This window comes from Paracidovorax valerianellae, assembly GCF_900102625.1.
GTDB classification, from domain to species: domain Bacteria; phylum Pseudomonadota; class Gammaproteobacteria; order Burkholderiales; family Burkholderiaceae_C; genus Paracidovorax; species Paracidovorax valerianellae.
On record NZ_FMZC01000004.1, the window covers coordinates 221,617 to 277,360 of the forward strand.

Below are 55,744 nucleotides of genomic sequence, written 5' to 3' on the forward strand. Positions count from 1 at the left end.
GTGGCCGGCGGCGTGCTGCCCGAGGCGCTGGTGGAGCCGCTGGGCCAGATGGCGCACCACGCCGAAGGCTTCTTGAATGCGCTGCGCGCCATCGCCAAGGCCCTGCGCGCTGAAATCCGCGACAAGCCCGACGAGGCGCGTCGCCTGTCCACGCTCTACGCCCAGGTCGGCGCGCTCGCGCCTCGGCTGGAGGGCGTGCACGCCACGGCCCAGTTGCTGCTGCAGGACGCGCCCGAGGGCGCCGTGCCGGCTGCCAAATGGTTCACGCTGGAAGTGGACGGCGACTTCATCGTCGTCAAGGCGCACGCCAGCCCGATCCTGCCGGGCAACACCTTGCGCCACCACCTGTGGTCGGCCGTGCGCGGGGCGGTGCTGACATCGGCCACGCTCACCAGTTGCGGGCAATTCGACTTCTTCCTGCGCGAAACGGGCCTCTTCGGCGACGAAACCGTAACCACGCTGGAAGTGCCCAGCCCGTTCGACTACGCGCTGCAGGGCACGCTCATCGCTACCGAAACCGTGGCCGATCCGCGCGAGGCGCAGGCGTTCACCGCCGAAATGGTGGACGCACTGCTGACCGATCTGGCCATGGTCGAGTCCGGCGCGCTGGTGCTCTTCACCTCTCGCGACCAGATGCGCCAGGCGGTGGATGCGTTGCCCACCGCCATGCGCAGCAGCGTGCTGGTGCAGACGGCGCTGCCGCGCACCCAGCTGCTGGCGCGCCACCGCGAGCGCGTGGCGAATGGCGAGCCGTCCATCATCTTCGGCATGCAATCGTTCGGCGAGGGGCTGGATCTGCCCGGCGCGCTGTGCGAGTCGCTTTTCATCACCAAGCTGCCGTTCGCTCCACCCGACGATCCGGTAGGCGAGTCGCGGGCCGAATGGCTGCGCGCTGCCGGGCGCGATCCGTTCAGCGAACTGGTGGTGCCCGCCACGGCCATCCGCCTCGCCCAATGGGTGGGCCGCGCCATCCGCACCGAGGAAGACCGCGCCCATGTTTACTGCTACGACAAGCGGTTGGTGCGCACGTCGTATGGGCAGCGGCTGCTGAAGGGGTTGCCGCCGTTTGCGCTGGAGCGGCGGGCGGCTGGGTGACGGGTGGGTAACGCTTCGGGCCGTCCTGGCGATGGCCGCAGCGCCATCAATGCAACGGCAGGTACAAAGCATGGGCCTGTTCAAAACAACTGGCGCGCTAATTAAATTGCGTGCAATTAATTAGCGTGATAACATTCGCCTGCCTTGTGACCTGCCGCAGCGGGTTTCCAGGCTTTTGCGTGTGATGTCGCCATCGATTGTTATCGCACTAATTATTAGTTCTCTATCTATTGAAGGATTGCCATGAACGTTGCCACCCAACTCCTCGCCACCACTGCCTTGGCCGTGGCCGCCCACGGTGCCGTTGCCGCGCAGCCCGAGCGCACGACGCAAGGGTTTTTGAACGCGCTCGCTGCGGGCGGCGGCAAGCCGCTGGAACAACTGAGCCCGAAGGACGCGCGCGCCGTGCTGACCGATGCCCAGTCCAACGTGCAGGTGGACCTGCCTGCGGCCGATGTGTCGGAAAAGCGCATCCAGGTCGATGGCGAGGAGGTCCGCCTCAAGATCGTGCGGCCGGCGGGTGCCAAGGGCGTGCTGCCCGCGTTCATGTTCTTCCATGGCGGTGGCTGGGTGCTGGGCGACTTCCCCACGCATGAGCGGTTGATCCGCGACTTGGTGGCCAACTCGGGTGCCGTGGCGGTTTACGTGGACTACACGCCTTCGCCCGAGGCCGGCTACGGCGTGGCCATCCGCCAGGCCTACGGCGCGACGCGCTGGGTGGCCGAAAACGGTCGGCAGATCCAGGTGGACGGCAGCCGGCTGGCCGTGGCGGGCAACAGCGTGGGCGGCAACATGGCGGCTGTGGTCAGCCTGATGGCCAAGGACAAGGGCACGCCGAAGATCCGCTTTCAGGCCCTGCTGTGGCCGGTGACCGATGCGAACTTCGAAACGCCGTCGTACCAGCAGTTCGAAAACGGCTACTTCCTCACCCGCAACATGATGAAGTGGTTCTGGGACAACTACACCACCGATGCCGCCCAGCGCAAGGAAACCTACGCATCGCCCCTGCAGGCCAGCGTGGCGCAACTGCAGGGCTTGCCGCCCGCGCTGATCCAGACCGCTGAATTCGACGTGCTGCGCGACGAAGGCGAAGCCTACGGCCGCCAGCTGGATGCCGCCGGCGTGAATGTGGTCGTGACCCGCTACAACGGCATGATCCATGACTTCGGCCTGTTGAACGTGCTGGCAAAGGTCCCCGCGACCCGCGCCGCGCTGAGCCAGGCCGGCGCCGAACTGCAAAAGCACCTGCGCTGATGAGTCGGCGGTGCGTGCGCCTCCTCTCCTGAGGCGCACGCGCCGTGCGGCTCGTATTGGCTGGTGGTTAAGATGCCCGCTCCTAAGGAGAGGCGATGAGCAAGGTCGACGACGCACTGTTACTGGACCGGCAGCTGTGCTTCAGCATCTATTCCACCTCGCTGGCCATGATGCAGGCCTACAAGCCGCTGCTGAAGAGCCTGGACCTCACCTATCCGCAGTACCTCGTCATGCTGGCGCTGTGGGAGCGCGATGGCATCACGCTCAAGTCGCTGGCAGAGCAGTTGCACCTGGACCCCGGCTCGCTCACGCCCATCGTGAAACGGCTCGAATCCGACGGGCTGCTGCAGCGCCTGCGCGACCCGAAGGACGAACGCAGCCTGGCCCTGGTGCTCACGCCCGCAGGCCGTGATTTGCGGGCCAGGGCGACGGAGGTCAACGCCACGTTCGCCGGCCTGTGCGGCCTCTCCGATGGCGCCTTGGCCGACCTGCGGCAGGGGCTCGTCGAACTGCGCAGCCGGCTCGAAAGCTGAGCGCCACACGGGCCACGCCACCCGCCCGATCCCGCCGCGCTGTCGGACATACCCCACAGGGGGCCGGGCCACGAACCGACCGCGGGCCCGCCACGGTCGACCTACATTGAATTCTCTATCCCACGCCACAAGCCGGAGACTTCAATGAGCAACGACGACACCACTTCCCCCCATGCCACGCTGTGGCGGCTGATCAAGGACATCCGTTTCGGCATGCTCACGCACCGCGCCGCAACGGGCATGCTGCACGCCCATCCCCTGACGACCCAGAACAAAGACATCGACGAACAGTCGCAACTGTTCTTCTTCATCCCGCGCGACGGTGAACTGTATGAGCGCCTGCGCTCCGACAGCCAGGTCAACGTGACTTATTCCAACCCCGAAAAGGACAGTTACGTCTCGCTGTCGGGCACCGCCGGCTTCATCGAAGACATGGTGAAAAAAGAGGCCCTGTGGTCCCCCATGGCCAAGGCATGGTTCCCGGGCGGCGTGAACGATCCGAACCTCGTGCTGCTGGCCATTCACATCGACCACGCCGAATACTGGGACGTCAAGGAAAGCAAGATGACCCAGATGTTCAAGATGGCCAAGGCTGCCGTGACCGGCAACCCGCCCAAGGACATGGGCGAGCACAAGGAACTGTCTCTCACCTGAGGTGCCCGTCCCGTGCCGATCCGATTGATTCCCCCACTCACCAGGAGAAATACCATGGCCAACGACAAGCAAGAGCCCGGTACGGGCAAGGTGGAAAACGACCACAACCGCCAGGGCGACCAGGAGCCCACCCAGAAGAACGAAGCCCAGCGCACGCCGCAAAGCCGGCATGACCGCGACGCCCACATCGGCAGCGGCAACCAAGTGCAATCGCGCCAAGGTTCAGCCGGTAGCGGTAGCGGTGGCGGCGCAGGCGGTGGCGGCCGAGGCGCTGGCTGAGCGAAGCGCGGCCGGGTTTCACACCCTTTGTGGACATCAGGGCCTTCGGGCCCTTTATTTTTTGTCCTTCTGACTTGAAAGACGCTGTTTGCCATCCATTTACCATCCATGTGGATGGTAAATGGAGTTTTCATGACGACAGCGGTGACTGAACGCAGCCTGAAAGTGCCCGATTCGGAGAAGGTGACCATCAACCTGGGATTCGTGGACCTGGGCCACATCGACCTTCTGGTGTCCGAGGGGTTTTATTCCAACCGCACGGATTTCATCCGCACGGCGATTCGCAATCAGTTGGTCGCGCAGTCGGAAGCGGTGCGGCAGGTCGTGGCGCGCAAGACGCTGGTGCTGGGGCTCCAGCGATTCGGCCGCGCTGAACTGGAAGCCGTGCAGGCGGCAGGGCAGACGCTCGAAATTCGAGTGCTGGGCCTTTGCACCATCGACGACGACGTGCCCGCAGCGCTGGCCCTGGCAACGATCGCATCGGTACAGGTGCTCGGGGCCTTTCACGCGAGTGCCGCCGTCAAGGCCGCGCTGGCAGGGCGCATCGGCTGACAAAAACACAGAACGAGAACGCTGCGGCAGGCCTCGTTCCAGACCGGCCTGACCCGAAGGCGGCGCAGACAGGAGACGAACATGCATTTGGGCACGCGGCTTTCACAGCGCGCGAAGTGCCTTCACCCCGCGCAGCGCCGACCGGTGCTGCCACTCGCCGAAGGATTCCCCCATGAACTGGAACACGAAGGTCAAGCAGCTTCTGAGCGATGTCGCTCCGCTGATGCGCAGCGGCCAACTCGCAGATGCCACCCGCGCCATACAGCAGGCCCTTGGCGGCCAGCGCGCAGCCAGTGCGACCACGGGCGCCTCGGGCGCCTCGGGCGCTGCAGCATGGCGCGAACATTTCAAGATGCCGACGGAGCAGGCCACGCCGAAGAGCGGGCCCTTTAGCGCTTCGGAGGTGGAAGATGCGGTGATCGTCGAGCGCGACCAGCCGTCTGCGGCGGGCGGTGCCCCCTCGCATGCGCCCAAGCCGTCCGCTAGCCGGGCGGAAGCGCCTGGCAGTTTCACGCGCGTGGCCTTCTCCGGGCCTGCGGGTGCGCCGCAGGACCACTATTACCTCAGCGTGCCGCCCGGGGCGACGGCCGGCACACCGATGCCGCTCGTGCTGATGCTGCACGGCTGCACCCAGAATCCGCAGGACTTCGCCACCGGCACCAGCATGAACGCTGCAGCCGCTTCGGCCAATGCCTTGGTGCTGTACCCCGCCCAGGCCCAGAGCGCCAACGCCCATGGCTGCTGGAACTGGTTTCGCCCCCAAGACCAGCAGCGCGGCCGCGGGGAGCCCGCCACGTTGGTGGCCATGGTGCGTGACGTGATGGCACGCCATCCCGTGGATGCGCAACGCGTGTATGTGGCTGGCCTGTCTGCCGGGGGCGCCATGGCCGCGCTGCTGGCCCGCGAATACCCCGACGTGTTCGCCGCAGTCGGCGTGCATTCGGGCCTGCAGGCCGGCGCCGCGCACAACGTGATGGGCGCGCTGTCGGCAATGAAGAGCGGCGCCAAAGGCGCCGTCGGGTCCGCGCCTGCAGTTCGCCCTGGCAGCGCCAAGCCGCCGCCGCTCATCGTCTTCCATGGCGATGCGGACGAGACCGTGCACGCGCGCAACGGCGAGCAATTGCTGGCCGCGACGCTGAAGTCGGCACCCGGTGCGCGGCCCGAAGCCGAATCGGGCCGCAGCCCCTCAGGCCAGCGGTACACGCGCACTGTTTATCGCGATAGCGATTCGACCGGCGGGTCCAGCGCAGCCGTGGCCGAGCATTGGCAACTGCACGGCGCGGGCCACGCGTGGGCCGGGGGCAATGCACGGGGCAGCTACACCGATCCGCGCGGAGTGAACGCCACTGCGCAGATGCTGCGGTTCTTTCTGGAGCATCCACGGGCCATGGGCTAAAGGGCCGCATGCCGGTCCAATGCCCATTGCGAGCGGTTGTCGGAAAATGCGGGGCTCCCGCCTTGTGCCTTGTGTTTCCCCCCGTTCACATCACCATGTCTCTCATCGCCGTCATCGACTTCGAAACCACGGGCGTCTCGCCCGGCCAGGGCGCTCGGGCGACCGAAGTGGCCATCGTGCTGCTGGAGAACGGGCGAGTGGTGGACCGGTATCAAAGCCTGATGAATACCGGCGCCTGGATTCCGAGCTTCATCACGCAACTGACGGGCATCACCAACGCCATGGTGGCGGCCGCGCCCGATGCGCAGCAGGTGATGCGCGAAGCGGCGCGTTTCGTGGGAGATGCGCCCATGGTGGCGCACAACGCGTCGTTCGACAGCAAGTTCTGGGCGGCCGAGTTGCAGTGCGCGGACCTGCCTGCGCCCCATGCCTTCGCCTGCACGGTGTTGCTGTCCCGGCGCCTTTACCCGGCAGCGCCCAGCCACAAGCTGGGCAGCATCGTCGGCCATCTGGACCTGCCGCTCGCGGAGCGGGCCCACCGTGCACTGGCCGATGCGGAGATGGCGGCGGCGCTGCTGGGCCGCATCCAGCACGATCTGCGCACCCGCTGGGGCATTGCCGATCCGGCGCATTCGTTGCTCATGGCGCTGCAGCGCTGCGCCAAGCCTGCGCTGGGCAAATGGTTCGCCCAGCACGGTGGCGCAGCGGTTAAAGCTGCGGCAACTGCCTGAACACTACGAGCCGCTCCAAGGCCGCGACGGCCAGCAACACCGATCAGTAGCGTGCGCGGCCGAAGCTGTCCAGGATGGCGATTTCGGTGAACAGGCTGCCCTCTCGCCGGTTGTTCAGGAAGGACACCTCGTAGCCGCCCAGGTCGATGCGCGGCAGGCGTGACAGCGTTTCGGCCAGCGCGCGTCCATCCACGCCACCACTGCCGCTGCGTGGCACGGCCTTGAGGCCCTGGCCGATCGTCTTGGCCACGAGAAAGCCTTCGAAGGCAGCCAGCGAGGCAATGCTGGCGCTTTGCTGGGCGCTCTGCATGACCTGGCGGAATTCGCGCACGACCGGAATCGACTGGTTGGTGAGGGCCGGAAACACCTGCGTCATGCCCACGCCGCGGGCGCTTTCTGCGCCCACCGCATCCACCAGTTTCACTGGGTCCAGGTCGGAGATGCCGACCATCTGGGCATGCCCGCCGGCTGCGCGGTATGCCTTCACGAAGGCGCTGCCGGCGGCCTGGCCGGCCACCATCACGATCACCTGCGCATCGGCCTTGAGCAACGCCGCCACCGCAGGCTGAACGTCCGAGGTCGTGCGCTCGTAGGGTTCCTTGGCCACAAGCGCGAGCTTGCGCTGCGACAGCGCGGCCGTGAGCGCCTCCAGGCCTTTTTGGCCATAGGCATCGTTCTGATAGAGCGCCGCGAACTTGGTCATGCCGATGGCGTCGCCCATCTGCGCCACCAGCTTGGTCAGTTCGGTGCTGTAGCCGGCGCGCACGTGGAACACGAAGGGGTTCACCGGCTCGCGGATGACCTGGGAGCCCGAGCGCGTGGGAAACAGGGGCACGGCATTGTCCTGCGGCAGCTTGGCGTCGATCAGCGCCTGGGTGTTGCTGGTGGCGAACGAAATCAGCGCGGCGGGCTTCATGCCCAGCAGCTTGCGCGCGCCCGCCACCGTTTTCTCGGGCTTGAACTCGTCGTCTTCCACGACGAACTTCACGTCGAGCCCGGGGAAGGCCTGCGTCTTTTGCGCATCGGCAAAGTAAGACTCCACGCCCAGAACCACCTGCTTACCGACTTCGGCCGCATTGCCGCCGGTCAAGGGCGCCACCATGCCAATAACGACCGGAGGGGCCGCGCGCGCGGCAGAGCCGATCCATGGCAGTGCGAGCGAGGCGCTCAGGCGGGTGGTGAATACACGGCGTTTCATGGAACGTGCTCCTGTGGAGGCGGGCAAGGACGAAGGCGCGAGGAGCGCCGGACGGATCGAATGCGAAAGGCCGTGCACACACCAAATGCAAAGGCGTGCGAAATGTATGACCTATTGTTAATCACTTTGCACGGCAGTTTTTGCCGTGTTGACGGCATTTCGCAGGTCCTGTGCTAGGATTTGCCGCTATGCAACGCACCGTGCTGCTATCCACCCTATCGCTAGGCCTAGTGCCTGGCCGGGGTCTGCCTGCGTTCGCCATCACCGTTGCCTGAAGCGCAACCACCGATTTCCCCCTGACCCCGGCCCGCGAACCAGCCTCCACCCACGGTGGAGGGCTGCAGGGGATGTCGTTCACCGTTCACCGTTGATTCGACCCGTGCCTCAGGCGCCCTTCTCGGCGCGGCACACACTGTTCGTGGAGCCCCTCATGATTTCCAAGCCCGCTACCAAGTACCAGCCCATCGCCCCCGTTGCCTTGGCCGATCGCACCTGGCCGTCAAAGACCATCACCCGCGCCCCGATCTGGTTGTCCACCGATTTGCGCGATGGCAACCAGGCGCTGTTCGAGCCGATGAACGGCGACCGCAAGATGAAGCTTTTCCAGGAGCTGGTGCGCATCGGCTTCAAGGAAATCGAGGTGGGCTTTCCCGCCGCGTCGCAGACCGATTACGACTTCGTGCGCCGCCTCATCGACGAAAACCTCGTGCCCGACGACGTGACCCTGATGGTGATGACCCAGTCGCGCTCCGACTTGATCGAGCGCACCGTCGAGGCCGTGCGCGGCGCGCCGCGCGCCATCGTGCACCTGTACAACGCCACCGCGCCCGTGTGGCGGCGCGTGGTGTTCGGCATGAACGTGACGCAGGTGATGGCGTTCATCGAGCAGCACGTGTCGCACCTCAAGCGCTTGACCGATGCGCAGCCGGAAACCCGCTGGACGCTGCAATATTCGCCCGAAACCTTCAGCGCCACCGAGCTCGAAGTCTCGCTCGAAGCCTGCCAGACCGCCATCGCCGCATGGGGAACGGGCCCGGGGCGCGAGATCATCATCAACCTTCCCACCACGGTGGAGAACGCCACGCCCAACGTGTTCGCCGACCAGATCGAATGGATGGACCGGCGCCTGAGCCCCCGCGAGCACATCGTTCTTTCGGTGCACCCGCACAATGACCGGGGCACCGGCGTGGCGGCCGCCGAGTTGGCCATGATGGCCGGCGCGCAACGCGTGGAAGGCTGCCTCTTCGGCAACGGGGAGCGCAGCGGCAATCTGGATGTGGTGACCGTGGCCCTCAACCTCTACACGCAGGGCGTGCATCCGGGCCTGGATTTTTCCGACATCAATGCCGTGGCGCGCGTGGCTGAAGAGTGCACCGCGTTGCCCGTGCATCCACGCCACCCTTATGTCGGCGACCTCGTGTTCACCTCGTTCTCTGGTTCGCACCAGGACGCCATCAAGAAGGGCTTCGCCGCCCATGACCCCCAGGGCCTGTGGCAGGTGCCTTACCTCCCTATCGACCCGGCCGACCTGGGCCGCACCTACGACAGCGTGATCCGCGTGAACAGCCAGTCGGGCAAGGGCGGCATCGCCTTCCTGCTGGAGCGCGAACGCGGCGTGGTCATGCCGCGCCGCATGCAGGTGGAGTTCAGTGCTGTGGTGCAGCGCCAGACCGATGCCAGCGAAACCGAGATGACCGGCGCCACGCTGTGGGATCTGTTCCAGGCCACCTACCTCGAAACCTCCGCAGGCGTGCCCGGCGCCATCGTCTGCCATGCCCATCGGCTGGCGGACGACGGGCGGGGCATCGAATTGGATGTGACCATCGACGGCACGCGCCAGACCTTGCAAGGCCAGGGCAACGGACCGATCGACGCGGCAGTGGATGCATTGGGCCTGCCGCTGCGCGTGCATGGCTATGAAGAGCGTGCCACAGGCTCCGGCGCCGATGCACAGGCGCTGGCCATCGTGGAGGCCGCGCTCGACGGCGTGCCCGGTGCGACCTTCGGCGTGGGGCTGCACCACAACATCGTCACGGCTTCGGTGCATGCCGTGGTGAGCGCGGCAAACCGGCTGGTGCAGCGCCGTCAGGCCGCTGCGTTAGCGCCTGCCGCCGCGTAAAGCACAAGCGCAGCGGGTGGTGCGCAGAGCGCGGTGATGCGCCGTGCTCTGCGCCTCACGTGATCAGAACAAAGCAGGGCCTTGGCAGGCTCGCTGCGAATGCCCTGCGCCGGGGTTCAGTGCCCCTGCGCCGCGCCCGCAGCGTCACGCCCCACAGGCCGCAGGCCCCAACTGGCGGCCAGCCACACCGCGCACAGCAGCGCCGTCACGGCAAAGAGCTGCGGCGTGCCGGCCCACTTGACCAGTGCGCCGCCCAGCGCGCCCCCGGCGAACAGACCCAGCGACTGCAGCGTGTTGTAGGTGCCCAGGGCCGCACCGCGCAGCGGCGCCGGTGCCATGCGCGAGACCAGGCTGGGCTGGCTGGCTTCCAGCGCATTGAAGCCGCAAAAGAACACGAACAGCAGCAATCCCAGCACCCACAGTGCGGAAGTGCCCCCGGCCGCGGCCACGCCGCCCAGGCCGAGCTGCACCAGCAGCACCAGGCCGATGGCCGCCAACAGCGATTCGCGCAGGTAGCCGCGCCGCTCCAGCGCGAACAGTCCGCCCATCATGGCGAAAGACAGCACGACGGCGGGCAGGTAGACATGCCAGTGCTCGGCCTTCGGCAGGCCAGCCTGCACCAGCAGCGCGGGCACGGCCACCCACATGGCCATCTGCACCGTGTGCAGCACGAAAACGCCCAGGTTCAGGCGCAGCAGGTCGGCATGGCGCCACACCTCGGCCAGCCGCCCGCGCGGCGCATCGGCATGGCGCACAGGCTCGGGCGGCACCACCCACAGCACGACGGCGATGCCGGCCAGCGCCAGCGCGCAGGTCAGCTCGAACAGCCCCGGCAGCCCGAAGCGGGCCGCCAGCGGCGGACTGGCCACCAGCGCCACGGCGAACATCAGCCCGATGCTGCCGCCCACCAGCGCCATCGCCTTGGTGCGCACGGCATCGCGCGTCTGGTCGGCCAGCAGCGCGGTCACGGCAGCTGAAACCGCCCCGGCGCCCTGCAGCGCGCGGCCCGCGAGCAGCCCGGTCAATGAATCGGCCAGCGCCGCCAGCAGACTGCCGGCCGCGAACACCAGCAGGCCCAGCACGATCACGCGCTTGCGCCCGAAGCGGTCGGACGCCATGCCCAGCGGCAGTTGCAGCACCGCCTGCGTGAGGCCGTAGATGCCCATGGCCAGGCCGACGAGCGCGGGATCGTCGCCGCCCGGGTATTTGCGCGCTTCGAGCGCGAACACGGGCAGCACGAGGAACAGCCCCAGCATGCGCAGCGCGAAGATCAGCGCCAGCGCGAGGCTGGAGCGGCGCTCCAGCGGCGTCATGACGGTGGCGGAAGGGGACGGTGGCGCGGCGGCGCCAGCAAGAGTGGGGGATGAGTCCGGCACGGTGGTGCGCTATGGGCCAAGCAAAACCGCGATTCTCGCCCATCGCCCCCCTTCGGCACGGGGGCACCGCAGGCAGCCAGCGTGGATGCCGCCCGATACATGGGTCAAATAGTGCTCCAGCGCACGATTGATATGGGATGGTAGCTATTAAAAATATAGCAAATTCCGCAAAGAGGCTTTTGGAGTCCTGTCACCTCGCGCCCGGATCGAACGATGGCTTGCGCCGTTTTCGGAGAACTCAGGCTTTCCCAGGACGGCGCTTTCGCCAAACCACCAAATCCAGCAAGGCCGACAGCAGCGCCAGGGCCCATGGCGCATCCATCGGAACGCCCGTGGCGTTGATCGCCGCGGGATCGAGAGCCACTGCGAAAGGAACTTAACAAGCCAGAAAAAAGCGGGCGGAGTCTTCGCAGCCGCAGTGGCGTCCCTGATCGTTCGCTGTACGCCCGTGCGGGCCGTGGCCTATCATGGCCGGTTTACCTGCCAACGCCGCGCCCACCGTGAACCCGTCTTCCGATCTGCCCCCAGACACCGATGCCACGCCTCCCGCCCGCTACCTGGGCGCTGCGCTGCGCGAGCAGCGCATCAGCATCCGCGGGGCGCGCACGCACAACCTCAAGAACATCGACCTGGACATCCCGCGCAATCAGCTCGTGGTGATCACCGGGCTGTCGGGCTCGGGCAAGTCGAGCCTGGCGTTCGACACGCTCTATGCCGAGGGGCAGCGCCGCTATGTGGAAAGCCTGTCGGCCTATGCGCGGCAATTTCTTGGCCGGCTGGACAAGCCCGACGTCGATTTGATCGAGGGCCTGTCGCCCGCGATTTCCATCGAGCAAAAGGCCACCAGCCATAACCCGCGTTCCACCGTGGGCACGGTGACCGAGATCCACGACTACCTGCGCCTGCTGTACGCGCGAGCTGGCACGCCCTACTGCCCATACCACGGCCTGCCGCTGGCCGCCCAGACCGTGAGCCAGATGGTGGACACGGTGCTCGCCCTGCCCGAAGACACCCGCCTGATGGTGCTGGCCCCGGTCGCACGCGACAAGAAGGGCGAATTCACCGAGCTCTTCTCGCAGATGCAGGCGCTGGGCTACGTGCGCTTTCGGGTGGACGGCACCATCTACGAATACGAAAGCCTGCCGCAGCTCAAGAAGACCGAAAAACACGACGTGGACGTGGTGATCGATCGCCTGAAGGTGCGCGCCGAGATGCAGCAGCGCCTGGCCGAGAGTTTCGAGGCGGCCCTGCGCGTGGGCGGCATCGAGGGCAATGGCCGCGTGCTGGCGCTGGAGATGGATGGCGGCAAGGAGCACCTTTTTTCCAGCAAATTCGCCTGCCCCGTGTGCAGCTACTCGCTGGCCGAACTGGAGCCACGCCTTTTCTCGTTCAACTCGCCCATGGGTGCGTGCCCGGCCTGCGACGGCATCGGGCAGCAGGAGGTGTTCGATCCGGCGCGCGTGGTGGCGTTTCCGTCCCTGAGCCTGGCCAGTGGTGCCATCAAGGGTTGGGACCGCCGCAACGGCTACTACTTCGCCATGCTGGAAAGCCTGGCCAAACACTACCGTTTCGATGTGGACGCACCGTTCGAATCGCTGCCCGAACCGGTGCAGCGGGCTGTGTTGAATGGTTCGGGCGAGGAAGAGATCGCCTTCAGCTACATCATGGACAGCGGTCCATCCAAGGGCAAGGCCGTCGTCAAGAAGCATCCTTTCGAAGGCATCCTGCCCAACATGGCGCGGCGCTACCGCGAAACCGACTCGGTCGTCGTGCGCGAAGAACTCACGCGCTACCGCAGCACCCAGCCCTGCCCCGAATGCCACGGCGCGCGGTTGCGGCTGGAGGCGCGCCACGTGAAGGTGGGCGAGGGCGAACAGGCCCGTGCCATCTACGAAGTGAGCCACGCCACGCTGGCCGACGCGCATGCCTGGTTTGCGCACCTAAAACTCACCGGCGCCAAGGCCGAGATCGCCGACAAGGTCGTGCGCGAGATCGGCACGCGCCTCACCTTTCTGAACGACGTGGGGCTGAACTATCTGAGCCTGGACCGCAGCGCCGAAACGCTTTCGGGCGGCGAGGCGCAGCGCATCCGCCTGGCCAGCCAGATCGGCTCGGGCCTCACCGGCGTGATGTATGTGCTCGACGAGCCCAGCATCGGCCTGCACCAGCGCGACAACGACCGCCTCATCGCCACGCTGCAGCACCTGCGCGACATCGGCAACAGCGTCATCGTGGTCGAGCACGACGAAGACATGATGCGCGCCGCCGACCACGTGATCGACATGGGCCCCGGCGCCGGCGTGCACGGCGGCCGGGTGATGGCGCAAGGCACCTACGACCAGGTGCGCGACCACCCCGACTCGCTCACCGGACAATACCTGTCGGGCACCCTGAGCATTCCCGTGCCGGCGCGCCGCACACCGTGGCTGCCCGTGATGGCCGACACCGTCGTCGCCCCGGAGCCGGCGAAGAAGGGCAAATCGCGCTTTCCCGAAACCGAGGCCAGCAAGCGCCGCGCGGAGCAGCGCGCCGAGCGCCAGGCCGAGCACCGCGCCACCCAGGGCCGGCTGCAGGCCCTGCGCGTAGTGGGCGCCACGGGCCACAGCCTGAAGAACGTGAGCGTGGAGTTCCCCGTGGGCCTGCTCACCTGCGTGACCGGCGTGTCGGGTTCGGGCAAGAGCACGCTCGTCAACGACACGCTTTACGCCGCCGTGGCGCGCCAGCTGTACCGCGCGCACGACGAACCCGCGCCGCACGACTCCATCGAGGGCATGGAGTATTTCGACAAGGTCATCAACGTCGACCAGAGCCCCATCGGCCGCACGCCACGCAGCAACCCCGCCACCTACACCGGCCTGTTCACGCCCATCCGCGAACTGATGGCCGAGGTGAACACCGCCAAGGAGCGCGGCTACGGCCCCGGGCGCTTCAGCTTCAACGTGGCCGGCGGCCGCTGCGAGGCCTGCCAGGGCGATGGCGTGGTGAAGGTGGAGATGCACTTTCTGCCCGACGTGTACGTGCCGTGCGACATCTGCCATGGCCAGCGCTACAACCGCGAAACGCTCGAAGTGCTGTGGAAGGGCAAGAACATCGCGCAGATCCTCGACCTCACCGTCGAAGACGCCTTCGCCTTCTTCAAGGACGTGCCCACCATCGCCCGCAAGCTGCAGACGCTGCTGGACGTGGGCCTGTCGTACATCCGCCTGGGCCAGGCCGCCACCACGCTCTCGGGCGGCGAGGCACAGCGCGTGAAGCTCGCGCAGGAGCTGTCCAAGCGCGACACCGGCCGCACGCTCTACATCCTGGACGAGCCCACCACCGGGCTGCACTTCGCCGACATTGACCTGCTGCTGAAAGTGCTGCACCAGCTGCGCGACGCGGGCAACACCATCGTCGTGATCGAGCACAACCTGGACGTCATCAAGACGGCCGACTGGATCGTCGACATGGGCCCCGAAGGCGGCGCGGGCGGCGGCACCGTAGTGGGTGAAGGCACGCCTGAGGAACTGGCCGCCAATCCGGCGAGCCACACCGGGCGGTACCTCGCACGGTACTTGCCATCAATCTCCAAGGGTTGACCGAAGGGACGTTATTTTGGTGGCGAATAAGCCATTCTGATCGGCGCCAGACGCCGGTTCAGCCCCCGGAATCCGCGGTTCTAAAAACAACCGCCAATGGACGGGGAGGTCCCATGAATCAAGGGATGGTCAAGGCGGATCAGGAGCGGCTGCGGGCGCAACTGGAATGCGCGAACCTCACGCAGCCGCTGGGTCGCACCATCCGGCATTGAACGCCAGCAGTGGTGAGGCGCATCCAACCACTGCGTCGGCCATCACCCCAAAAACCCCAGATTCACCGGATACGCCGACCCGCCGAAATTCCCCAGCCGTGGCAGTACGCCCGTCATCTCCGTGCCCGCCACGCCGAACCACCGCGCCATCGTGGCGGCGTACTGGTCCACCGCCGTGCTGGGCAGCAGGCGGCCCTGGCCGACGTGCCATTGGTCTTCGCTGCCGGTGCCGTTGCCCACGCTGACGGGCGGCGGCGTGCCGTAGAACGCTGCACCGCGCACAGCGCCGCCGACCACGAAGTGGTGGCTGCCCCAGCCGTGGTCGGAGCCGTCGCCGTTGGAGGTGAGCGTGCGGCCGAAGTCCGAGGCGGTGAAGGCGGTCACTTTGTCGGCCACGCCGAGTTCCACGGTGGCGTTGTAGAACGCGGTCATGGCGCTGCTGACTCGGTCCATCAGCACGGTCTGGCTCGAGACGAGGTTGTCGTGCAGGTCGAAGCCGCCCAGCGACACGAAGAACACCTGGCGCTTGGTGCCCAGCGCGCCGCGCGCGCCGATGAGCCTTGCCACCACCTTGAGCTGGTCGGCCAGCGAATTGCCGGTGGGAAAGGGCGTGGAAACGCCGGCCCCCGAGAGCGCGGCGGAAATCTGCCCTTCCGAGCCGATGGAGCGCTGCGTCACGCGGGCGTATTCGGCCTCCATCGCGTGGGCGCTGGCGGCCTGCACGAGCTCGCTCAGCACGCCGCGCACCGCGCTCGATCCATAGACATTGCTTTTCACCCCGTTAATGGGCACGGCGCCGCTGGTGCTGATCTGGTACTGCAGTGCCTGGTCGCCCGACAGGAACACCGCGTTGCCGCTCGCCGAGATGCAGGTGAACAGCGAATTAGTGTTGGCCGACAGCGCCAGATCGCCCAGGTTGCCGCCCCAGCCGACGGTGGAGCCTTCGGCGCCCTGCGACTGCCACACCGACTGCTGGTCGTTGTGTGAAAAGAGCTTCGGGGGCAGCGGGTAGTTGCGGCGGTCGGCACTGGCGTATTGCGCTCGCGTGAGCGGCACGACCAGCGGGCCCACGTTCAGCTGCACGGCGGCGCGGCCGCTGTTGAAAAGGCCGGCCATGCCGGTCATGGAGGGGTGCAGCGCGTATTGCAGGCCGGCAGCGAGGGCGCTGGCGGGCTGCAGCACGGTGTTGCCGAGGGCGCTGCGGCCGAGCGCGATGCCGCCTGCCGAGCCATCTGCGCCGCCGCCGCGGATGGCCGCGTACTGCGCGTAGCGGCTGCTGTCGTAGGGCACGACGGTGTTGGCGTAGTCGTTGCCGCCGTACAGGAAGACGCAGACGAGCGCCTTGTAGTCGTTGGCTTCGAACGCGGCGGCCTCGCCCAATGCAGCCAGGTTGAGGGCGAACGGCAGCGCCGTGCCGGTGGCGGCCAGTTGGGCCGAGCGCCGCAGGAAGGCGCGGCGCGTGTGGCGGGAGGGATCGATGAAGGAGGTGGGCATGGGCGTGTTCCGTGGGCGGTGGGCGGCGGTCACTTCTGCACGAGGTATTCGGGGCTGGCCATCACCAGCAGCACGGCCGCGGCAACGCGGTTGAGCTTGACGGCGGCGGTGCTGCCCGCGGTGACAGGCGTGGTGTTCAGCGCGGCGGCGATGCGGCCCTGCGTGGCGGCGGACACCTGGCCTGCGGACAGCAGCAGCGCGGTCTTGCGCACCAGGGCCGTGGCGTCGGCCACCAGCGGCAGCAGGTTGGCATAGGTGCAGGCGATGTCATAGCCGTTGGCGGCGTTGCTGGCGCTTTGCGGCAGGTCGGGCGCGTTCACGAAGATGCCGTTGCGGATCGCGTTCTGCATGAAGTTCAGGTAGCCGCTCACGCTCGTCTCGTTGACGATCTGGAACTCCGGCGCCACCTGACCGTTGGTCGCCATGGCGGTGGCCGGCGGCACGTAGCCAGGGCGAAAGAAGTTGAACACCGACCCCGCCCGCATCGGGCTTTGCCCCAGCCGGGTGGCCGGATCGCTCAGGTCGCCGATCTTCCAGCTGCCCTGCGCGGAGCGCAGCTCGAACGTGCGGCCCCATTGCACGAAGCGCACCATGGGCTCGCGCAGGCGGCCGAACTGCGGGTTCGACAGCCCCGTGGCGCTGCGCGCTTCGGCATCGAGCAGCACGGCCGCCACCACGGCGCGCAGGTCGCCGCGGGTGCCGCTGCCGTTGTTGGCGAACGCCGCCGCCACGCGCGCCACGTAGGCGGGGCTGGGGTTGCTGGTCACCAGGCGCTGGATCAGCTGGCGGCCGATGAAGGGGCCGACATTGGGGTGGTTGAAGAGCGTGTCCAGCGCGGTCTTCAGCGCTGCGTCGCCGGGCGTTCCGGCGCCGATGGTGATGCCCAGGAAGGTCGCGGCCAGCGTGGAATGCCGGCTGGCGGTCAGCACCATCGGCAAGCGGGCCTGCTGCGGGCTGGGCACCGTGCTGCTGCCCACGGTGGTGGGCTGGTTCTGGCTGCGGTCGTAGTCGTAGCCGGTGAACACGCGTGCCAGATTGCTCACGTCGGCCGCGGTGTAGCTCTCCAGCCGGTTGCCGCTGCCGTCGCGCTGCTCGGTGCCGTCGGCGTTGAGCTGGTACAGCCCCAGCGTGAAGAGCTGCATGACCTCGCGGGCATAGTTCTCGTCCGGCTGGCGGCCGGTGCGGGCGTCTTCCTTCTGGTTGCCGCGCGTGTTCAGGTAGACACCCATGGCCGGGTTCAGCGTCACAGCCTCCAGCAGCGCACGGAAATTGCCCAGCGCATGCGCGTTGAGCACATCCCAGTAGCCCGCCGCGAGAAAGGCGTTCCAGGTCTGGTCCAGACCGTTGAGCGAAACGACCATGATTTCCGACAGGGCCAGCGCCACGCGCTTGCGCACCGCATCGCCCGCGGTGAACAACTGGCTCCACAGCATGTAGTCGGCCGGGTACGCCGCGTTGTACAGCCGCGTGTCCGCGTTGGCGATGCCGTAGCCGCGCTGCATAAGCCATTCCGTGCCGGTGGTGCCGATGGGCTGGGCGAACTGCTCGCCCAGCCAGGCGGCGTAGCCTCGGCTGCGCACCGCGGCAATGGCTTCGTCGGTGGCCGAGAACTGCGCCTGCAGCAGAAAGCGCGCGGCTTCTTCGTCGGTGGCGGGTGCGTCCACCGCGCCGGTACTGCCGCCGGACGGCGCGGGGCTGGGAGCCGGTGCCGGGCTGCCGCCGGCAGGGGGTGGGTTGGTGGGGCTGCTGTCTTCGCCGCCGCCTCCTCCGCAGGCGGCCAGCAGTGCGCTGGCGAGCGCGGCAGCGCCCAGGGCGGAGGGATGGGCGACAAGAGCAGGAGCGGGAGCGGGCTCGGGGGCCGCCGAAGGATCGGCCGGGCGGTCGAGGTCGGTGGCGGGGGCAGGGGCCGCGGGGGTCAGCATCATGGGCGTCTTTCCCGGGCGAGCGGGAGCGGGGCGGATGGGGACACGGAGCGCCGCCGTGGCGTGTAAACGGCGGCAGCGCGCGAGGGCAGGAAGCTGTTGTGAACGGCACGCCCGAGCGTTTCGATGACAGGCGGATGCAGCTGTTACATCCGGTCTGTGTCCGGTTGTTACCGGATCCCATCAGCTGCTCTACCGTTCCGGCGAACTTGCACGACACGCCTGAGCACGGCGGAACGTCCCCGGTTTCGGCCGATGTTCAGCGCCCCAGCCTTGTCGCTACGCCCCGGTCCAGCGACGCCATGAACGCTTCCACGGCACGGGTGTAGCAGCTGTCCTGCCCCAGCGTGCCGTTGATGTCGGCGTGCGACAGCGCTTGCGGCAGCACCTCGGCCCGCCCGCCGGCCGCCTGCACGTGATCCGCCATGCGCCTGGCTTGCTGGCACGGGCGATCTGGACGCCGCGTGGAGCACACGAACTGGAACGGCGCCGCGCCCGGCACCCATTGGTCGTAGGGCGAAAGCGCGGCCCATTGGGCGGGGTCGGTGCCGAAAGCCTCGTCGTACAGCGCGGCGTGCGGTGCCTTCATGAGCGTGGGCAGGTCCAGCACCGCGCTGTCCAGCGACACCGCGCCCAGCCAAGGCACCGCCCCATGGCGATCTGCCAGCGCCGGCTGCGCGTTCAAGAGGGACACCAGGTGCGCCCCCGCCGAATGGCCCATCAGGATGGTCTTGCGGCTGTCGGCGCCCCATTGCGCAGCCTTTTGCTGCACCGCGGCCAGGGCGGCGGCCACGTCGTGCGCCTGCAGCGCCACCCCGGTGGCCGGCAGCAGGCGGTAGTTGACGGACACCAGCACGAAACCCCGCGGCACCCAGCGCGCCACCTTCGCCTGCACCACGCGGTGCGCATCCTTGTCGCCCGTGCGCCAGCCGCCGCCGTGCACCAGGAAGATCACCGGCGAGCGCTCGCTGTGAGCGTCTGGCCGCGCGGGGGGCGGCGGCAAATACACGTCCATGCGCTGCAATGGGTCGGGCCCGTAGGGCACGTCGGCCAGGCGCTGCACGCCCTCCGGCAGCTTCGTCGACAGGCTGCGTGCGTCTTCCTGCAGAAACCCGGCGGCGGCCGGGGCCTGCGCCTGAGCGGCGGCGGGCAGTGTGGCGGCGCAGGCCAGCAGCACTCCTGCGAAGGTCATGCGGCGCCACGCGCTGGGCGACCGGCGAAGGCGCTGCGGGGAAAAAGTCGGGCGTGCGGTCATGGCATCGGGCTCCAGCGGTCGGTTGGGGGCGGGCGCGAAGGAAGATCGCCGCGCTCTTGGCCCGAGGATGGCGGGCCTGTGTTAACCCATGACGAACCTCGATCGCGAACGATCCGTTGCCGCGCCGAACCCACCATCCGGCCCGGCGCGGCGGTCTCGGGGTCTGATCAGGCGCTAATCTCCGGGGGGATCGCATCGAAGGCCCCATGCCATACCCCACCCCCACTACCCCGGCGAAGTTTGTGCGCACCCTGTGCGGCGTTGCCCTGCTGCTGCTCGCCAGCGCCTGCACGGCGGTCAGGCCGGCGGCCAGCCCGCCCCCGTCGTCATCGCCATCGCCATCCACCGCTTTCCCCGGCGCATCGTGGGAAGCCACACCCGAGGCAGAACAGGCGCCGGCCTGCCGCCGCGATCTCGACGCCACGCATGAATACCTTCGCACGCTGGACACCACCGCGCTGATGGCCGTGCAGGACGGCCGCGTGCTGCTGGCGCACGGCCCGGTGGAGGCGGTGAGCATCGTGTTCTCGGTGCGCAAGAGCGTGCTGGCGATGCTGTACGGCAAGTACGTGGCCAGCGGGGCCATCGACCTGGACCGCACGCTGGCCGACCTGAACATCGACGACACGGGCGGCCTGCTGCCGATCGAACGGCAGGCGACCGTGCGCGACCTGCTCACCGCGCGGTCGGGCGTCTACCACGCAGCCGCCAACGGGGGCGACGACGCGGTGGCCGCGCCGGCGCGCGGCTCGCAGGTGCCGGGCCGCTACTTCCTCTACAACAACTGGGACTTCAACGCCGCAGGCACCGCCTTCGAGCGCATGACGGGGCGCGGCATCTACCAGGCCTTCGCGGACGATCTGGCCACGCCGCTGCAGCTCGAGGATTTCGACCCCACGCGCCACGTGCGCAGCGGCGATGCCCGGCGATCGGAGCACCTGGCCTACCCCTTCTTTCTATCGACGCGCGACATGGCCCGGCTGGGCCTCCTGATGCAGCAGCAGGGGCGCTGGCGCGGGCAACAGCTCGTTCCGGCCGACTGGGTGGCGCAGATCACGCAGCAGACGACGCCGGCGTCGGCCATGCACCCGGCGCACACCGCGCGGCGCGACTTCGGTTACGGCTACCTGTGGTGGTTGCTGGAAGAGCCGCCGGGCTCGCCGCTGAGCGGCGCCTACATGGCCTGGGGCGTGCACGGCCAGTACATCCTGGTCGTGCCCAAGCGGCAACTGGTGATCGCGCACAAGCGCCAAGTGCCCGTGGCGGGCGACTGGAACGTGAGCTGGGTCGGGCCGAAAGCGTTTCTGCACGCCGCGCGCCTGCTCGCTGCCGCGCCCTGCCGGGCCGGCGACGCGCCCTGAGCGAGAACTGCACCCTGCAGGGCCTTTGAATGAAAAAGGCCTCCAGCGCAATCAACACGCCGGCAGGTAGCTATTGAATTGATAGCATGCCGTTCGAATGGGCCGCGCTGTCGCCGGCTCCGAGCCGGAACGCGCCCGCGGCCTGCACCAGTTCCTGGGCCTGCGCGCGCAGGCTGTTGGCGGCCGCGGCCATTTCCTCGACCAGCGCGGCGTTCTGCTGCGTGGCCTGGTCCATCTGGGTGACGGCCTCGCCGACCTGCGACACGCCCAGCGACTGCTCGTGGCTGGCCGCGCTGATCTCGCCCATGATGTCCGTCACGCGGCGGATGGCGGTGACCACGTCGGCCATGGTGCTGCCGGCCTGGTCCGCCAGGGCGCTGCCCTGCGACACCCGCTCCACGCTGGCGCCGATGAGGGCCTTGATCTCCTTGGCCGCCTCGGCGCTGCGGCCGGCCAGGCTGCGCACCTCGCCGGCCACCACGGCAAAGCCCCGGCCCTGCTCGCCGGCCCGCGCGGCTTCCACGGCGGCGTTCAGCGCCAGGATGTTGGTCTGAAACGCGATGCCGTCGATCACGCCGATGATGTCGCCGATCTTGCGCGACGCGGCGTGGATGCCCTGCATGGTCTCCACCACCCGCGCCACCACGTCGCCACCCTGCACGGCCACGGTGCTGGCGTGTTCGGCGAGCTGGTTGGCCTGGCGGGCGCTGTCGGCGTTCTGGCGCACGGTGGCGGTCATCTGCTCCATGGAGGCCGCGGTTTCCTCCAGCGCGCTGGCCTGCGCTTCGGTGCGGGCCGACAGGTCCATGTTGCCCTGGGCGATCTCCGCGCTGGCCGTGGCCACGCCTTCGGAGCCGCCGCGCACCTGCGCCACCATGGGCTTGAGGCGCGCACGCATCTGCTGCTGCGCGGCGATGAGCCGGCCCACCTCGTTGCTGCCGTGGGCGGTGTCTTCGCCGCTCAGGTCGCCGCCGGCCACGGCGCTCGCCAGGTCCACCGCCAGGGCCAGCGGCCGCGTGATCGAGCGCACGAAGACCACCGCCAGCCCGCCCGCGAGGGCCAGCGCCAGGGCCATCGCCAGCGCGGCCACGCCCAGGGCGCGCTGGTGGCGCGCGACGCGCTGCTGCAGCGCGGCATCCAGGCTGGACATGGCCGTGGCGTTCAGGGCGCTCAGCGCTTCGATGGTGGCCGACAGGTCGTCGAAATAGTCCTTGGCGGGCAGCGTGATTCCGGTGGCCTTGAGCAGCCCCCGGTCCGCCAGGCCGCGCGAGGCGGCCACGCGCTGGCGCACGGCCGACACCTGCGCGCCCAGCGCCCGCTGCAGGGCGGCATCGCCCGCCATGGCGCGGTCGAAGTTGCGGAAGGTGCTGTCCTCCAGCTCGCCCACGCGCTGCTGCAGCGCCTGCAGCGAGCCCTTGCCTTCGGGCGGCAGGCTGGCCCGCGCCAGATAGCCGGCGCCCTGTCCGCGCAGCAGCCCGATCTTTTCACCGAGCAGCGGGGCATGGACCAGCGTGGCCTGGATCAGGTCCTGCGTGGCGCCGTCGGGGTCGGTCTGAAATCCGTAGGCGTGCAGCAGCTCTTCGCTCACGCGCAGCAGATCGGCCACCAGTTGCGTGTGTTGCGCCAGGGCCTGCGCCGAGGTCAGCGTGCGCGCCGCCACGGCCTGCTCCAGCGTGCGCCATGCCTGGCCCGCGTCGGCCCAGGCCTTCACCTGCGCTGCAGGGGCCGAGGCGGCCGCGAGTTGCCGCTCGGCCTCGGCCAGGGCCTTGTTCATCGCATCGCGCACCGCGGGCCGCCGGGCGCCCAGCACCTCGTCGCCGTTGAGCATGGCGGCCGACAGGCCCCGGTGCACCTGCAACCACTGCGCCGCCTGGTTGACCGAAGTCAGCGCGGGCGCCCCGGCGCTCTCGTGGCGGGCGTCGGCGATCTCCTGCAGCGCGCCCCGCACGTACAGCCCGGTGGGCAGTGCGCACATCAGCACGGCGATGGCGCCGAGGATCAGGAATTTCTGCAGCAGGCTGAAGCGATGGAGGAGGTTCATTTCGTGTAAGAAAATGTGTGTTTTCTCGATATAGCAAGACATGTGCCGCAGGGCAACACCGCTCGTCACATGGGCACAGAAAACGAACCGATCCCAACGGCCAAGTCCTGCCGGTTGCAAAAAACACGCAAGCCGGTAAATAATTCAATGATTGAATAATGACTGAAACCGATGTTGTCCGAGCCCTGGCTGCGCTGGCGCAGGCAGTGCGCCTGCGGGTCTTTCGCGCGCTGGTCGTCGCTGGCCAGGAAGGCCTGACGCCCGGCGCCATCGCCGAGCGCCTGGAGATCGCACCCAATGCCCTGTCGTTCCATCTCAAGGAGTTGACCCATGCCGGGCTCGTCAGCCAGGAGCGGCAGGGTCGCAATCTGATCTACCGCGCGGCCTACCCGGCCATGGAGGAACTCCTGGCCTATCTCACCGAGAACTGTTGCCAGGGCGCGCCCTGCCTTCCGGATTCCGCCACCTCCTGCGGTTGCTAGCGCGACGAAAGGGCCATGGCGCGGCGGTGCTGACGCCTGCTGCCCGTCAACGTGCCGCCCAACGCCGATACCGATACATCAACCCATCGACCTGCTTCTCGAAGTTTCCTATGAGCGACACCCGCCCCGTCTTGAACGTTCTTTTCCTGTGCACCCACAACGCCGCGCGCAGCATCCTGGCGGAGGCCCTGCTCAACGACATGGGGCAGGGCCGTTTCAAGGCCTATTCAGCAGGGAGCAGCCCGCGCGAGCACCAGCAGCCGAACCCGCTCGGCCTTCAGGTGCTGCGCAGCGCCGGCCTCTCCACGGAAGGCCTGCGCAGCAAAAGCTGGGACGAGTTCGCCGCACCCGGGGCGCCCACGATGGACCTGATCATCACGGTCTGCGACAACGCGGCGGGCGAGGCGTGTCCCATCTGGCCGGGGCACCCGGCGACGGCCCATTGGGGCTATGCGGACCCCAGCGAAGGCAGCGGCACCGAGGCGGAAAAGCTCGGTGCCTTCCGAAAGACGCTGTACGCGATGAAGCGCCGGCTGGACCGGCTGGTCAACCTGCCGCAGGACCAGTTGGACGGGGCCACGCTGCAGGCCAGTGCCCGCCAACCCGTTGCGGATTGAAGGCGCGGCATGCAGCGATCCGGCATGAGCGGGTTCGAGCGCTACCTGACGGTGTGGGTGGTGCTGTGCATCGTGGTGGGCGTCGGCTTGGGCCAGTTGTTTCCTGGCGCTGCGCGGGCCATCGGCGCCTGGGAGGTCGCCCGCGTGAACCTGCCGGTCGGCGTGCTGATCTGGGTCATGGTCATTCCGATGCTGCTCAAGGTGGACTTCGCCGCCATGGGCGAAGTGCGCCGCCACGTGCGCGGCATCGGCGTCACGCTGTTCGTCAACTGGCTGGTCAAGCCGTTCTCCATGGCGTTCCTGGGCTGGCTGTTCATCCGGCAGTGGTTCGCTCCCTGGTTGCCGCCCGACCAGATCGACAGCTACATCGCCGGGCTGATCTTGCTGGCCGCGGCGCCGTGCACGGCGATGGTGTTCGTGTGGAGCCGGCTCACAGGGGGCGATCCTCTCTTCACGCTGTCGCAGGTCGCGCTGAACGACAGCATCATGATCGTGGCCTTCGCGCCGCTGGTGGCCTTTCTGCTCGGTCTGTCGGCCATCGCCGTGCCGTGGGACACCTTGCTGATTTCCGTGGTGCTCTACATCCTCGTGCCAGTGGTGCTGGCCCAGTGGGGGCGCCGGGCCCTGCTCAGGCGAGGGCCGGCCGTGTTCGACGCTGCCCTGCAGCGCATCGGGCCCTGGTCCATGGCAGCCCTGCTGCTCACGCTGGTGCTGCTCTTCGCTTTCCAGGGCGAGGCGATCCTGGGGCAGCCGGTCGTGATCGCGCTGCTGGCGGTTCCCATCCTGATCCAGGTGGTTTTCAACGCCGCGTTGGCGTACGGGCTCAACCGCGCCGTGGGCGAAAAGCACGGTATCGCCGGCCCTTCGGCATTGATCGGGGCTTCCAATTTCTTCGAGCTGGCGGTTGCCACGGCCATCGGCCTGTTCGGCTTTCACTCGGGCGCCGCGCTCGCCACGGTGGTCGGTGTGCTCATCGAGGTGCCCGTAATGCTGCTGGTGGTCAAGGCCGTGAACGCTTCCAAGGGCTGGTATGAATCCTGATCTCCCCCATGTCGATACCGCGCTGCTGGCAGGCATCGATCCCGCGCGGCTTGCCCCGGCGCAGCGCGCCACCCACGCGCCGCGCATCCTGCTGCTGTATGGCTCGGTGCGCGAGCGGTCGTACAGCCGGCTGCTGACCGAAGAGGCGGCCCGGTTGCTGGCGGCGCTGGGCGCCGAACCGCGCATCTTCGACCCGCGGGGCCTTCCGCTGCCGGACTCGGCGCCGGACGACCACCCCAAAGTGGCGGAGCTGCGCGAACTCGCGCAATGGTCGGAGGGCATGGTCTGGACCTCCCCGGAACGCCATGGTGCGATGACCGGCATCCTCAAGATGCAGATCGACTGGATTCCGCTGTCGGTCGGCGCGGTGCGGCCCACCCAGGGCAAGACGCTGGCCGTCATGGAAGTCTCGGGCGGCTCGCAGTCGTTCAATGCCGTCAACCAGATGCGCGTGCTGGGCCGCTGGATGCGCATGATCACCATCCCCAACCAGTCGTCGGTGGCAAAAGCCTTCCTCGAATTCGAAGACGGCGGCCGCATGAAGCCGTCGAGCTACTACGAGCGGGTGGTGGACGTGATGGAAGAACTGGTGAAGTTCACGCTGCTGACGCGCGACTGCGCCGGCTACCTGGTGGACCGGTACAGCGAGCGCCGGGAAAGCGCCGAAGCCTTGTCGCGCCGCGTGGCCCAGCGCAATCTTTGACGGGTGCGAACCCCGGGGCTGTTGGCCGGATCGGCGACACGCTGTCACGCAAGGGCGGGCACGGCCCTTGCAGTGCTGAATAATCGATCCTCTCGCGCTTCGATTCCCCCTTCCCTGGATGTGCCGGCCTGCCGGCGAACCGCCGCATGCCCTGCCCCGCATTTCTTTCTGTCTTCTCTGCCCTGTTTTCCTGTTCCGGGCGCGGCCGTGCCACCGCCGCACTTCGCACGAAGGAGGCCGCATGAGCGCGGCCCGGCTGCCGGCCGGCGAGGCGATGGCCACGCGCGACCTGCTGGCCGCGCTCGCGGTGGTCGTCATCTGGGGTCTCAATTTCGTGGTCATGAAGTGGGGCTTGCGCTACTTCACCCCGTTCCAGCTCGGCGCCGTGCGGTACCTGTTCGCCGCTTTGCCGCTGGTGTTCTTTTTGAAGGCGCCCCGGGTGCACTGGCGCTGGGTGCTGCTGTTCGGCCTGTTCCAGGGCGTGGGGCAGTTCGGCTTTGGCTTCTTCGCGCTCAAGCTGGGCATGACGGCGGCGCTGGCCAGCGTGCTCATGCAGACGCAGGTGTTCTTCACGGCGCTGTTCGCTTTCGGCATCCTGCGCGAGCGGCCCGGGCGGCCGCTGGTGCTGGGCATGGCGATCGCGGCGGTAGGGCTGGTGTGCTTCGCCATGAACTTCATCGGTCCGGGCGCGAAGGGCACGGGGGTGGGCGGCGCCACGCTGGTGGGCATTTGCCTCACGCTGTGTGCGGCGTCGTGCTGGGCGGTGTCCAACATCGTCTCGCGGCTGGCGCAGCAGGAATCGCCGGGCTACAACCCGCTGTCGTTCGTGGCCTGGAGCAGCCTGGTGCCGGTGCTGCCCTTCATGGGGCTGACGGCCGTGACCGATGCCGACGCGGGCCGCTGGCTGCATGCCGACGCGTGGGCCGCGCTGCCGCCCATCGCCTGGGGTGCCGCGGCCTATCTGGGGTGGGTGGCCACCATCGTCGGCTACGGGCTGTGGACCGGGCTGCTCACCCGCTACCCGGCCAACCGCGTGGCGCCCTTCAGCCTGGGCGTGCCGGTGGTGGGCCTGGCGGCAGGGTTGCTCGCGCTGGGCGAGGTCGTCACCGCCTGGCAGTGGGCCGGCGTGGCCTGCGTGGTGATGGCGCTCGTGTGCGTGGTGCTCGGGCCGCGCTACAGCGGCCGGCGGCGCGCGTAGCGCACCACCGTCACCCCGGCGCGCGCCTGCCGCGTGGAGGGCATCACCAGCACGCAGTCGTCGTACGGCGTGCTGACGGGCTCGCCGTCGTTGTCCCCGATCACCGTGCCCGCCTTGGCGATCACTTCCAGCCCGGTAAAGGGCTGCGTGAAGCGGAAGGCGCTGCTTTTGGCGACGACGGGGCCGGTCACTTCCAGCACCCATTGGCGCGGCGCGTCGGGCTGGCGCCAGCCGGGCAGTGATGCGGCCAGCGCGGGCGCATCAACCACTTCGGCGGCTTCCAGAAAACGCACGCACTGGTCCTGCGCCACGGTGCGGCTCGCCAGGTCGCCGTGAAAGCCGCATTCCACGAGCAGCGATCGGGTGTCGCCCGCCTGCGCATCGGGCAGGCCGAAGCGCCCGTAGTCGCGCATGCGCACGCCGTCCTGGTGGCCCGCGTCGGCCACGATGTGCTCGGGCGAGCCCATGCGGCGGGCGAGGTCCAGGTTGCGCGGGTGCAGGCCGGTGAGCAGCAGCGGCGCGCCGGGCTCGTGCATCGAATGCAGGTCGAGCAGCCAGTCGGCGCGCGCCACGAAGGGCCGCAGCGCGGCGGCGCGGCGGCGCTCGCGCGTGTCGCCGGCATCGATGCGCTCATCGGTCCACTGGCGGTTCATGTCCTGGTCGGTGAAGCGCGAGGCATCGTGGTTCGCCGGGTCGAATCGGTCGAAGGCTTCCAGGTTGCAGAACGCGAGGGTGATGGCGCCGCGCTGCGGGCGCAGGCCCGCCGCGAGCAGGCCCTGCAGCGCCCATGCGCCGCACAGCTCGTTGCCGTGCACCAGGGCGCTGACCATGGCATGGCGGCCGGGCACGCCGGAGTCGAAATGCCACACGCCTTCGGTGCCGGTGTTGCCCGCGCGCCAGGGCGACAGGTCGGGGGCGGGGAGTGCGAAAGTCAGGGACATGGACATCACTCTTCGATCTTCGCGAATTCGACGATCTTCCGGTACTTGTCGACTTCGGCCGCGATGAACTGGTCGGCGTTCACCGTGGGCGAAGCGACGACCGAGCCGCTCGCTTCCATCTTCTTGCGGAAGTCGGGCGACTGCAGCGCCTCGTTCAGCGCCTTCTTGAGCTTGTCGTACACGGGCTTGGGCATCTTGGCCGGTCCCATGAGCGCGAACCACACGCCGATGTCCACGTTCTTGTACTGCGGCAGTTCGGCCAGGGCCGGAATGTCGGGCGTGATGGCCGAGCGCTTGGCTTCGGTGGTGCCCAGGGCGATCACCTTGCCGCTCTTGATGTGCGGCAGGCCGCTGGAGAGCACGAACACGCCGAACTCCAGGTTGTTGCCCAGCAGGTCGTTGGTGAGCGGGGCCACGCCGCGGTAGGGGATGTGCGTCATGAACAGCTTGCCCTGTTCCTTGACCATCTCGCCGGCCAGGTGCAGCGAGGTGCCCACGCCCGAGCTGCCGTAGCTGTATTTGCCGGGGTTCTTGGACACCAACTGCGTGAACTCGGCCGCGTTCTTCACGCCCGAGCCGGCGGAGGCCACCAGCACCAGCGGCTGCGAGGCGATCAGGCCCACGGCGGTGAAGTCCTTCACGTCGTACTTGACCTTCTTCGTCACCAGCTTGTTGATGGCGATCTCGTTGCTCGCACCCACGAGCAGGGTGTAGCCGTCCGGTGCGGCACTGGCCACCTTCTGCGCACCGATCGCACCGCCGGCGCCGCCCACGTTCTCGATCACCACCGGTACGCCCAGCCGTGCGCCCAGCTCCTGCGCCACCGTGCGCCCGGTCAGGTCGGTGCTGCCGCCGGGCGGATAGCCCACGACGATGGTGATGGGCTTGCTCGGGTAGCTGTCCTGCGCGGCGGCGGGGCCGGCGGCCAGCAGGGCGAGGCCGCAGGCCAGGGCGGCGCGGCGAAGGGCGTGGTGGGGGTGCATCGGGGGTTCCTTGGAGATATGCGCCGATTGTGGGAACGCTGGCGCACCGCGGTGTGCTGAATCGGCACGCTTTCGTGCTGTTTCGGCACGGCTGGTGCTAGAAAAAGACAGTGGTGCTACCTCAGCACGACCGGTGCAGGAGCGTCATTGCGGTCCACGCAACCCACGCCCTCAGCGCGTGGCGATGGCGTGCCAGATCGCTTCGGCCTGGGTGCTCAGGCGCCGCTTGGGCCGGTACAGCCGCACGTCGAAGCGCGCTTCCATGCTGCGGTCGCCGGCCTTGGCCAGCCGGCCGGCCTTGCAATCGGCATGCACCATGGACCACGGCAGCCAGGCCACGCCCAGGCCCTTGTGCACGTATTCGTACTGGGCATCGGCCGAGTCGCATTCCACCGTGCGCTGCAGCCGCTGGGTGACCGGGTGGTGCGCCAGCTGGTCTTCCACCAGCCGGCCCAGCGCCAGCGTGCGCGCATAGGCCAGGTAGGGAATGGGCCCGCTGCCCGCCAGCGCGTGCAGCGGCGCGCCCTGCGCGGTGGCGCGCGAGATGGGCACCAGCCGGTCGGAGGCGAGGGTGATGTGCGAGAACTGCCGCGCATCCAGCCGGATGGCCAGCGCGGTGTGGTGGTACGCGATGGAAAAATCCGCCTCGCCCCGCTCCAGCAGCGCCACCGTGTCGGCCAGCGCCCGGGTCAGGATGCACAGCTCGCAGTCCTTCATCACCGGGCGCAGGCGCACCAGCAGGTCGGCCACCACGGTGCGGGCCAGCGTGCGGCCGGTCGTGAGCGTCACGGTGCGGGCCTGGCGGCCCGCCACCGCGCGCAGTTCCTCGTGCGACTGGGCCAGGTTGCGGGCCATCTGCTCGGCCGTGTCCAGAAAGACCTGGCCTGCCGCCGTCAGCCGCACGGGGCTGCTGCCCGCCTCGACCAGCGGCGTGCCGGCCCAGCCCTCCAGCGCGCGGATGCGCCGCCCGAAGGCTGGGTGCGTCACATGGCGCAGCTCGGCCGCGCGCGTGAAGCTGCGCTCCTGCGCGAGCAGGATGAAGTCCTCCAGCCATTTGAGTTGCATGGCCGGTGGGTCGTCGTTCGGTGACGGCGGGGTGGGTCGGAGTGCAGCGCGCGCCGGCTCAGGCGCGGGCCGCGTTCAGCGTGTCGCGCGTGGCCAGGGCCGCGGCGCGGGCGGCACCGGCGAATTCCTCGCCGCTGGCGGCGTACAGGATCGCGCGCGACGAGTTGACGAGGATCGGACCGCCGTCGCGCCGCCCGGCGCGCACGGTGGCGGCCGCATCGCCGCCTTGCGCGCCCACGCCGGGAATCAGCAGCGGCAGCGTGGGCGCCAGGGTACGCACGCGCTCGATCTCGGCGGGGTAGGTGGCGCCCACCACCAGGCCGAGTTGGCCGTTGGTGTTCCACGGGCCCTGCGCCAGGCGCGCGATGTGTTCGTACAGCAGCGGCTGCCCGTCCACGCTCGCCAGACGCTGGTTTTGCAGGTCGTCGCCGCCCGGGTTGGACGTGCGGCACAGCAGGAAGGCGCCCTTGCCGTGGTAGGCCAGGTACGGCTCGATGGAGTCAAAGCCCATGAAGGGCGAGAGCGTCACCGCATCGGCGCCGTAGCGCTCGAAGGCTTCGCGCGCGTACTGCCCGGCGGTCGAGCCGATGTCGCCGCGCTTGGCGTCCAGCACCACCGGCACATGCGGCGCGGTGGCGCGCATGTGGGCCATCAGGCGTTCGAGCTGGTCTTCGGCGCGGTGCGCCGCGAAGTAGGCGATCTGCGGCTTGAAGGCGCAGGCCAGGTCGGCGGTGGCATCGACGATGGCGGCGCAGAAGTCGTAGATCTTGCGGGCGTCGCCGCGCATCGCTGCGGGAAACCGGTCGGGTTCGGGGTCCAGGCCCACGCACAGCATGGAGTCGTTCTGCGCGGCCGCGCCCTGCAGCATGTCGATGAAGGTCATGGGGCGCGATTTTAGGGTGCGGCGGCCGCGTCCCTTCCGACCTCCCGCGGCCTGTCGCACGGCGTACAGCCGGCCCGGGCGTGGCGGCGCCCATCCCGGCACAATGCCGCGCATGCCTGCCCTGTCCCGCCGCCAGCTCGTCGCCCTCGTCCTCGTCACCCTCATCTGGGGCTTCAACTGGCCGGTCATGAAGCTCGGCGTGGCGGGCTTTCCGCCGCTGTCGTTCCGCACCATCTCGCTGTGGTTCGGACTGCCCGTGCTGGCGATGGCGCTGGTGTTGCTCAAGGCGCCGTTCGCCGTGCCGCGCGCTTACTGGCTGCCGCTGGCGGGCCTTGGCATCGTCAACATGGTGCTGTGGCATGCCTTCAGCATCCTGGCGATTCCATCGCTGTCCAGCGGGCGCGCGGCCATTCTTGGCTACACCATGCCGATCTTCTCGGCCGTGCTCGGCGCGCTGTGCTTCGGCAATCGCCTGGCGCCGCGCGCCTGGGCGGGCGTGGCCGCTGCCGCCGGGGGCGTGTTGCTGCTGCTGTGGCACGAGTTGAGCCAGCTCGGCGGCCGGCCCGTGGGCGTGGGCCTCATGCTCACCGCGGCGGCCAGCTGGGCGCTCGGGACGCAGTTGCTGCGGCGCAGCACCCTGCCACTGCCGGCGCTCACCCTGTCGTTCTGGATGACCGTGCAAAGCGCCGTGGTGCTGAGCCTGTTGTCGCTGCTGCTGGAGCGCGACCAGTGGCACGCGCCGACCCCCCCGGGCTGGGGCGCGATCGTCTTCAACGCCGTGCTGGTGCTCGGCTTCGCGCAGCCGGCCTGGTTCTTCCTGGTGCGCGGCCTGCCGCCCGTGGCGTCCACCTTGAGCGTGATGATGATTCCGGTGCTGGGCGTGTTCAGCGGCGCGGTCTGGCTGGGCGAGCGGCTGCACTGGCAGGACTGGGCCGCCGTCGCGCTGATGGTGCTGGCGATCGCTTCGGTGCTGTGGCCCCGCCGCACTGCGGACGCACGCCTGAAAGATCGCTGACAGCGCACAGCCCGCCAGATTGACGGGCTGGGGCGCTCCATTGATCGGCTGCGGGCGGTCGGGCCCGCTGCCGGTTCCTAGAATGGAACGCACCAGCGCCCCGGGCAACGTCGCCAGGGGTTTGTCTTTCACCTTCACCGCACAGGAGCTTTTCCGGATGCAACTCACCAGCCACAGTTTTCAGGACGGCCAGGCCATTCCCGGCGAATTCGCGTTCGCCGTACCCGATGCGGCCGCGCACGTCGCGCTGTCTTCCAACCGCAATCCGCACCTCGCGTGGAGCGGCGTGCCGGCCGGCACGCAGTCGTTCGTCGTCGTCTGCCACGACCCCGACGTGCCCAGCCAGGGCGACGATGTGAACCAGGAAGGCCGCGAAGTGCCCCGCACGCTGCCGCGCGTGGACTTCTACCACTGGCTGCTGCTGGACCTTCCCGCCGACCGCACCGAGATCGCCGCCGGCGCGCATTCCGCCAGCGTGACGCCGCGCGGCAAGAGCGGCCCGGCAGCGCCCGAAGGGCTGCGCCATGGCATCAACGACTACACCGCCTGGTTTGCTGGCGACCCGGACATGCAAGGCGACTACTACGGCTACGACGGCCCCTGCCCACCGTGGAACGACACGCTGGTGCACCGCTATGTCTTCACCGTGTACGCGCTGGGCACGCCCACGCTGCAGGTCGAAGGGCCTTTGACCGGCGCGAACGTGCGGGCGGCCCTGGACAAGGCCGCGGTGCTGGGGCAGGCGAGCCTCACGGGCCTCTACACCCTGAACCCGGCCGTGCCGCTGCCGTGATCGGCGGGGCCCCCGGCGGCGCCCTGCGCAGCGATCCGCCTGCGGTGGCATTGGCGCCCGATGCGCCCCTGCCTTCCGGCGCGCCGGTGCTGCGGCGCAGCCTGTGCCGGGTGGCGCACCCGAGGCTGACGACCGTGCAGCACACGCCGCGGTTTTTGTTCCAGGACGCCACCCTCCTGTGGGTTCTGGACGGCCAGCTCGATCTGACCGTGGGGGAGCACCGGTTGTCGACCGACGGTGCGCCATCGCTGGTGCTGGTGGACCCGGGCACCTGCGCCGATCTGCGCAAGACGCCTGGGGGCGCGGCCCAGCGCTTTCGGTCCTGGCTGCTGACGCTCAATGCGAGCGTGCTGGAAGCGTTCGAGCGCAGCTCGGCCGGAATGCCGCCCGCAGCGCTGAATGATTCCGCCCCGTTGCGCTCCGTGCCGCTGGACGCGGACCTGGAAGCCACGTTGCGCCATGTGGGCGAGGGGGCCGACACCTTGTCCTTGAGCGACGCCCGGCTCCAGTACCGGCTGCTGGACCTGCTGGCCGCGCTGCACGAACGCGGCCACCGCTTCCAGCCCGCGCCCGGCCAGGCCACCACATTGCGCCTGCGGTCGCTGCTGGGCGCCACGCCCGAGCGGCGCTGGACCGCCGCGCATGCCGGCCAGGCCCTGGCCATGAGCGAGGCCACCTTGCGCCGGCGCCTGTCGGCCGAACACCAGCGGTTCGACGAACTGCTGGCCGATGTGCGCATGCAGCACGCCTTGATGCTGCTGCAGACCACCGGCTGGAGCATTCCTCGCATCGCCCTGGCCTGCGGCTACCAGTCCCGCGCCCGGTTCGCCGAACGCTTCCGGGGCCGGTTCGGCTACCTGCCCTCGACCGTGCGCTGAGCGGCGGCCGGACGCAAAAGGGCGCTGGCCAGTGGCCGTCTGTTTGCTATTAATTTAATAGCTAACCACCCTAGTGGTTAATGCGCTGGAGGCCGATTTGGCTTGAACCTGTGCGGGCCGACCCCCGGCCCGCCGTCGATCAGCCGTTGGCGCGCTTTTGCAGGATTTCGAAGGCCGGCAGCGTCTTGCCTTCCAGCACTTCCAGGAACGCGCCGCCCCCGGTCGAGATATAGCCCACGTCCTTTTCGATGCCGTACTTGGCAATGGCCGCCAGCGTGTCGCCACCGCCAGCGATGCTGAAGGCGGACGATTCGGCGATCGCCTGGGCGATGGCCTTGGTGCCGTTCTCGAACGCGGCGAATTCGAACACGCCCACCGGGCCGTTCCAGACGATGGTGCCGGCCTGCTTGAGCTGCGCGGCGAGCTTCTTCGCGGTGTCGGGGCCGATGTCCAGGATCAGGTCGTCGTCGGCCACGTCGGCAGCGGCCTTCACCGTGGCGGGCGCATCGGCCGAGAAGGTCTTGGCCACCACCACGTCGGTGGGGATCGGCACCTCGGCGCCGCGCGCCTTCATGGCGTCGATCACGGCGCGCGCCTCGGCGAGCAGATCGGGCTCGGCCAGGCTCTTGCCGATGTTCAGGCCCGCGGCCAGCATGAAGGTGTTGGCGATGCCGCCGCCCACGATGAGCTGGTCCACCTTGTCGGCCAGGCTCTTCAAAATGGTGAGCTTGGTGGACACCTTGCTGCCCGCCACGATGGCCGCCAGCGGCCGCGCGGGCTGGGCCAGCGCCTTGGTGATCGCGTCGATCTCGGCCGACAGCAGCGGGCCGGCGCAAGCCACCTTGGCGTATTCGGCGATGCCGTAGGTCGTGCCCTCGGCGCGGTGCGCGGTGCCGAAGGCATCGTTCACGTAGATGTCGCACAGGGCGGCGAGCTTCTTGGCGAGTTCGGGGTTGTTCTTCTTCTCGCCGGGGTTCACGCGGCAGTTCTCCAGCAGCACGACCTGGCCGGGCTGCACCGCGACGCCTTCCACCCAGTCGGCCACCAGGGGGACTTCACGGCCCAGCAGTTCGGACAGGCGCTTCGCGATGGGGGCGAGTGAATCGGCGGGCTGCAGCGTGCCTTCGGTCGGGCGGCCCAGGTGGCTGGTCACCATGACGGCGGCGCCGGCATCGAGCGCCATCTGGATGCAGGGCACCGAGGCGCGGATGCGCGTGTCTTCGGTGATGCGGCCGGCGTCGTCTTGCGGCACGTTCAGGTCGGCGCGGATGAACACGCGTTGGCCACGGGCCTGGCCTTGGGCGCAGAGGTCGGAGAAGCGAAGGATGTGCATGGATCGATGAGGCCGGCGGGCGGCGCGGGGAGGGTGGAAAACTGCGCCGCATTGTAGGTGCGGCCCCTGCGCGCACGCTGTCGGCCAGGGCCGACGTTGCCGCCCCCGTGAGGCGGGGTGCGCCTGATGCGCCGGTTGATCCCCCGCACCGGTCCTGTCTGTTCCGCCGTGCCCCGCGTGTTGCGGGGCGTGGCTACCAGCCCAGTCCGATGTGCAGCGGCAAATACACCGCCATGCCCACGACGATGGTGCCCAGGATGCCGCGGCGCCAGAAGTAGTAGCCCGCGGCGCACAGCACCGAAGGCAGGCGCGCGTCCTGCAGCGTGCCGATCAGCTCGCCCTGCGCCATGAAGATCTCCGGGGCGATCACCGAGGCCAGGGCGGCCAGCGGTGCGTATTTGAGCCCCCGCTTGAGCCAGTCCGGCATGGGCAGTTCGCGCTCGGGAATCATGAAGAACGCGCGGGAGACCAGCGTGATGGCGGCCAGGCCCACGATGGCGATGGTGGGCTCCACCCAGGACCAGTTCATGGGTGGCGCTCCTCGCGCAGCGGCACCACGTCGCCGTCCTGCACGTGCTTTTTCTCCACGGGAGGCAGCGCGCTGTCGGCCGGCACCAGCAGCACCTGGGGCTTGCGCAGGTGGCGGTCCACCGCCTCGATGATCAGGCCCACGGCCACGGCCGCCGCGATGGCGACCAGAATGTTCAGCTTGAGCGGCAGCGCGAACGCCGCGATGGCCGCCGTCATGGCCACGCCCGTGGCCAGCCAGGTCGCGCGGTCGAACAGCATGGACAGCAGCACGCCCAGCAGCGCCAGCACGCCCGCGAAGCCCAGGCCCCACGACAGCGGCACCACGTTGGCCAGCAAGATGCCCGTGATCGACGGCACCTGCCAGGCGAGCCAGTTGATCGACGCGGCGCCCCAGAAGAACGGCACCTGCTCGGGCTGCGGCGCAGGTTTGGGGAATCGCTTCATGAAGGCGACGAAGATCACGTCGCCGCTGAAGTACCCCACCGCCAGCCGCTGGCGCAGCGGCAGGTGCGCGAAGTAGCTGCGCCACATGCTGCTGAAAATGACGAAGCGCAGGTTCACGCACGAGGCCGTGAGCCACACCACCCACAGCGGCGCGCCGACGGCCATCAGCGGAATCACGGTGAGCTGCGCGCTGCCCGCGTACACCGCGAGCGACATGAAGATCGCCATCGGCACCGACATGCCGCTCTTGACCATCGCCACCCCGGTCACCAGCCCCCAGGCGCCCACGCCCACGCAGGTGCCGACCATGTCCAGTACGCCCTGGCGGTAGGAGGGGTCGCGGACGACGGCGCGCAGCGGCTGTGCGCTCATTCCTGCGCCCCGGCCGACGCGGTGCTGCCCAGCACCATGCCGGGCGCCAGCGCAAAGCCGCGCAGGAAGTCGGCCACCGGCAGGCGCTTGCCGCCCGCGCGCTGCAGCGTGGTCAGGCGCAGGCCGCCGTCGCCGCAGGCCACGGTCACGCCCTGGTCGGATACCGACAAAATATGCCCTGGGCGCAATGAATCCGGCGGCAGTGCGCTATCAATTTCATAGCTCCACACCTTGATCGCTTCGCCGTCCAGCGTGGTCGATGCGCCGGGAAACGGGTCGAACGCGCGAATGCGGCGGCCGATGGCCTCGGCGGGCAGCGCCCAGTCGATGGCGCTCTCGGCCTTCTCGATCTTGTGCGCGTAGGTCACGCCTTCGGCGGGCTGCGGCGTGGCGGTCAGCCCGCCGCAGGCGGCCAGTTCCAGCGCCTCGACGATCATGCGGCCGCCCAGGTCGGCCAGCCGGTCGTGCAGGGCGGCGGTGGTGTCGGTCGGGCCGATGGCGGTCTTTTCGACGAGCAGCATGTCGCCCGTGTCCAGGCCGGCATCCATCTGCATGATGGTCACGCCCGTCTCGGCATCGCCCGCCTCGATCGCGCGGTGGATCGGTGCGGCGCCGCGCCAGCGCGGCAGCAGGCTGGCGTGGATGTTCAGGCATCCCAGTCCGCGGGCCCCCACGCTCCCCGCTGCGCGTGGTTCGCTGCCCCCCGGGGGGGCCTTCGCGCCTTCGGGCGGCCGTGCGGCGCTCATCCAGTCCAGCACCCATTGCGGCAGGATCAGGCCGTAGGCGGCCACCACCATGGCGTCGGCCCCGGCGGCGATCAACGCATCGCGCGCCGCGGCGGCGTCTTCGGGGAATTTGCCGTCCAGGCGCAGGCTGCGCGGCTGCGCGACGGCAATGCCGTGCTCCAGCGCGCACTGCTTGACGGGCGAAGCCTGCAGCTTCATGCCCCGGCCGGCGGGGCGGTCGGGCTGGGTCAGGACGAGGGGGACGGTGAAGCCGGCATCCAGCAGGCGCTGCAGTGCGACGCGGGCGAAGTCGGGCGTGCCGGCAAAAATGATCTTCATCAAGGCGCGTGCTGCCTCAGAACCCGAAGCGGTCGCGGGGATCGGGCTCGTCGGTGAACATCACCTTCACCACCACGCCGCGCGGGTCCAGGTGCACATGGGCGAAGCGCCGCGTGCCCAGGTCGTCGCGGAAGCGGTAGGTCCAGATGTCGCCGTCGAAGCGCGCCACCTGCTCCACCAGCATCGGCGGGCCGAATGTGCGGCGCACGTCGTCCACCGTCCAGCCGGCCGGAATGCCGGCGAGGTTGTTGAACGTGAGCACCTGATCCGAGCGCACGAGGCGCCCGGTGGTGTCGAAGTCCATGTGGTAGACCTGCCGTCCCGAAGGCTGGGTGGTGTAGAGCAGCCGCTCGCCGCCGCCCGGCAATTGCGTGGCCGACACCGGCGGCCCCAGGTTCTGCAGCACCTCGTTGCGCGAAGCACCGGGCTTGACGAAGTCGGGCGACGCGCAGGCGGTGAGCGCGAGCGCCAGGCCTACCGCGGCCGCGCCGCGCGCCAGGGAAGCCATCGAAAGAGAGAAGGAGGGCCGGGCGGTCAGTGTCATGGGCGTGCCTCGCGTTGTTGCTTGAGCATCTTGGTCTTGATGCGGTTGCGTTTGAGGGGCGAGAGGTATTCGACGAACACCTTGCCCAGCAGATGGTCCATCTCGTGCTGGATGCAGACGGCCAGCAGGCCCTCGGCCTCGACCACGCGGGACTGGCCCTGCGCGTCCAGCGCCCGCACATGGACCGACGTGGAACGCTCCACCCCGTCGTAGATGCCAGGCACCGAGAGGCACCCTTCTTCGCCGACGGTCTTCTCGTCGCTCGCCCAGAGGATCTCGGGGTTGATGAAGACCTGGGGCTGGTCGTGATCTTCGGACACGTCGATCACCACGATGCGCTCGTGCACGTCCACCTGCGTGGCGGCCAGGCCAATGCCGTTGGCGTCATACATGGTGGCGACCATGTCGTCCAGCAGCGCGCGCACGCGGTTGTCCACGTTTTGAACGGGCTGGGCCACCTTGTGAAGGCGGGGATCGGGGTAGCAGAGAATAGGAAGAATAGCCATGGCGGACCCGGAAAGATGTCGCTATTTTCGCCACTTTTGACGGGAGCGGCCGTCCCGCGCCGCAATAATCGTTGCCCAATCAAGGGCTTGGGCTGAGAATCCGAGAAGGTTTGTAACGTATCAACCGGCGAATTTTGTGACCAACAAAGACACGCTGGCGCCAGCGAGGGGCGTTTCGCAATGCATGACAAGAGGAACAACATGACGGCATCCACAGGCTTGCGACCCACGGCGTTGGGGGCGCTGGCTTTTCTGGCCGCAGCCCTGCTGACCAGCCCGGCGCATGCCCAGAACTACCCCGTCACCACGGACCAGCGGGCCACCGCCCAGCAGGTTGCCTCCAAGGGCGTGCCGATGTCGGAACTGGCTCCCAATGCACCGGACACCTATGTGGTCAAGCGCGGCGACACCCTGTGGGGCATCTCCGGCATGTACCTGCAGCGCGCGTGGCGCTGGCCCGAACTGTGGGGCATGAACCTGCAGGCCATCCCCAATCCCCACCTGATCTTCCCCGGCCAGACGCTGTACCTGGAAAAGGTGGACGGCTACGCCCGCCTGCGCACCAGCCCGTCGGGCCAGGTGCCTAGCGACACAGTGCGCGTGTCGCCCCGCACCCGCACCGACAGCCTGGCAGGCACCGCACTGCCGACCTTGCAGCCCCATCTGATCGAGCCGTTCCTCGTCGAGCCGCTGGTGGTGGATGAGCTCACGCTGCAGCAGGCCCCGCGCATCGTCGCCACAGTGGACGAGCGCGTGCTCATGGCCAGCGGAGACCGCGCCTACGTGCGCGGCGCCACCGGCAACCCGCTGCGCCTGGGCCCCGGCGTGCCGCGCCAGTACCGCGTGTTCCGCAATGCCATCCCCATGAAGGACCCCGAGTCCGGCGAAATCCTGGGCTACGAAGCCCAGTACGTCGGCAAGGCCGAACTCGTGCGCGGTGAAACCACCGAAGAAACGCGCGATCCCAAGGGCGAAGTCACGGTCGACGTGGTGCCCGCCACGGTGGACCTGAGCAGCGCCAAGGAAGAAATGCGCGCCGGCGACCGTTTGCTGCCCGCACCCGCTCGGGGCTACGCCAGCTACACCCCACGGGCTCCGCAGGCTCCGGTGGATGCACGCGTCGTCTCGCTGTACGGCAGCTCGGCCGTGGCCTACGCCGCCCAGAACCAAGTGGTCGCCATCAACCGTGGCAGCCGTGACGGCATCGAAGCCGGCCATGTCCTCACGCTGCTGACCAAGGGCGACCGCATCAAGGACAAGACCGACGAGAACAAGGTCATGATCAAGCTGCCGAGCGAGGCCAACGGCGTGGGCATGGTGTTCCGCACGTTCGACCGCGTTTCCTACGTGCTGCTGTTGCAGGTGCAGCAGGGCGTGCGGGTCGGCGACCGCCTCGTCAACCCTCAGTAAGCCCAAGCGGCCCTTGTCTGCGGCGGCGCCTTTGCGGGCGTGCTGCGACAGGGCCGCATCGCATTGATTCCCATGGATCGGGACGAACTGGCCGCCTGGCTGCGGCTTGCGCTCACGCCCGGTGTCGGCAATGGCACCGCGCGCCGGCTTCTGGCGGCTTTCGGCCTGCCGCAAAACCTTTTCACCGCCCCACAAGGCGCTTTGCAGGCATGCGCCACGGCGGCCCAGGCACGGGCACTCGGCACCGTGCCGCCCACGCTCGGGGCCTTGGTCGAAACCACCTGGCAGTGGCTGCACGGCGCAGCACCGGGCCAACCGGCACGCCAGATCGTGACGCTCGGCGATGCGGCCTACCCGCCAGGGCTGCTGGCCACCGAAGACCCGCCCCTGATGCTCTATCTGCTCGGCGCGCCGCGGTTCCTCGACCGGCCGGCGGCGCTGTGGGCGACGGAGCGGTTCGTGGCCATCGTGGGCAGCCGAAACCCCACGGCGCAGGGCGCGGACCATGCGCGGCAGTTCGCGCGTGCCCTGCGCAGCGCACGCCTGTGCATCGTCTCCGGGTTGGCGCTCGGTGTGGATGCCGCGGCGCATGAAGGAGCCCTCGAGGCCGGGATGCCGGATGCCGACGGCCTGCCCGCCACCATCGCGGTCGTAGGAACAGGGCTGGACCGCGTCTATCCGCGCAAGAACCTGGACTTGGCACACCGCATCGCGCAGCACGGTGTTCTGGTGAGCGAATACCCGCTCGGTACGCCGCCGCTGGCCGGCAATTTTCCCAAACGCAACCGCATCATCGCGGGGCTGTCGCAAGGCACCTTGGTGGTGGAGGCTGCGCTGGCGTCGGGCTCTCTGATCACGGCGCGGCTGGCGGCAGAGCAGGGGCGGGAGGTGTTCGCCATTCCTGGCTCCATCCACGCACCGCAATCGCGCGGCTGCCATGCACTCATCCGCCAAGGCGCGAAACTGGTCGAGTCCGCTCAGGATGTGCTGGAAGAACTGAGGCTGGAGTTGCCGGTGGCGTCACCGCTGGCACCGGAGGGCGAAGCGGCCTCGCTGCCTTCTTTGCTGAGTGGCGAGAGCGAGGCGCCTTCCGGCGAGCACGCCGCGCTGTTGCAGGCGCTGGGGTACGACCCCGCAGGCCTGGATGCCCTGGTCGCCCGCACCGGAATGGGCGCCGCCGCTCTGCAGGTGGCCTTGCTCGAATTGGAGCTCGAAGGACAAGTCGCTCGCCTGCCCGGCGGACTCTTTCAGCGCATGGGGCGGGCCTGAAGGGCTAAGCGCCACGGCGTCGCCGGGGCGAGGCGCCAATCAAGCCATCGCGCTGAAGCCATCCGGTCGCGTGCGGAGAGCTTCAGCGCTTTTCGAAGCTCAAAGGCCCAGCATCAGCTTCATGTTCTGCACCGCTGCACCGCTCGCGCCCTTGCCCAGGTTGTCGAGCCGGGCCACGACCAGCGCATGGCGATGGTTCTCATTGGCGAACACACGCAACTCCAGTTGATTGGTGTCATTGAGCGCCAGGGCATCGAGCTTGCCGTCCTCAGTCGGCGGCAAGACCTTGACCCATTGGTCCGGCGTGTTGCTCTTGGCATAGTGGGCCGCCAGTGCGTCGTGCAGGTCGGTGGCCTTGGGGGCGCCGGGCAGCAGGTCCAGATGCAAGGGCAGTTGCACCAGCATGCCTTGCTGGAAGTTGCCCACGCCCGGCACGAAAATCGGCCGGCGGGTGAGCCCGGTGTACTTCATGATCTCGGGCAGGTGCTTGTGCGACAGGCCCAGTCCGTACAGTTCGAAGGCTGGAGCCGTCTTGTTCTCGTAGGCCTCGATCATCGTGCGGCCTCCGCCCGAGTACCCGCTGATCGAAGGCAGTGCCAACGGAAAGTCGACAGGCACCAGGCCCGCCTCGACCAGTGGCCGCAGCAGCGCAATGGCGCCGGTGGCATAGCAGCCGGGATTGGCCACGCGGGTGGCCGACGCCACGGCATCGCTCTGGCCGGCAGCCAATTCAGGAAAGCCGAACACCCAGCCCGCAGCCGTCCGGTGCGCCGTGCTGGCGTCGATCACCTTGATGCGGCGGCCGGTGGCCTTTTCGATCTCGTCCACCAAGGCCACGGTCTCGCGGGCTGCATCGTCGTGCAGGCACAGAATGACGAGGTCGACGCCCGCGATGAGTTCGCGCTTGGCCTGCGGGTCCTTGCGTTGCTCGGGCGCGATGCTGACCAACTCCACCTGCGGCATGGCCTGCAGGCGTTCGCGGATCTGCAGGCCCGTGGTGCCTGCTTCGCCATCGATAAAGACTCTGGACATGGAATGCTCCTGCAAAAGATGGCCCTGGCGGCCTGCCGTGGTACGTGACATCCGCAAGGGATGGTGCATCGCAGCATGATACAGTCGCCGGTTGCCATGTCACCAGCCCGCGGCCAGACACCTGCTCATGGCAAACGGGTTACCAACATCCTTCCCTGAGAGAGACCTCATGAAGATTCACGAATACCAAGGCAAGGAAATCTTGCGCAATTTTGGTGTGCCCGTTCCGCGCGGCATCCCTGCTTTCACGGTGCAAGAAGCCGTGGAAGCGGCTCAAAAGCTCGGCGGCCCCGTCTGGGTCGTCAAGGCCCAGATCCACGCCGGTGGCCGTGGCAAGGGTGGCGGCGTCAAGGTTGCCAAGACCATCGAGGACGTCAAGCGCATCTCCGGTGAAATCCTGGGCATGCAGCTCAAGACGCACCAGACCGGCCCCGAAGGCCAGAAGGTCCGCCGCCTGTACATCGAAGACGGCGCCGACATCAAAAACGAACTCTACGTCTCGCTGGTGACCGACCGCGGCACGCAGAAGGTAGCCCTGATCGCTTCCAGCGAAGGCGGCATGGACATCGAGGAAGTGGCGCATGCCACTCCCGAAAAGATCATCACCGAGATGATCGATCCCCTGACCGGCATCACCGCCGAGCAGTCGAAGAAAGTGGCCGCAGCCATCGGCCTGACCGGCGCTTCGATCGACCAGGCCGTGGACATCTTCTCCAAGATCTACAAGTGCTACATGGAGACGGATGCGTCGTTGGTGGAAATCAATCCGCTGAATTGCGATTCCAAGGGCAACCTGATGGCGCTGGATGCGAAGTTCAACTTCGACGCCAACGCGCTGTTCCGTCATCCTGAAATCGTGGCTTACCGCGATCTGGACGAAGAAGATCCGGCCGAAGTGGAAGCTTCCAAGTTCGACCTGGCCTACATCAGCCTGGACGGCAACATCGGCTGCCTGGTGAACGGCGCCGGCCTGGCCATGGCCACCATGGACACCATCAAGCTGTTCGGCGGCGAGCCCGCCAATTTCCTGGACGTGGGCGGCGGTGCCACCCCCGAGAAGGTCACCGAAGCCTTCAAGATCATGCTGAAGAACCCCAAGGTCGAAGGCATTCTGGTCAACATCTTCGGCGGCATCATGAAGTGCGACACCATCGCCACCGGCGTCATCACGGCCTGCAAGGCCGTGAACCTGAACGTGCCGCTGGTCGTGCGCATGAAGGGCACCAACGAAGAGCTGGGCAAGAAGATGCTGGCCGAATCGGGCCTGCCCATCATCGCCGCAGACACCATGGCCGAAGCTGCGACCAAGATCGTTGCTGCCGTCAAGTAAGCCCGGAGAACACACATGTCGATCTACATCAACAAAGACACCAAGGTCATCACCCAGGGCATCACGGGCAAGACTGGCCAGTTCCACACTGAAAAGTGCCAGGAATACGCGAACGGCAAGAACGCCTTCGTGGCCGGCGTGAACCCCAAGAAGGCCGGCGAGTCGATCTTCAACATCCCGATCTACGCCTCCGTCAAGGAAGCCGCATCGCAGACCGGCGCCACCGTGTCGGTGATCTACGTGCCGCCAGCAGGCGCTGCTGCCGCCATCTGGGAAGCCGTGGAAGCCGATCTGGATCTGGCCATCTGCATCACCGAAGGCATTCCAGTGCGCGACATGCTGGAAGTGCGCAACAAGATGAAGGCCAAGGAAGCCGCCGGCGGCAAGAAGACGCTGCTGCTGGGCCCCAACTGCCCTGGTCTGATCACGCCCGACGAAATCAAGATCGGCATCATGCCCGGCCACATCCACCGCAAGGGCCGCATCGGCGTGGTGAGCCGCTCGGGCACGCTGACGTACGAAGCCGTGGCCATGCTGACCGAAGTGGGCCTGGGCCAGTCGAGCGCTGTGGGCATTGGTGGCGACCCCATCAACGGCTTGAAGCACATCGACGTGATGAAGGCTTTCAACGACGATCCAGATACCGACGCCGTCATCATGATCGGTGAAATCGGTGGTCCGGACGAAGCCGAAGCCGCCCAATGGTGCAAGGCCAACATGAAGAAGCCTATCGTCGGCTTCATCGCTGGCGTGACCGCCCCTCCCGGCAAGCGCATGGGCCATGCCGGCGCGCTGATCTCCGGCGGTGCCGACACGGCCGATGCCAAGCTCGCCATCATGGAAGAGTCGGGTTTCATCATCACCCGCAACCCTTCCGAGCTCGGCAAGCTGCTCAAAGCCCAGCTGAAGTAATCTGTAAGCAAAATTACGGACGAAAGGGGCGTGCAGCCCCGATAGACTGCGGTCTCCTATAAAAAAAGAGGCGCCCGAAACCCTGGTTTCGGGCGCCTCTTTCATTCATAACACGGAGATTTATCGCATGGAATTGCTGCATTCGGCCGACTTCTGGATCGGCCTCGTCAAGATCGTCTGGATCAACATCATCCTGTCCGGCGACAACGCCGTGGTCATCGCACTGGCCGCGCGCTCACTGCCCCCGCATCAACAGAAAAAAGCCATCTTTTGGGGCTCCGGCGCAGCCGTGGTGCTTCGCATCGCGCTGACCGTGGTGGCAGCCAAGCTGCTGGAATTGTCGTTCCTGCAGATCATCGGTGGCTGTCTGCTGCTCTGGATCGGCTTGCAACTGATGACCGACGGGGATGAAGATGGCGAAGGCTCTCAATCCGGCGGCGGCCTCATGGCTGCAGTCCGAACCATCCTGATCGCCGATCTGGTCATGAGCCTGGACAACGTGATCGCAGTGGCGGCGGCTGCCCATGGCAACATGGTGTTGTTGATTCTCGGACTGGCCATCAGCATTCCGCTGGTCATCTTTGGCAGCACGCTCATGATCAAACTCATGGAGCGCTTTCCCATCATCGTTTTGCTGGGCGCCGGCCTGATCGGTTGGGTGGGCGGTGAAACCATTGCCAGCGACGCCTCGCTGCATGACGTTGTGTTGGCGCACCCGTCGTTGCACTATGTGGCTGCGGCACTTGGCGCACTGTTCGTCGTGGGCGCCGGCAAGTTCCTTCAAGCACGGGCTCAGCAGCGTTCAGCGATTGCGCGTTAATGCTGGCATTGGGGGCGGGGTTCAGGCTGCAAGAACCCTTGTATTTTTGATTCACCGCCCTTCGTTAGCCTGTTTGTTGTGCCGTCCCACTCGCCCAACGCAGAGGGGCGTGAAAACTTGCAGCCGGCAATTCCTGGAGGAACCTAAGCAATAGGTCCGTCGTCTATGATGCGGAACGAGACGCAACAGGGCACGACATGGGGGATTTTCAAAAAACCGTAATGGAGCCTGCGCCCACCGCTGGCGCAGACATGCTTCTCCCTGTGCCGGGTGAAGCATGACCGTGGGAAACAAGCTGAACTACCAGTTTTGTGCCCGGACCGACCAAGGACGGGTGCGCTCCAACAACGAAGATGCCGTTATCGCCGATGCCAGCGCGCAGCTGGCGGTGCTCGCGGACGGCATGGGCGGCTACAACGCTGGCGAAGTGGCCAGCGGCATGGCCACCGGACTGATCCACGACGAAATGACCCGGTGGCTGGCGCAGGCTGGCGGCAATGTGTCGTCCACTGAAGTGCGTCGAGCGCTGGAAGACTGTATCGAGCGTGCCAATCACGCCATATTCGATGCCTCGCTCACCAATTCACAATGTTCAGGCATGGGCACCACCGTGGTCGCCGGTGTCTTTTTGCCGGGCCGGTTGATTCTTGGCCATATTGGTGACTCCCGGTGCTACTGCCTGCGCGGCGGGGTGTTGCGGCAAATCACGCGTGACCATTCCTGGCTGCAAGAGCAAGTCGATGCCGGCATTCTGACGCCCCAGGAAGCGGCGATATCGGGGCAGCGCAATCTGGTGACCCGCGCCCTTGGCGTGGAAAGTGCTGTATTGGCGGAAATCAATGAGTTTCCTGTGGAGCCACAGGATTTGTTTGTCATGTGTTCGGATGGGCTGACCGACATGGTCGACGACGAACAGATTCAAGCATTGGCTCTGGTACAGGAACCCCTGGAGGACAAAGCCGCCCACTTGATCGAAGCCGCCAACGCACACGGCGGCCGTGACAACATCAGCGTGCTGCTGGTGCAGGCGGGAACCATCGAGAGGAAGCGCGGCTTGATGTCGCGATTTTTGCGTGCCGATTAAAAACTGAAATCAGCCACCCGGCGATACCAATTAAAGAATGAGGAATTGATCATGCCGAAAATGATCGTGTCGATCGACGGAGTCGTCATCAAGGAAGTTCAGTTGACGAAGGAGCGCATGACCCTCGGCCGGCGCCCCTATAACGATATCGTCATCGATAACTTGGCTGTCAGTGGCGAGCACGCTGTGCTTCATGTGTCTGCTGACGAGGTGGAGGTCGAAGATCTCGGCAGTACCAATGGCACCTACGTGAACGGCCAAGCCGTCAAGCGCCAACCATTGCGCAACGGTGACACTGTGGAAGTGGGTAAATACAAGATCCGCTTCTTCCAGGAAAACGAGGGAGAAAACTTCGAGAAGACGATGGTTTTCAAGCCAGGCATGGTGCCGCCGCGTCCTTTGACGTCTCGGTCTGCGCCGCTGTCTGCGGCCGGTGCGACGCCTACCCCTGTTTTGAGTGCATCGATCAGGGTTTGCTCAGGGGCTGCAGCAGGGCGAGAAGTAGCGCTGGTCAAGGTGGTGACCACCATTGGTAAGCCAGGGGTGGCGGTTGCCTCGATCACCAAGCGGCACCATGGGTTCGTTTTGTCTCACGTCGAGGGCGCTCAGCGGCCTCAACTGAATGGAGCCTTGATGGCGGATGAGCCTGTGCTTCTGAAGAACGGAGATCGGCTTGCATTAGCGGGAACGGAGATGGAGTTCGTCCAAGGCTGATAGATCTGGATGCGGTGATACATGCGTTGCTTCGTAACGCGTGCATCTGCTTGTGACATGGATGGCTGACAAACTTGTCAGAACTGACGTAGATTGAGCGGTGTGGGTTCGTCACTGAAGCTGCTTGCCCATGTTCCTGGCCTTGCTTCCTTGGCATGGAACCTGCTGAGATGAGGACGGACCTGGAGAATTCCTCTGCAGGTTTTATATGCAATCGACCTCCTTGGAGAGATATATGAAGCGCAATCTGCAAAAGGGTTTTACCCTGATTGAATTGATGATCGTTGTGGCGATTATCGGTATTTTGGCTGCTGTGGCTTTGCCTGCTTATCAGGATTACACGAAAAAGGCAAAGATGTCTGAAGTGGTGTTGGCTGCGTCGCAGTGCCGTACCACCATCACGGAACAAGTTCAAAGCATGGCTGGTGATAAGCTTGGTGTTGCTAATGCTTGGGGCTGCGAAGCAAATACTGCTGAAACAGCCGCTTCTGGTCCTACAAAATACGTTAACGCAATTCAGACCAGCGCAAATGGCGTTATCTCTGCCAAGGCTCGCGGCTTTAACGATAACGCTATTGACACCAAATATGTGGTTATGATTCCCCGCATTAATGGCACCGCAATTAACGTGGCAACTGCTAATACTGATCAAGGTAAGCAGATCTCTGAATGGACCTGCGGTGGTGGTGATGCGGTTGGCGTTCAACTTGCTTCCTCTACCATCAATAAGTTTCTGCCTGGATCTTGCAAGTCTTAATCAGACGCTGCATACGTAAGTATAAAACCTCCCCTCGGGGAGGTTTTTTTGTTTATAAAATGAAAAAAATCGCTACATCCGGGCTTTGTGTTCTAGTGTTCGCGTGGCTTGTGCCAAATCATTATTCACCCTGGATCTCTTTTTATAATGAATTTTTGGCCGCTGTAGGTTTGTGGATACTTGCACTTTCCTTGTTTTGGCACACTGAGAAACTAATTCTACCTAGAACAGTTGGGATTCCTGTTGTTCTTGGGTTATTAATGATTGGAGGGGATTGGTATGCTGGCCGAATTGTTTTCCAATCAGATGTTGGATATGGGCTAATCTATTTGTCGATCTTGCTCTTGTCCGGAGTGGTAGGTGCAAATTTAGGGATGGGGTATTTGAGCAAAAATTTTAATTACCCTTTGAAAAATAAATTCGTAATTAATTTGACTTGGTCCTTGGTGGTAGGGGCTTTAGTAAGCGCAATAATTGGTACCATTCAATGGATGAAGTGGCCTGCAGGACTCTGGATAATGGAGTCGCAAGGGCGTGCTTATTCTAATTTGGCACAGCCTAACCATTATGCAACGCTACTAGCAATGGGCGTAGGTGGAGCAGGGCTTTTGTTTGAGACAAAGCAGGTCTCGAAGTCGATATTTTATGGAATAGTGTTGTGGCTATGTTGGGGTGTTTTAAGTTCAGAGTCCAGAACCGGTTTTTTAGCCGTAGCATTGATATTTGTAATCTGGACATTGAATAAAAATTCTCTGCCGACACAGTCAGGGTGTTGGTGGCGGTTGATAGGCGTGCTTACAATTTGGATGACGGCGCGTGTGATGTGGCCTAGATTTTCTGAATTAATGGGCGCCAGTGAAAGCCGCAACATTATTAATTTTCACAGCGATTCTCGTTTAATTTTGTGGAAGCAATTAGGGGCGGCTATTGTTGAACACCCATGGCATGGCTATGGCTGGCTTCAGATTGGACGGGCACAAGATGTTGTGGCGCCTGAAATATCCGCGCAAGCTGTATCTTATTCGCACAATTTATTTTTAGATATCACATTATGGTTTGGTTTGCCGCTAAGCATTTTATTATTGATTTTAAGTTTTAAATGGATTCAATCTGTCTTTGTACCCAGCCTGCCTGAGCGTATTTATCCTCTAGCGGTCATTGCTCCGTTAGCACTGCATTCAATGCTGGAGTTTCCATACGCCTACACCTACTTTTTGATTGCCGGGGGTCTTTTTGTTGGGGTAATTTCAGCAATGAAAAATGAGCCTGCTTTGCGGCTCCCTAAATTTTTACTGGTCATATTATTAATAAGCACAGCAACTGCAGGCATGGCTCTCATGCGAGTGCAAACTTCAGCTGAAGAGCCATTGCGAATGGCTTTATCAGGAGATCATCTTTTTGGAGGGCCTCCTGTCGATGCGCCGCCCTCTGTTCTAGGCTTGGGTGTAGATGTTTCCGCCTTGATCGAAACACTTTCCTATCATGGGCCGGAGACGCCGATTTCGGTCGAACAAGCTAAGCGCATAGCATGGCGCTATCCCAGCGTTTCGACGCATCGTCGGAGAGTAATAAGCCTATTCGGTATAGGCGACTTCACAGAGGCGTGTCGGGCACTCACCGCATTCAAATCACTCTACGATAAAAATGAATATCTACGTTTGCTTTTATCTATTCGCTTGCTGATCAATGAAAAGCCATCTTCTGGTGATTCATTAAAATTGTGCCACTAAACTACTGCACTATTGGGAAAGTATGCTTTTAATGAAAAGTAAGATTCATGTTTTTTTACTTCAACTTGGGGTGTCTTCGATTGTTGCGTTGCTTAGTGCTGCATTGGTATTTTTTGTTTGGTACCCAGGTCCTTATCGAGTAATTTCTGGAGGAGGACAGCTCTTTCTGCTAATGCTGGCTGTGGATGTTATCTTGGGGCCATTGATTACAGCAGTTGTTTTTAATTTGAAAAAAAGTTTGCTTGAACGTACCGTCGAATTTGCAACCATCGGAGTGCTTCAAATAGTAGCGCTTGCATTTGGTTTAAATGCAATGTATGAGTCTCGTCCAGTGCATCTTGTTTTTGAGTATGATCGTTTTCGCGTCATTCATGCCACAGATATCCCAAAGGAATTGCTAAGTAAGGTGCCCGCAGGAATTAATCCACTTCCTATGTCTGGTCCTTCCTTGATTGCTCTCCGTCCCCTGTCTGGAATCGAAAAGTTTAATTTTACTCTGCAAGCTTTAGATGGGTTATCAGTATCTGCGCAACCAGAGTTGTGGATTCCTTACTCCCAAGCAAAGTCAGTTGTTATTGCGGCTTCGCTGCCAGTAGAAGATTTGATAAAGCGATTTCCATCCATGCAGCGTAAATTGCAACAGGAGATTTTGCAATCAGGGAGAAATATAAATCAGGTAAAATATCTTCCCATACAGGGTCGGAAAGGGTTGACTTGGACTGCTTTATTGGACGGCAGTACGGCTGAACCATTTGCCTATGTCGATTTGGACTCTTTTTAATTTGTGCTAGTTAATCTTTCTGTCTCAATAGATTCTCATGAGCACCAGGATTCAATGGATGATTTTGTCAATGCTAAATATATTGAACGGATTATGTGAATTGGTTTTTCTCAGGGTGTTAATTGTTGATTGAGTTAAATATATCCACCTGATTTGCCACCAGTTTTTTTCGCTACAAAAATATTTTTTATCACCATTTTCCGATCCACTGATTTACACATGTCGTAAATCGTCAAGAGCGCCACTTGGGTTGCCATCAGAGCTTCTATTTCCACGCCTGTTTGTCCAACAGTCTCCACAGTAGCCGTACACAGTACAGCTGATTCTTTGATCAGTAACTCGAAATCTACCGCTACTCGCGTAAGTGCCAGTGGATGGCACAGGGGTATCAGATCACTCGTCTTCTTCGCGGCCTGGATTGCCGCTATTCGAGCTACCCCAAGTACATCGCCTTTTTTAGCAGTGCCTGAATTGATAAGAACAAGCGTTTCTGGTCGCATCTCTATGCGCCCCATTGCAATGGCTATTCGATGCGTAGCGGGCTTCGACGATACATCCACCATGTGGGCCTGCCCTTGGGTATCAAAGTGAGTCAGGCCAGATGTGTTATTGGTTTCACTCATACAGTGGTGAGGATCTCTATGCGGTCATCCGCTTGGGAGGAAGATTCAGAAAGCAAAGGCATCATAGGGACGTGTGTAAGCGAGCGCCAGGATGGCTTTTTACCAATCAGTGCAGGAGACTTCGCGTGTCATTTGATAGAAAACGGCCTCTGGTGCTTGTGTGTCAAGCGGTGGCCGCTTCACTTTTCATCGTGAGCAGTCTGTGCGGCATGACCGCCGTACACGCACAAGCGAGCCTCCCCACCCTAGGCGACAGTTCCGACCTCACTACCGCCCAGGAACGCCAACTCGGTGACCGCATCATCCGCGAGCTGTACCGCGACCCGGACTACATCGACGACGCCGTGCTCAACGAGTACGTGTACAGCATTTTCCAGCCACTGGTAAAAGCCGCCCGAGAGCGCGGAGAACTTTCGCCCGAGTTGGACGAACGCTTTGCCTGGGAGATTCTTCTCGGCCGGGACCGCACCGTCAATGCCTTTGCCCTGCCAGGAGGTTATTTCGGGGTGCATCTGGGCCTGATCGGCGTCGTCTCCACGCGCGATGAATTGGCCTCGGTGATGGCCCACGAGCTCAGCCATGTCACGCAGCGCCACATCTCGCGGCTGATCACGCAGCAGAACCGCCAGACGCCGCTCATGCTTGGCGCTTTGGTGCTTGGCGCCCTGGCAGCCAGCAAGAGCCCCAATGCCGCGCAGGCGCTGATGATCGGCGGGCAGGCGGTGGCGGTGCAGAACCAACTCAATTTCTCGCGCGACATGGAGCGGGAGGCCGATCGCGTCGGCTACGGGCTGATGGCGCCGGCGGGCTTTGCTCCGCAGGGGTTCGTGGCGATGTTCGACAAATTGCAGCAGGCCAATCGCATCAACGACAACGGCAGCTGGCCCTACCTGCGCAGCCATCCACTCACCACCCAGCGCATTGCCGATATGCATTCGCGGCTGCCGCCTTCGGGGACGCCTGCTGCGGCTCCGCTCGCGCCTTCCCTCGAGCACGTGATGATGGCGGCGCGTGCGCGCGTTCTGGCGCGCCCGGGCGTGGATGTGTGGCGGCAGTGGACGACCGAACCGCAGGGCACAGGCTTTGCGGCGCAGCCGTTGCCTCGCCGGGCGGCGGCTTGGTATGCCGCGGCGCTGAGCGCCAGCCAGCTGCAGGACGTGCCTGCAGCGCGCCATGCGTTGCTGGGTCTGATGGATACGGTGCGCGGGGACGCGCCGGCGACGCGGCAGGCGAAATTGCTGGGTGCCGAGATCGAATTCGCGGCAGGGGACTTCAACGCAGCCCTGCAGCAGTTGCCGCAGGGCCAAGCCCAAGCGCAAACACCGGGTGCGGGCTCGCCTGCGTCGTCGAGGCGGCCTGAGATGGTTTTGCGCACGCAGGCCTTGCTGCGCACCGGCAACGCTCAGGAGATGACGGGGCCGCTGCAGACGCGGGTGGCGACGCATCCGCACGACGCCACGGTGTGGCATCTGCTGGCTGCGGTGTGGCAGCAGCAGAACCACCCCTTGCGTGCCGTGCGTGCCGAGGCAGAGGCACATGCCGCGCGCTACGACTACCAGGCGGCGGTGGACCGCTTCAAAGCCGGGCAAGACCTAGCCCGAAAGAGCGGCAGCCGCGGGGGCGATGCGGCCGATTACATCGACGCATCGATTATCGAGACGCGCTTGCGGGCGGTAGAGCTACTTCTTAAGGAACAGGCCGCCGAGCGCTGACTCGATGAGCACGCCGAGCACCGAGTAGATCAGCGAGCCGATCAGGGCGGCTGCGAAGCCGCGCACCTGGAAGCCGTCGCCCAGCACCGAGGCGGCGGCCCAGAACATCAGCGCGTTGATGACGAAAAGAAAAAGCCCGAGGGTGATGAAGGTGACCGGCAGGGTCAGCACCACCAGCACGGGCCGGAGCACGACGTTGAACAGGCCGATGACGAAGGCGGCGATGAGCGCGCTGGTGAAGCTTTTCACTTCCACCCCGCTGTACACATAGGCCACGAACAGCAGCGCCGCAGCGCTGAGCAACCACTTGAGTATGAGTTTCATCATGGCGCGGGAGCATAGCACCCGCTTGCCGAGGCCCTGAGCGTCAGTCTGGCCGTTCAACGAACGGTGACTGCGTTCAAATTGGCTGTGCTCGTTTATGAGAGCTGCGAAGCGGTGGCTTCGCGCGTCCATGTCCTCTGACGCGGGTGGAGGGGGGGCGGAATGCCGCACCGGTAGGCAGCCCTGTACCCACAACCTCGCTACCAAAAATTGCAGCGGCTTGCTCTACAGCAAGCCTTCATGAGACGGCAGGTTACTCCGCCACGAACATGAACATCGCGCCCAGGCCTGCCAAGGTGCCCGGCAGGGACCAGCGGCGTGGCGATGGCTTGCGGACCACGGTGACGGGGGCCGCCGAGGCTGCTGCCGCCGGCAATGCCGCCATTTCCTCTTGCTTGGGGCGGCGTGCGTCGATCACTGGCACGGCGCCATGCTCCGCTTGCAACTGGGCCAGCAGCTCCGGCAAGGGCCCCTTGGCCAGCACCGTGCTGGCCTGCACGCCCTCGGCGTGCAGCCAGGGGAGGATCTGGCTGAACAGCTTGTCGGCCCACTTGGTGCGCCAGTTCTCGCGGGCGCTGTGGCTCACCCACTTGCTGATGCGGTGCGTCATGCGCGGTGCGCAAGCCACCAGTACCCATTGCGTCTTCTCGGCCGAGGCCTGCGAAGACAACGGCGCGAGGATTTGCCGAGCCTGCTCGGCGTCGTCCACGTACACGATGACTTTGTTGCTCATGATGCTTCCTTGTGACCTAGCGGTGAACCGTGAAGGGGGAGGAACGTAAGAACTTCGCTCAGCCGTGCTGTACGGGTGCCGTGCGGCGCGACGCGATGGCCTTGCCCACGATCAGCACCAGCAGCGCGCCGGCGATGTGCGCGGCCCAGTACAGGGTGTCGGAGATGACGGCCAGGCCTTGCGCGTCGAGGGTGCCCAGCTTGGGAGCCCAGGTCCAGCGTTCGGTGTTGACGAAGATCGGGTCGGTGACGAGCATGCCGCCAGCGATCCAGCCCAGCAGCATGCCGCCGATGGTGATGATGACCGGGAAGCGTTCCATGAGTTTGATGACCAGCTGGCTGCCCCAGACGATGATCGGGATCGAGATCAACAGGCCCAGCACCACGAGCAGCATCGAATGCTCGCCCGCATTCTGGGCGGCGCCGGCGATGGCGATCACGTTGTCCACGCTCATCACCAGGTCGGCCACGATGATGGTCTTGATGGCCGCGAACAGCTTGTCGCTGCCCGCCACGTCGCCGTGGCCGTCTTCGTCCGGCGCCAGCAGCTTGATGCCGATCCACACCAGCAAGAGCGCACCGACGAATTTGAGGAACGGCAGCGCCAGCAGCGTCATGGCGAAGGCGATCAGGACGACGCGCAGGATGATGGCACCCGCGGTGCCCCAGATGATACCTTTGGTGCGCTGCGCGGGCGGCAGCTTGCGGCAGGCCAGTGCGATCACCACGGCATTGTCACCACCGAGCAGGATGTCGATGATGATGATCTGCCCCAACGCAACCCAGAACTCGGGTGAAGTCAAGAAGTCCATAAATTCCTCAAAAGCAATGGCCGGGGGGAGGAACCCGCTACCCCTGTAGCGCCGGGCCCCTCCGGGAACGGGGGCTGACTGCGGAGGTGATCTGAGGCACGCCCGCTTTGCGCGGAGCGTCGTTCGAAGGGACGGCCTTGATCAGCCCTCGCAGGGCCCATCAAAGGTCTCGCTCAGTCCGCCATGCGTGGCATGGATGGACCCGGACTGCCGGAAGCTTGCGCTTCGTACTGACGACAGGACCGACAAGCCCAGCCGCTCCGGGCGGTGCGTTTGCCGGATGTCTGCTGGGTTGGGAGCTACTCCCCTTCGAAGCCGGCATTGGAACACAGCGGCCAGCGGCCGTGCAAGTCAAGCCGCCGAGATCTTCGCGTCGGTTTTGGGCCAAATAAGCCTTCTACCGCCGTTTTCATTGCCTTAGATGCTATTAATTTATGAGCAATTTTCAGCCTTTGCCAGCGCCGGCCACCGCGACGACCCGGAGACGGCCGTGGCGGTATGATCGGCCCCCTTTTCGAGAACCATGGCCGTCCTGCACATCACCGACATCGAAGCCGCCATCAACCACTGGCGCGCCCGATCGCCGTCGCCCGACGGGGTGACGCTGGCGCCCGAACTGGTCGCGCTGGCCGAGGTGTACGCACTGATGGTGTACTGGCACGAGGACGAAGCCGACGAGGCCGGCTTTCCCCCCGCGGCGATGGCGGCCTGGCGCGCTTGGTACGACACAACGCCCGACACCCCGTGCATCGCCATCTGCTCGACCAGCCAGGGCGACGAGCAATGCAAGGGCTGCGGCCGCAGCTTCGCCGAAGTGCAGCACTGGCTGGCGATGACACCGATCGAAAAACGCACCGTGTGGCGCCGGATCACGCTGGAGAGCTCGGCATGGCGGTTCAACCGCTACGCCGAGCGCGCGGCGGAAGGCACCCCGGCCGACGCCAGGCCGGCCGGCTGATCGACCGCCGCATGGCAGGTGTTGCGCGAAAGCGCGGCTGCCAAGATGGCCGAACACCCTTTACGGGCCGCGGGACAGCGGCTATGGTGGGTTCATGCTCCGCTTGACCCAGGCCCCCAACATCGCGATCGCCACCTTGTGGGCTGACCTGCTGCGCGAGGGCGGCATGCCGGCCTCGGTGCAGCGGCAGTACCTGAGCGCCGCGGCCGGCCACCTGCCACCCGACCAGTGCCTGCCCGAGATCTGGCTGGAGCACGACGAGCACGCCGCCAAAGCCAGGCAACTGCTGCAGGCCCTGCAA

54 protein-coding genes (2 of these 54 running past the window's edge) are annotated in these 55,744 nt (G+C 65.8%); 32 read left to right on the forward strand and 22 right to left on the reverse strand.

Annotated elements, in window-relative coordinates:
• From dinG to BLT03_RS08820, 8 genes are all read left to right on the forward strand, one after another.
• On the forward strand, positions 1-1,095 hold the 3' portion of the coding sequence (gene dinG / locus BLT03_RS08785; protein WP_092742509.1) for an ATP-dependent DNA helicase DinG. 1,104 nt of this gene lie to the left of the window's left edge; 1,095 of the gene's 2,199 nt are visible here — the last part of the coding sequence; its start codon lies off the left edge, out of view; its stop codon occupies positions 1,093-1,095.
• A gap of 243 nt (positions 1,096-1,338) precedes the next feature.
• Positions 1,339-2,349 carry an alpha/beta hydrolase gene (locus BLT03_RS08790; RefSeq protein WP_092742510.1) on the forward strand — a complete coding sequence of 337 codons (1,011 nt, stop codon included), beginning with the start codon at positions 1,339-1,341 and terminating at the stop codon, positions 2,347-2,349.
• Between the two features lie 95 nt (positions 2,350-2,444).
• The gene (locus tag BLT03_RS08795; RefSeq protein ID WP_092742511.1) at positions 2,445-2,882 is read left to right on the forward strand and encodes a MarR family winged helix-turn-helix transcriptional regulator; all 438 of its coding nucleotides are present in this window, start codon (positions 2,445-2,447) and stop codon (positions 2,880-2,882) included.
• Positions 2,883-3,026: 144 nt separating this feature from the next.
• Entirely contained in the window at positions 3,027-3,536 is a 510-nt protein-coding gene (locus tag BLT03_RS08800; protein WP_092742512.1) for a pyridoxamine 5'-phosphate oxidase family protein, read from the forward strand.
• Positions 3,537-3,590: 54 nt separating this feature from the next.
• Entirely contained in the window at positions 3,591-3,815 is a 225-nt protein-coding gene (locus BLT03_RS08805) for a hypothetical protein (protein WP_092742514.1), read from the forward strand.
• Positions 3,816-3,947: 132 nt separating this feature from the next.
• Positions 3,948-4,367 (forward strand): CopG family transcriptional regulator, encoded by a 420-nt coding sequence (locus tag BLT03_RS08810; protein ID WP_092742517.1) that lies wholly within the window; start codon positions 3,948-3,950, stop codon positions 4,365-4,367.
• Positions 4,368-4,539: 172 nt separating this feature from the next.
• Positions 4,540-5,763 carry an extracellular catalytic domain type 1 short-chain-length polyhydroxyalkanoate depolymerase gene (locus tag BLT03_RS08815; protein ID WP_092742520.1) on the forward strand — a complete coding sequence of 408 codons (1,224 nt, stop codon included), beginning with the start codon at positions 4,540-4,542 and terminating at the stop codon, positions 5,761-5,763.
• Positions 5,764-5,858: 95 nt separating this feature from the next.
• On the forward strand, positions 5,859-6,494 hold the full coding sequence (locus BLT03_RS08820; protein ID WP_175537706.1) for a 3'-5' exonuclease: 636 nt from the start codon (positions 5,859-5,861) through the stop codon (positions 6,492-6,494).
• Positions 6,495-6,537: 43 nt separating this feature from the next.
• Here the strand turns inward: BLT03_RS08820 and BLT03_RS08825 are convergent, their stop codons facing one another.
• On the reverse strand, positions 6,538-7,692 hold the full coding sequence (locus tag BLT03_RS08825; RefSeq protein WP_092742522.1) for an ABC transporter substrate-binding protein: 1,155 nt from the start codon (positions 7,690-7,692) through the stop codon (positions 6,538-6,540).
• A gap of 430 nt (positions 7,693-8,122) precedes the next feature.
• Between BLT03_RS08825 and leuA the strand changes: the two genes are divergently transcribed.
• Positions 8,123-9,811, forward strand: coding sequence for a 2-isopropylmalate synthase (leuA, locus tag BLT03_RS08830; protein WP_092742529.1), 1,689 nt, complete (start codon positions 8,123-8,125; stop codon positions 9,809-9,811).
• Between the two features lie 116 nt (positions 9,812-9,927).
• Here leuA and BLT03_RS08835 read toward each other — a convergent pair whose 3' ends face one another.
• Both BLT03_RS08835 and BLT03_RS23840 read right to left on the reverse strand, forming a co-directional pair.
• The gene (locus BLT03_RS08835; protein WP_092742530.1) at positions 9,928-11,124 is read right to left on the reverse strand and encodes an MFS transporter; all 1,197 of its coding nucleotides are present in this window, start codon (positions 11,122-11,124) and stop codon (positions 9,928-9,930) included.
• A gap of 301 nt (positions 11,125-11,425) precedes the next feature.
• Complete coding sequence (locus BLT03_RS23840) at positions 11,426-11,551, reverse strand: IPTL-CTERM sorting domain-containing protein (RefSeq protein WP_139160352.1); 126 nt, start codon at positions 11,549-11,551, stop codon at positions 11,426-11,428.
• Between the two features lie 103 nt (positions 11,552-11,654).
• Between BLT03_RS23840 and uvrA the strand changes: the two genes are divergently transcribed.
• Positions 11,655-14,765, forward strand: coding sequence for an excinuclease ABC subunit UvrA (gene uvrA / locus BLT03_RS08840; RefSeq protein ID WP_271466267.1), 3,111 nt, complete (start codon positions 11,655-11,657; stop codon positions 14,763-14,765).
• A 254-nt stretch (positions 14,766-15,019) separates the two neighbouring features.
• Here the strand turns inward: uvrA and BLT03_RS08845 are convergent, their stop codons facing one another.
• The 3 genes from BLT03_RS08845 to BLT03_RS08855 all read right to left on the reverse strand — a co-directional run bounded on the left by BLT03_RS08845 (position 15,020) and on the right by BLT03_RS08855 (position 19,648).
• The gene (locus tag BLT03_RS08845) at positions 15,020-16,471 is read right to left on the reverse strand and encodes a DUF1501 domain-containing protein (RefSeq protein ID WP_092742533.1); all 1,452 of its coding nucleotides are present in this window, start codon (positions 16,469-16,471) and stop codon (positions 15,020-15,022) included.
• A gap of 29 nt (positions 16,472-16,500) precedes the next feature.
• Positions 16,501-18,396 (reverse strand): DUF1800 domain-containing protein, encoded by a 1,896-nt coding sequence (locus tag BLT03_RS08850; protein WP_092742535.1) that lies wholly within the window; start codon positions 18,394-18,396, stop codon positions 16,501-16,503.
• A 256-nt stretch (positions 18,397-18,652) separates the two neighbouring features.
• Complete coding sequence (locus BLT03_RS08855; RefSeq protein WP_245711293.1) at positions 18,653-19,648, reverse strand: alpha/beta hydrolase; 996 nt, start codon at positions 19,646-19,648, stop codon at positions 18,653-18,655.
• A gap of 206 nt (positions 19,649-19,854) precedes the next feature.
• On the opposite strand from BLT03_RS08855, the gene BLT03_RS08860 reads away from it, so the two are divergent.
• Positions 19,855-21,009 carry a serine hydrolase domain-containing protein gene (locus BLT03_RS08860; protein ID WP_092742539.1) on the forward strand — a complete coding sequence of 385 codons (1,155 nt, stop codon included), beginning with the start codon at positions 19,855-19,857 and terminating at the stop codon, positions 21,007-21,009.
• Between the two features lie 70 nt (positions 21,010-21,079).
• Here the strand turns inward: BLT03_RS08860 and BLT03_RS08865 are convergent, their stop codons facing one another.
• Complete coding sequence (locus BLT03_RS08865) at positions 21,080-23,050, reverse strand: methyl-accepting chemotaxis protein (RefSeq protein ID WP_092742541.1); 1,971 nt, start codon at positions 23,048-23,050, stop codon at positions 21,080-21,082.
• Between the two features lie 158 nt (positions 23,051-23,208).
• Here BLT03_RS08865 and BLT03_RS08870 point away from each other — a divergent pair, with 158 nt between their 5' ends.
• From BLT03_RS08870 to BLT03_RS08890, 5 genes are all read left to right on the forward strand, one after another.
• A complete protein-coding gene (locus BLT03_RS08870) occupies positions 23,209-23,532 on the forward strand; it encodes an ArsR/SmtB family transcription factor (protein ID WP_092742553.1) in 324 nt (107 codons plus the stop codon).
• Between the two features lie 110 nt (positions 23,533-23,642).
• Complete coding sequence (locus BLT03_RS08875; RefSeq protein WP_092742555.1) at positions 23,643-24,149, forward strand: arsenate reductase ArsC; 507 nt, start codon at positions 23,643-23,645, stop codon at positions 24,147-24,149.
• A gap of 9 nt (positions 24,150-24,158) precedes the next feature.
• Entirely contained in the window at positions 24,159-25,190 is a 1,032-nt protein-coding gene (gene arsB / locus BLT03_RS08880; protein WP_092742557.1) for an ACR3 family arsenite efflux transporter, read from the forward strand.
• Positions 25,180-25,893, forward strand: a complete 714-nt coding sequence (arsH, locus tag BLT03_RS08885) for an arsenical resistance protein ArsH (protein ID WP_092742558.1) — start codon at positions 25,180-25,182, stop codon at positions 25,891-25,893. Before arsB ends, arsH begins: the two co-directional genes overlap by 11 nt.
• A 241-nt stretch (positions 25,894-26,134) precedes the next feature.
• Entirely contained in the window at positions 26,135-27,091 is a 957-nt protein-coding gene (locus tag BLT03_RS08890) for an EamA family transporter (RefSeq protein WP_092742559.1), read from the forward strand.
• Here BLT03_RS08890 and BLT03_RS08895 read toward each other — a convergent pair.
• From BLT03_RS08895 to pyrF, 4 genes are all read right to left on the reverse strand, one after another.
• Complete coding sequence (locus tag BLT03_RS08895) at positions 27,067-28,032, reverse strand: M14 family metallopeptidase (protein ID WP_175537707.1); 966 nt, start codon at positions 28,030-28,032, stop codon at positions 27,067-27,069. The genes BLT03_RS08890 and BLT03_RS08895 overlap by 25 nt on opposite strands.
• A 5-nt stretch (positions 28,033-28,037) precedes the next feature.
• Positions 28,038-29,015, reverse strand: coding sequence for a Bug family tripartite tricarboxylate transporter substrate binding protein (locus BLT03_RS08900; RefSeq protein ID WP_092742564.1), 978 nt, complete (start codon positions 29,013-29,015; stop codon positions 28,038-28,040).
• 171 nt (positions 29,016-29,186) lie between these two features.
• Positions 29,187-30,080: a LysR family transcriptional regulator gene (locus BLT03_RS08905; RefSeq protein ID WP_092742569.1), complete on the reverse strand. Its 894-nt coding sequence runs from the start codon at positions 30,078-30,080 to the stop codon at positions 29,187-29,189.
• Between the two features lie 58 nt (positions 30,081-30,138).
• The gene (gene pyrF, locus BLT03_RS08910) at positions 30,139-30,963 is read right to left on the reverse strand and encodes an orotidine-5'-phosphate decarboxylase (protein WP_092742570.1); all 825 of its coding nucleotides are present in this window, start codon (positions 30,961-30,963) and stop codon (positions 30,139-30,141) included.
• A 112-nt stretch (positions 30,964-31,075) separates the two neighbouring features.
• On the opposite strand from pyrF, the gene BLT03_RS08915 reads away from it, so the two are divergent.
• The 3 genes from BLT03_RS08915 (at position 31,076) to BLT03_RS08925 (ending at position 33,649) form a co-directional block, all read left to right on the forward strand.
• Positions 31,076-31,978: a DMT family transporter gene (locus BLT03_RS08915; protein WP_092743050.1), complete on the forward strand. Its 903-nt coding sequence runs from the start codon at positions 31,076-31,078 to the stop codon at positions 31,976-31,978.
• A 157-nt stretch (positions 31,979-32,135) separates the two neighbouring features.
• Positions 32,136-32,771, forward strand: a complete 636-nt coding sequence (locus BLT03_RS08920; protein WP_092742571.1) for a YbhB/YbcL family Raf kinase inhibitor-like protein — start codon at positions 32,136-32,138, stop codon at positions 32,769-32,771.
• Positions 32,768-33,649 carry a helix-turn-helix transcriptional regulator gene (locus tag BLT03_RS08925; protein WP_245711294.1) on the forward strand — a complete coding sequence of 294 codons (882 nt, stop codon included), beginning with the start codon at positions 32,768-32,770 and terminating at the stop codon, positions 33,647-33,649. Before BLT03_RS08920 ends, BLT03_RS08925 begins: the two co-directional genes overlap by 4 nt.
• Before the next feature lie 139 nt (positions 33,650-33,788).
• Here BLT03_RS08925 and BLT03_RS08930 read toward each other — a convergent pair whose 3' ends face one another.
• From BLT03_RS08930 to def, 6 genes are all read right to left on the reverse strand, one after another.
• Positions 33,789-34,982, reverse strand: a complete 1,194-nt coding sequence (locus tag BLT03_RS08930; RefSeq protein ID WP_092742572.1) for a phosphoglycerate kinase — start codon at positions 34,980-34,982, stop codon at positions 33,789-33,791.
• A 193-nt stretch (positions 34,983-35,175) separates the two neighbouring features.
• Positions 35,176-35,511, reverse strand: a complete 336-nt coding sequence (locus BLT03_RS08935) for an AzlD domain-containing protein (RefSeq protein ID WP_092742573.1) — start codon at positions 35,509-35,511, stop codon at positions 35,176-35,178.
• Positions 35,508-36,329: an AzlC family ABC transporter permease gene (locus BLT03_RS08940; RefSeq protein WP_092742574.1), complete on the reverse strand. Its 822-nt coding sequence runs from the start codon at positions 36,327-36,329 to the stop codon at positions 35,508-35,510. The genes BLT03_RS08935 and BLT03_RS08940 overlap by 4 nt, the downstream gene beginning before the upstream one ends.
• Positions 36,326-37,393 carry a methionyl-tRNA formyltransferase gene (locus tag BLT03_RS08945; protein ID WP_092742576.1) on the reverse strand — a complete coding sequence of 356 codons (1,068 nt, stop codon included), beginning with the start codon at positions 37,391-37,393 and terminating at the stop codon, positions 36,326-36,328. Before BLT03_RS08945 ends, BLT03_RS08940 begins: the two co-directional genes overlap by 4 nt.
• Positions 37,394-37,409: 16 nt before the next feature.
• Entirely contained in the window at positions 37,410-37,937 is a 528-nt protein-coding gene (locus tag BLT03_RS08950; RefSeq protein ID WP_245711295.1) for a hypothetical protein, read from the reverse strand.
• Positions 37,934-38,443, reverse strand: a complete 510-nt coding sequence (gene def, locus BLT03_RS08955) for a peptide deformylase (RefSeq protein ID WP_092742579.1) — start codon at positions 38,441-38,443, stop codon at positions 37,934-37,936. The genes BLT03_RS08950 and def overlap by 4 nt, the downstream gene beginning before the upstream one ends.
• A 201-nt stretch (positions 38,444-38,644) precedes the next feature.
• Between def and BLT03_RS08960 the strand changes: the two genes are divergently transcribed.
• Together BLT03_RS08960 and dprA are read left to right on the forward strand one after the other, a co-directional pair.
• Positions 38,645-39,853 carry a LysM peptidoglycan-binding domain-containing protein gene (locus BLT03_RS08960; RefSeq protein WP_175537708.1) on the forward strand — a complete coding sequence of 403 codons (1,209 nt, stop codon included), beginning with the start codon at positions 38,645-38,647 and terminating at the stop codon, positions 39,851-39,853.
• A gap of 72 nt (positions 39,854-39,925) precedes the next feature.
• On the forward strand, positions 39,926-41,122 hold the full coding sequence (gene dprA, locus BLT03_RS08965) for a DNA-processing protein DprA (protein WP_092743056.1): 1,197 nt from the start codon (positions 39,926-39,928) through the stop codon (positions 41,120-41,122).
• A 99-nt stretch (positions 41,123-41,221) separates the two neighbouring features.
• Here dprA and argC read toward each other — a convergent pair whose 3' ends face one another.
• Positions 41,222-42,154: an N-acetyl-gamma-glutamyl-phosphate reductase gene (gene argC, locus BLT03_RS08970; protein WP_092742581.1), complete on the reverse strand. Its 933-nt coding sequence runs from the start codon at positions 42,152-42,154 to the stop codon at positions 41,222-41,224.
• 169 nt (positions 42,155-42,323) lie between these two features.
• On the opposite strand from argC, the gene sucC reads away from it, so the two are divergent.
• The 8 genes from sucC to BLT03_RS23845 all read left to right on the forward strand — a co-directional run bounded on the left by sucC (position 42,324) and on the right by BLT03_RS23845 (position 50,282).
• Entirely contained in the window at positions 42,324-43,484 is a 1,161-nt protein-coding gene (sucC, locus tag BLT03_RS08975; RefSeq protein ID WP_092742582.1) for an ADP-forming succinate--CoA ligase subunit beta, read from the forward strand.
• A 15-nt stretch (positions 43,485-43,499) separates the two neighbouring features.
• Positions 43,500-44,396, forward strand: coding sequence for a succinate--CoA ligase subunit alpha (gene sucD, locus BLT03_RS08980; RefSeq protein ID WP_092742583.1), 897 nt, complete (start codon positions 43,500-43,502; stop codon positions 44,394-44,396).
• A gap of 127 nt (positions 44,397-44,523) precedes the next feature.
• Complete coding sequence (locus tag BLT03_RS08985; RefSeq protein WP_092742584.1) at positions 44,524-45,216, forward strand: TerC family protein; 693 nt, start codon at positions 44,524-44,526, stop codon at positions 45,214-45,216.
• A 277-nt stretch (positions 45,217-45,493) separates the two neighbouring features.
• Entirely contained in the window at positions 45,494-46,300 is an 807-nt protein-coding gene (locus BLT03_RS08990; protein ID WP_092742585.1) for a Stp1/IreP family PP2C-type Ser/Thr phosphatase, read from the forward strand.
• Positions 46,301-46,351: 51 nt separating this feature from the next.
• A complete protein-coding gene (locus BLT03_RS08995; protein WP_092743059.1) occupies positions 46,352-47,014 on the forward strand; it encodes an FHA domain-containing protein in 663 nt (220 codons plus the stop codon).
• A 235-nt stretch (positions 47,015-47,249) separates the two neighbouring features.
• A complete protein-coding gene (locus BLT03_RS09000) occupies positions 47,250-47,771 on the forward strand; it encodes a pilin (RefSeq protein ID WP_092743062.1) in 522 nt (173 codons plus the stop codon).
• Between the two features lie 59 nt (positions 47,772-47,830).
• Positions 47,831-49,501, forward strand: a complete 1,671-nt coding sequence (locus tag BLT03_RS09005; protein WP_092742586.1) for an O-antigen ligase family protein — start codon at positions 47,831-47,833, stop codon at positions 49,499-49,501.
• 31 nt (positions 49,502-49,532) lie between these two features.
• A complete protein-coding gene (locus BLT03_RS23845) occupies positions 49,533-50,282 on the forward strand; it encodes a pilus assembly protein (protein ID WP_139160353.1) in 750 nt (249 codons plus the stop codon).
• Positions 50,283-50,416: 134 nt separating this feature from the next.
• Here BLT03_RS23845 and moaC read toward each other — a convergent pair whose 3' ends face one another.
• Positions 50,417-50,905, reverse strand: a complete 489-nt coding sequence (moaC, locus tag BLT03_RS09010; protein ID WP_092742588.1) for a cyclic pyranopterin monophosphate synthase MoaC — start codon at positions 50,903-50,905, stop codon at positions 50,417-50,419.
• A 209-nt stretch (positions 50,906-51,114) separates the two neighbouring features.
• Here moaC and BLT03_RS09015 point away from each other — a divergent pair, with 209 nt between their 5' ends.
• A complete protein-coding gene (locus BLT03_RS09015) occupies positions 51,115-52,617 on the forward strand; it encodes a M48 family metalloprotease (RefSeq protein ID WP_092742590.1) in 1,503 nt (500 codons plus the stop codon).
• Here BLT03_RS09015 and BLT03_RS09020 read toward each other — a convergent pair.
• The 3 genes from BLT03_RS09020 to BLT03_RS09030 all read right to left on the reverse strand — a co-directional run bounded on the left by BLT03_RS09020 (position 52,585) and on the right by BLT03_RS09030 (position 54,485).
• Entirely contained in the window at positions 52,585-52,941 is a 357-nt protein-coding gene (locus BLT03_RS09020) for a phage holin family protein (RefSeq protein WP_092743065.1), read from the reverse strand. The genes BLT03_RS09015 and BLT03_RS09020 overlap by 33 nt on opposite strands.
• Before the next feature lie 253 nt (positions 52,942-53,194).
• Positions 53,195-53,674, reverse strand: coding sequence for a hypothetical protein (locus tag BLT03_RS09025; RefSeq protein ID WP_092742592.1), 480 nt, complete (start codon positions 53,672-53,674; stop codon positions 53,195-53,197).
• A gap of 58 nt (positions 53,675-53,732) precedes the next feature.
• On the reverse strand, positions 53,733-54,485 hold the full coding sequence (locus BLT03_RS09030) for a TerC family protein (protein WP_092742594.1): 753 nt from the start codon (positions 54,483-54,485) through the stop codon (positions 53,733-53,735).
• A gap of 523 nt (positions 54,486-55,008) precedes the next feature.
• On the opposite strand from BLT03_RS09030, the gene BLT03_RS09035 reads away from it, so the two are divergent.
• Positions 55,009-55,443, forward strand: coding sequence for a DUF3717 domain-containing protein (locus BLT03_RS09035; RefSeq protein WP_092742595.1), 435 nt, complete (start codon positions 55,009-55,011; stop codon positions 55,441-55,443).
• A gap of 94 nt (positions 55,444-55,537) precedes the next feature.
• On the forward strand, positions 55,538-55,744 hold the 5' portion of the coding sequence (locus BLT03_RS09040) for a putative signal transducing protein (RefSeq protein ID WP_092742596.1). It continues 102 nt past the right edge of the window; only the first 207 of its 309 coding nucleotides appear in the window; the start codon lies at positions 55,538-55,540; the stop codon falls past the right edge of the window.

Bases quoted from the DNA above. Each gene is read 5' to 3' on its own strand.
- BLT03_RS08900 (WP_092742564.1), bottom strand. From the start codon at position 29,015: ATGCACCCCCACCACGCCCTTCGCCGCGCCGCCCTGGCCTGCGGCCTC.
- BLT03_RS09025 (WP_092742592.1), bottom strand. From the start codon at position 53,674: ATGAGCAACAAAGTCATCGTGTACGTGGACGACGCCGAGCAGGCTCGG.
- BLT03_RS08875 (WP_092742555.1), top strand. From the start codon at position 23,643: ATGAGCGACACCCGCCCCGTCTTGAACGTTCTTTTCCTGTGCACCCAC.
- moaC (WP_092742588.1), bottom strand. From the start codon at position 50,905: ATGAGTGAAACCAATAACACATCTGGCCTGACTCACTTTGATACCCAA.
- BLT03_RS08870 (WP_092742553.1), top strand. From the start codon at position 23,209: ATGACTGAAACCGATGTTGTCCGAGCCCTGGCTGCGCTGGCGCAGGCA.
- BLT03_RS08935 (WP_092742573.1), bottom strand. From the start codon at position 35,511: ATGAACTGGTCCTGGGTGGAGCCCACCATCGCCATCGTGGGCCTGGCC.
- dprA (WP_092743056.1), top strand. From the start codon at position 39,926: ATGGATCGGGACGAACTGGCCGCCTGGCTGCGGCTTGCGCTCACGCCC.
- uvrA (WP_271466267.1), top strand. From the start codon at position 11,655: ATGGCCGGTTTACCTGCCAACGCCGCGCCCACCGTGAACCCGTCTTCC.
- BLT03_RS09035 (WP_092742595.1), top strand. From the start codon at position 55,009: ATGGCCGTCCTGCACATCACCGACATCGAAGCCGCCATCAACCACTGG.
- BLT03_RS08930 (WP_092742572.1), bottom strand. From the start codon at position 34,982: ATGCACATCCTTCGCTTCTCCGACCTCTGCGCCCAAGGCCAGGCCCGT.
- arsH (WP_092742558.1), top strand. From the start codon at position 25,180: ATGAATCCTGATCTCCCCCATGTCGATACCGCGCTGCTGGCAGGCATC.
- BLT03_RS08985 (WP_092742584.1), top strand. From the start codon at position 44,524: ATGGAATTGCTGCATTCGGCCGACTTCTGGATCGGCCTCGTCAAGATC.
- sucD (WP_092742583.1), top strand. From the start codon at position 43,500: ATGTCGATCTACATCAACAAAGACACCAAGGTCATCACCCAGGGCATC.
- leuA (WP_092742529.1), top strand. From the start codon at position 8,123: ATGATTTCCAAGCCCGCTACCAAGTACCAGCCCATCGCCCCCGTTGCC.
- BLT03_RS08820 (WP_175537706.1), top strand. From the start codon at position 5,859: ATGTCTCTCATCGCCGTCATCGACTTCGAAACCACGGGCGTCTCGCCC.
- BLT03_RS08810 (WP_092742517.1), top strand. From the start codon at position 3,948: ATGACGACAGCGGTGACTGAACGCAGCCTGAAAGTGCCCGATTCGGAG.
- BLT03_RS08865 (WP_092742541.1), bottom strand. From the start codon at position 23,050: ATGAACCTCCTCCATCGCTTCAGCCTGCTGCAGAAATTCCTGATCCTC.
- BLT03_RS08915 (WP_092743050.1), top strand. From the start codon at position 31,076: ATGCCTGCCCTGTCCCGCCGCCAGCTCGTCGCCCTCGTCCTCGTCACC.
- sucC (WP_092742582.1), top strand. From the start codon at position 42,324: ATGAAGATTCACGAATACCAAGGCAAGGAAATCTTGCGCAATTTTGGT.
- BLT03_RS08895 (WP_175537707.1), bottom strand. From the start codon at position 28,032: ATGTCCCTGACTTTCGCACTCCCCGCCCCCGACCTGTCGCCCTGGCGC.
- BLT03_RS08815 (WP_092742520.1), top strand. From the start codon at position 4,540: ATGAACTGGAACACGAAGGTCAAGCAGCTTCTGAGCGATGTCGCTCCG.
- BLT03_RS08805 (WP_092742514.1), top strand. From the start codon at position 3,591: ATGGCCAACGACAAGCAAGAGCCCGGTACGGGCAAGGTGGAAAACGAC.
- BLT03_RS08940 (WP_092742574.1), bottom strand. From the start codon at position 36,329: ATGAGCGCACAGCCGCTGCGCGCCGTCGTCCGCGACCCCTCCTACCGC.
- BLT03_RS09020 (WP_092743065.1), bottom strand. From the start codon at position 52,941: ATGAAACTCATACTCAAGTGGTTGCTCAGCGCTGCGGCGCTGCTGTTC.
- BLT03_RS09005 (WP_092742586.1), top strand. From the start codon at position 47,831: ATGAAAAAAATCGCTACATCCGGGCTTTGTGTTCTAGTGTTCGCGTGG.
- BLT03_RS08960 (WP_175537708.1), top strand. From the start codon at position 38,645: ATGACGGCATCCACAGGCTTGCGACCCACGGCGTTGGGGGCGCTGGCT.
- pyrF (WP_092742570.1), bottom strand. From the start codon at position 30,963: ATGACCTTCATCGACATGCTGCAGGGCGCGGCCGCGCAGAACGACTCC.
- BLT03_RS08920 (WP_092742571.1), top strand. From the start codon at position 32,136: ATGCAACTCACCAGCCACAGTTTTCAGGACGGCCAGGCCATTCCCGGC.
- BLT03_RS09030 (WP_092742594.1), bottom strand. From the start codon at position 54,485: ATGGACTTCTTGACTTCACCCGAGTTCTGGGTTGCGTTGGGGCAGATC.
- BLT03_RS08800 (WP_092742512.1), top strand. From the start codon at position 3,027: ATGAGCAACGACGACACCACTTCCCCCCATGCCACGCTGTGGCGGCTG.
- BLT03_RS09000 (WP_092743062.1), top strand. From the start codon at position 47,250: ATGAAGCGCAATCTGCAAAAGGGTTTTACCCTGATTGAATTGATGATC.
- BLT03_RS08855 (WP_245711293.1), bottom strand. From the start codon at position 19,648: ATGACCGCACGCCCGACTTTTTCCCCGCAGCGCCTTCGCCGGTCGCCC.
- BLT03_RS08890 (WP_092742559.1), top strand. From the start codon at position 26,135: ATGAGCGCGGCCCGGCTGCCGGCCGGCGAGGCGATGGCCACGCGCGAC.
- BLT03_RS08845 (WP_092742533.1), bottom strand. From the start codon at position 16,471: ATGCCCACCTCCTTCATCGATCCCTCCCGCCACACGCGCCGCGCCTTC.
- BLT03_RS23845 (WP_139160353.1), top strand. From the start codon at position 49,533: ATGAAAAGTAAGATTCATGTTTTTTTACTTCAACTTGGGGTGTCTTCG.
- BLT03_RS08950 (WP_245711295.1), bottom strand. From the start codon at position 37,937: ATGACACTGACCGCCCGGCCCTCCTTCTCTCTTTCGATGGCTTCCCTG.
- BLT03_RS09015 (WP_092742590.1), top strand. From the start codon at position 51,115: ATGACCGCCGTACACGCACAAGCGAGCCTCCCCACCCTAGGCGACAGT.
- BLT03_RS08835 (WP_092742530.1), bottom strand. From the start codon at position 11,124: ATGACGCCGCTGGAGCGCCGCTCCAGCCTCGCGCTGGCGCTGATCTTC.
- argC (WP_092742581.1), bottom strand. From the start codon at position 42,154: ATGTCCAGAGTCTTTATCGATGGCGAAGCAGGCACCACGGGCCTGCAG.
- BLT03_RS08790 (WP_092742510.1), top strand. From the start codon at position 1,339: ATGAACGTTGCCACCCAACTCCTCGCCACCACTGCCTTGGCCGTGGCC.
- BLT03_RS08850 (WP_092742535.1), bottom strand. From the start codon at position 18,396: ATGATGCTGACCCCCGCGGCCCCTGCCCCCGCCACCGACCTCGACCGC.
- BLT03_RS08990 (WP_092742585.1), top strand. From the start codon at position 45,494: ATGACCGTGGGAAACAAGCTGAACTACCAGTTTTGTGCCCGGACCGAC.
- BLT03_RS08860 (WP_092742539.1), top strand. From the start codon at position 19,855: ATGCCATACCCCACCCCCACTACCCCGGCGAAGTTTGTGCGCACCCTG.
- BLT03_RS08945 (WP_092742576.1), bottom strand. From the start codon at position 37,393: ATGAAGATCATTTTTGCCGGCACGCCCGACTTCGCCCGCGTCGCACTG.
- BLT03_RS08905 (WP_092742569.1), bottom strand. From the start codon at position 30,080: ATGCAACTCAAATGGCTGGAGGACTTCATCCTGCTCGCGCAGGAGCGC.
- BLT03_RS08825 (WP_092742522.1), bottom strand. From the start codon at position 7,692: ATGAAACGCCGTGTATTCACCACCCGCCTGAGCGCCTCGCTCGCACTG.
- BLT03_RS08795 (WP_092742511.1), top strand. From the start codon at position 2,445: ATGAGCAAGGTCGACGACGCACTGTTACTGGACCGGCAGCTGTGCTTC.
- BLT03_RS08995 (WP_092743059.1), top strand. From the start codon at position 46,352: ATGCCGAAAATGATCGTGTCGATCGACGGAGTCGTCATCAAGGAAGTT.
- arsB (WP_092742557.1), top strand. From the start codon at position 24,159: ATGCAGCGATCCGGCATGAGCGGGTTCGAGCGCTACCTGACGGTGTGG.
- def (WP_092742579.1), bottom strand. From the start codon at position 38,443: ATGGCTATTCTTCCTATTCTCTGCTACCCCGATCCCCGCCTTCACAAG.